This window comes from Streptomyces sp. NPDC057939 (assembly GCF_042887545.1).
Lineage (GTDB): Bacteria > Actinomycetota > Actinomycetes > Streptomycetales > Streptomycetaceae > Streptomyces.
Map to the genome: position 1 here is coordinate 1 of NZ_JBHVPG010000050.1, position 54,674 is coordinate 54,674.

A 54,674-nucleotide genomic window follows, 5' to 3' on the forward strand; every position below is an offset into this window, starting at 1 on the left:
CCCGCGCCGAAGAGGATCAGTGCCAGCAGAAGAACGAGAAGCAGGGGAACCATGGTTATCAACCTCCGAGGCACCGTGTGCCCGACCCCACCCCGACCATGCATTCGATCTTATTTGTTTCTTATCCGCGCAGGCGGGCACAAGAACGTCCGCGTTCCTGACGGACGAGGGGTCGGATGACGTGGCGGTCGCGAGATCCTCCCCGACAACGGACGATGACGGGACCGCGCTCCGCCCGATCACCCGTGCCGCGGCCTTGGAACCTGTTCCATATCATGTGGGCTGTCAATGCACGCATCACACGGAGGAAGCTGAAGGGTGTTCGCGGTGCAGGTCACGCGGCAGGCGCGGGGAGCGGTGTTCGCGTTGCGTGGGGAACTCGATTTCGACAGCGTGGTGCAGCTGCACGAGGCCGGCGACGACGAAGTCGCGCGGGGCGCGGGTGAGGGCCCGGTGGTGGTCGACTGCGCCGGCCTGGCGTTCTGCGACTCCTCCGGCATTGGCGCGTTGCTGCGGCTCTTCCATCAGTTGGCGGCGCAGGACCGGGCGCTGCGGCTGGCGGCCGTGCCCACTTCGGTGGCCAGGCTGTTCTCGATCACGGGATTGGACCGGGTCTTCTCCGTGTACACGGATGCCGAGCAGGCGCTGGCCGCAGGCACGGGCGGCCACGACAGGATGGCTGCCGACACGAACGGCACGGCACAGCCGATGGAGAGGCGAAACACATGAAGCGCGTACCGGGGCCCGGTGCCCCCGAGCCCGCCGGAACGGCGGGTACGCGCAATGCCGCCCCCGCAACCCCCGACCAGGATCTGCGGGCACTGTTCGGGCAGTCCTCCGCCATCTTCGCCTCTCTCGCCGGGCCCGCGCACATGCTGGAGACGGCGAACGCGGCCTTCTTCGAAACCATCGGCGGACCTGAGCGCACCCGCACCGGTCTGCCGATCGGACAGCTGATGCCCGAGCTCGTCGAGCAGGGCTTCATCACGCTCCTGGACCGGGTCTACCGCTCCGGTGAGCCGTACACCGCCCGCGAGGCCCGGGTGCTGCTGGGTGTGGGAGCCGGGGCGCGGGAGGGGTTCTTCGACTTCTCCTACGAGCCCCGCCTGGACGCGGGTGGCAACGTCATGGGGGTCCGGGTGATCGGGGTGGAATCCACCCAGGTCAAGCAGGCCCAGCGGCTGACGTCCGAACACCGGGTGCTGCTGGAGCAGATCGCCCGTCAGGCGCCTCTGGCCGACGTCCTGGACGGCATGGCCCGCGCCATCGAGGACCTCGCCCCCGAGGAGGTCTTCGTCTCCGTGCTGCTCGCCGATGCCGACGGAAAGCATCTGCGCCACGGCGCCGCGCCCAGCCTGCCCGGCTTCTACAACGAGGCCATCGACGGCATCGCCACCGGTGAGGGCGTCGGTTCCTGCGGCACCGCCGCACACCGCCGCCGGAGCGTGATCGTCACCGACATCCGCACCGACCCGTTCTGGGACGACTTCCGAGACCTGGCCGACAAGGCCGGTGTGGCCGCCTGCTGGTCCACCCCGATCCTGGCCCGCGACGGCGCACTGCTGGGCACCTTCGCCATGTACCACCGCACCCCGCGCGCCCCGCAGGACGCCGACCTCGCCCTGGCCCGGGTCTTCGCCGACACCGCCGCCCTGGCCGTCGAACGACACCACGCCGAACAGGCCCGCAGGACGGCCGAAGCGCGGGAGAAGGCAGCCCGCGACGACCTCGCCTTCCTCCTGGAGGCCGGCACGGCCCTGACCTCCGACCTGGACGCCACGCAGACCCTGACCCGTCTGGCAGCCTCCTGCGTCCCCAGGCTCGCCCCCCTGTGCGCAGTCGACGTCATCGAGGGCGGGCGGGTGAGCCGCGTGGCGGTGGCAGCTCCCACCCCGCGCGAACAAGATCTGCTGGCCTCGCACGTCCCCGTCCACGACGGCCCGGACGACGCCGTCGCCCGTGTCCTGGCCTCCGGCACCAGCGAGGTCGCCCGCCGCGCCCCCACCGGCGCCGGCCCCTGGCACGACCTGGGCGCCACCGGTTACCTGTGCGTCCCGCTGACCGACCGCGGGCACGCCTTCGGCACCATGACCCTGCTGTCCACCGGCGACCACGCCTTCGACGGGCACACCATCGCCCTGGCCGAGGAGCTCGCCCGCCGCGGCGCCTCCGCGGCACGCAACGCCCGCCAGTACACCCAACGTCACACCCTCGCCCGCGACCTCCAGGCCGGCCTGCTCCTGCCCGATCTGCCCGACCTCCCCGGCGCCGACGTGGCCACCTACTACCACCCCGCCGGTGAGGGACTCGACATCGGCGGCGACTTCTACGACGTCTTCCCCCTGGACGACGGTCGCTGGGCATTCATGCTCGGCGACGTCTGCGGCCGCGGCGCCATCGCCGCCACCACCACCGCCCTGGTCCGCCACACCGCCCGCGCCGTCGCCCCCCTCCTGCCCGGCCCCGCCGACGTCGTCACGGCCATCAACCGGGCCCTGACCAACCGGCCCGGCAGCCACGGCACCGGCTTCGTCACCCTCGTCTACGGTCAGTTCACCCCCACCGCCGACGGGCTCGACATCGAACTGGTACGCGCGGGACACACCCCGCCCCTCCACCTGGACACCCACCGCGCCGCCCACACCGTCGACGCCAAGGGGATGTTGCTCGGCATCGGAACCGACCCGCACGTCACACCCCTGCGCCTGCACCTGAAACCGCACGAGAGCCTCGTCCTCTACACCGACGGCATCACGGAAGCACGCCGCCGAGACGGCACCATGTTCGACGAACAGGGCCTCGCCGACGCCGTCAGCGCCGTTCCCGCCCGGTCCACCGCGCAGCAGATCGTCGACGCGCTCACCCGAGCCGTCCGCGTGTTCACCGACGGCGACGACATCGACGACGACCAGGCAGCCCTCGTACTGACCGCCATCGAGCCCCCGAAGGGGCCGCCCGCACCACCGACCAAGCCGCACGCCGTCACCGTCACGGACGACTCCCACGGGTGACCGTCGCCGGTGATGGATGCCGGCGAGGAGACCGACGCCCTTGACACCGACGACGTCGCGCACGTACGTCGTGGACTGCACGCGGAGTCGCGCGGGGCACCCTGCCGCGCACGGCGCCCAGGTTCGGTGAGGTCCGCCGTCGTGAAGGCGGCCGGAGCGCATCGTCGTAAGTGCCTTGCCCGTCGGGCCATTTCGGCCCGGAGCGCCCCGGGAAGGGGCCATGATGACGGTATGACAGGGCACCAGACCGATGCCGCGCCGACCACGGATCCGGCCATCACGGTCGCCGCCGTCGACGATCACGCATTCATCAGGCACGGCCTCCAGTACTTCTTCGCCGACAACGCCCCGGACATCCGGCTGGCCGCCGTCGAAACCAGCGTCGGAGGGTTGCTGCGACGCACCGACGGCCCCGCCTCGGTGGTGTTGCTCGATCTGCTCCTGCCGGACGAACCCGATGTCGCGCTCAACGTCAGACGCATACGTGCCATCGGCTCCCGCGTCGTGATCCTCACCTCCGATTCCCGTCCCGGCATCGTGCGCAGCGCCATCGACGCCGGCGCGCTCGGCCTCGTGCTCAAGGGCGATCCGGAACAATCCGTCGTGGAGGCGGTGCGCGCCGCGCACCGGAACGACTTCTCGGTCTCCAGCAGACTGGCCCACGCCATCGTGACCGATCCGCGCGCGGGCGTCCGGCTTTCGGCGCGCGAGCGCCAGGTCCTGTCCCTGATCGCCCAGGGAAAGCCGCGCCGACTGGTCGCGAAGGAGATGCAGATCGCGGAGCACACGCTGCCGTCCTACCTCAAGCGGGCGGCGAAGCGGTACGCGGCCGTCGGGCATCCGACCGCGGGTGCGCAGGAGTTGGTGGCGTTCGCCCTGCGCGACGGTCACATCGGCATCGAACTGCCCGGCGACGACACCGCCGGTGCGGGATCCCCCGTTGCCGAGGACCCCGAGGCCGAGCCCGGAGCCTCGTGAAGGAGGGAACGTACCGGTTCGGCGTCGAACGGGGAATGCAGCGGTCCTTCACCGTGCTCGCCCTGATGCTGGCGATGCTGTGGACGGTCACCCTGGTGTCCGCCGCCGGGACCCTCGACGGAGGTACGGCGACCGCGGGTTGGCTGTTCGTAGTGGTACTTCTCGGCAGTGCGGTCCGCGCCTGGCGCTGCCGGTTGGCCGCCCCGGACGCGTGGGCGGCGTCCGCTGCGGCCCTCGTGGTGTACGTGGCGATCGGCGTGTCCCGTCCGGAGGCCATCGTGGTGGGCACCCGGGGCAATCCGGCTCTGGTCGCGGGGATCCTGGCGGCGGGTTTCCTGCCCCCGCGGCGTGCCTGGCCGGCCTGCGTGACCGTGTGCCTCGGCCAGGTGATCGCTTCACTACCGTCGGACGGGCCGGTGGGCGCCCTTGAGAGTCTCTGGCCCGCCGTCTCGGGCACGCTGGCCGCCGGTGTTCTGTCCGGTGTGATGAGGTCCGCCGCCGCAAGGGCCGATCACGCCCATGACGCCCTGCTGGCGGCGCAGGCGAACGAGGCACATCACGAGGGCTTGCGCTCGGCGCACCGCACGTTCCAGCGCATGCTTCACGACGACGTGGCCGCGGCCCTGCAAGCGGTGGCCGGGCGCGGCGTCACACGGGCCGAAGTGCGGCGATCGTGCGCGGACGCACTCGCCGCGATATCGCGGGCGCCGGCGGCACCGGTCGGCGGTACCAGGAACCTCGCCGGGGACGTGGAAGACCTCCGCACCGTCATCGCGGTGACCACCACCGTGCACATCGACGGTGACGTCCTCGTGCCGGCCGCCGTGGCGTCGGCGATGCTCGCAGCCGCACGGGAGGCATTGCGCAACGTCGACCGCCACGCCTTCGCCGACGCCGTCTCCGTACGTCTGGAGGAGGGTCCGCACGGCGTGACCCTGACCGTGGCGGACAACGGCGTCGGGTTCTCCCCGACGCGGGCGCGCGGCCGCTCCTGGGGTCTGAACGGGTCGGTCGTCGAACGCATGGCCGAAGTGGGCGGCACGGCGGAGGTGGTGAGCGAGAAGGACGCGGGCACGTCGGTCCGGCTGGGCTGGAGCCGTGCCGCCGCGCTCTCGCAGGTCGAGATGGCCCGCCCGGACCGGGTCGGCCTGATCGCCCTCGCCGTGGGGGACATCCGCAGGCCGCTCGCGGCGGTCTGCGTTCCCTATCTGCTGAGCATGTACGTGATCGCGGTGATCCACAGCGACGCCGCGGAAGGCGCCGACCGGCTCACGCTCTGGTACACCGGGGTCGTCCTGGTGACGCTCGCCCTGATCGTCCGTGCGCATCGGCCGGTGCCCGGACGGGTCGGCGTCCTTGCCGCCGCGTTCGCCGTGACCGGCCTGGTGTACGGCCTCTCCGTCATACCCGCCGACAGCCTCGACGACTTCGGATCGTGGCCCATCGGTGCGATCTCTCCCCTGTTCGTGGTGCTGCTGACGGTCCGTTCGGTGCGAGAGGCCGTGATCCCACTCGTCGCCGAGGAAATCGCCGTCCTGGCGCTGATCGCGACCGGCGATCTGGAGGCCGCCTCCCCGGGCGCCGTACTGCCCGCCCTGCTGGCTCCGGTGTTCGGGGTCGTCATGGTGTGGGTGATCGTACGGACGGTTCTGCGCCTCGGCGCCGTCGTATCGGATGCCCACCGGGAGCAGCTCGCGATCACGGTCGCCGAAGCGGCCCAGCAGGCCCATGTGACGCTTCATCAACGGAGACTGTCGGAGATCGGCGCCGAACTGCTCCCCTTCCTGCGCGCGGTCGGCGCGGATCGTGAGCCGCCGTCCGGGCAGGAGGCGCGAGAGCGCGCCCGCGCGCTCGAAACGATGGCGCGCGACGAACTGCATCTGCCCGGAGTCATCGATGCGGAGATCCGCGGCCTCCTGAGCACGGCCCGGCAGGCCGGCTGCGTCGTCACCTTCCAATCGGACACCGACTCCGTGGATCCGCCCCCCGTCCTGCGCGACCTGCTCGCCGCCGCGCTGAGGGGTTCCGTGACACCCCGGGAACTGACCCTCAGCCTGCATCCCGGCGCGGACCGGGTGGAGGTGAGCCTGGTGACCGTCCCGGGCGACAGCAGCAGAAGCGCGGAGATCGGCCGGTCCCTCGCGGCGTTCGGGCCGGTCGTGGACGACTTTCCCGAGGCGACCTGCGTCCATCTGGTCGTGCACCGGAACGGCCATCATGTCCCCGGATCCGGGGACATGACCCCGGGCCCGATCCCCGTCACGCTGGAGGGCAGAAGCCGAGCGTGAAAGGACGGCCGTGGGAGCTCTACTGATCTTTCTGCTCTTCTGCCTGGCGGTGGGAGCGGGAGCCTTTTTCCAAGGCAGACAGTTCGTCCGGAATCTGGAACGGCAGTACACGACGGTGGGCCCGGTCGACCCGCAGGAGGTCTACCGGTGCGTCGCCGAGGCGGCCCGTGGAATCCGCTGGACCGTCAGCGACACGGAACAGGGACTGGAGACCCGACACGCCGTGGGAAGCGTCATCCGCGTAGACGTGGAGCCACAGGACGACGGCACGTGCATGACCACCGTCTTCGTCAGGAACATGGCACTCACCACACAGCTCGGCGGGATCATCAGGACACCTCGGGCCTACCGGGCGATCCGGCGCAAGCGGAAACGGATCATCGCCTCCGCGTCCTCCATGGCAGGGCAAGGGGAATGGACGGAGGCGGGCGGGCTGAACTGACCCGAACCGAAGTGGGCTGCGGGGAACTCGTCGAAAAGGTAAGGGAATGGCATGGCCACAGCGGAGCAGTACGAAGCGGTTCTGAGCAAGGCGGAACGGATGGGGGTGGGATCCCTGGACAAGCAGCAGACGGAGCTCCTGTACCGGCTGTACCGGGAGGCCGGATCGCGGGGAAACCGAGCGCGCAAGGTCATCGACGGTACGTGATCGGTCAGGTGGCCGAGGCAGGGAGAAGAGAGAACATGGGATTCTTCGGACGCGGTCGACGTGTTGCCGCCGAAGAGCAGGCGAAGTCGGGAGAGGTGGGAACGTTTCGCTCCCCCCACTCGCCGGAGGACACCGTCCGCATCGTCCATGCGGGCCTCATCGACCAGTTGTCGCACCCGTCGATGGAGGTCACCGGACCCGGACTCATGGAATCCATCCATCTGATCAGGTGTGATTCAACCGGAATCACCGTGGGTGCCGGAAATTTGGTCGACACCTACTTCGTGTTCTTCGTCGATCTGTCCGTCGTATCCGGAACGACCGAGGGCCACGCCTACTTCGACCGCCCGGTGCGGTCGGTGAGGCGGTGGATGGGCAACACCCTCGGTATCCGCAATGGCGTACAGATGGCTCTCGAAGGAGCCGGCGTGCGGATCGAGCATTGGGACCGCGGGTTCTGAGGTAGGGCTCGACCACGCGGCAGGCCCCCACCCCGTCAGCATCGGGGTGGGGGCCTGCCGGCCGTATGCGAGGGGGGTGCTTCTGACCCCGCCCCGAGACGAGGAAGCGGTCCTGGCCTCCAACCGTCATGGGGGCGTGGGCGTTTCGTGCGGGCCGCGTTGATGTCGCGCGGTGTCGGCCGCCCCGGGGTCTTCACGCTGCGCTCCTTCGTGGGTACGCTCCGTGCGTCATGGTGGGGGCCAAGTGGAGCCCGAACTCGGGGGGTTGCTTCATGATCAAGCAGGCGTACGTCCAGGCCGGCGACAAGCCCACTCCGGCGCTGGGGGACATCAGGGACCGGATCGCGAACGCGGTGGACGCGACGAAGGGCAGCACCGGCCTCGAGCGCCTCGTGTGCTGGTTGCAGATGCCGGTCGATTCCTCGTTCGGGAAGATGAAGGACAGCAACTGTCAGGGGCGCGCCAAGGGCATCGGCGCTCTGCTGAGCCCTGAGAAGGACGGGCTCTTCACGCCCGCCGACCTCGGGTCGGTGCTCAGTGCCCCGGCCGCTTGGGCCGGCATCGACACGGCCCTCAAGGCCGAGCGCGCGGTGTACGTCAACGGTCCGGCCGAGCACGTGGGCGGAGCCAAGAGCAAGTTCACCAGCGGCTTCCACGTGATCGTGTTCCTGGCCGTCGGGAAGGACGCCGACGACCGCGTCTACTACCTGGGCCTCGACCCGGACGTCAGCGCCACGGCGGAGTCCCGGGAGGCGTGGACGGGGCTGGTCGCGGGGGAGCCCGAGACGAAGCCGGAGGACTTCACCGCGGCGAAGAGCCTCGGGGTCGTCAAATCGATGATCCTGGGTGCCGAGGAGGGCGGCTTCGGCCCGCTGGTCCGCAAGTATTACGTCGACACCACCGCGAAGTTCCCCAAGATCAACCGCTTCGGCTGAGGGCGTCCGACGCCGTCGAACACGACCTGACCGGGGCGGGGTGCGCACGCGTCGGAGTCCGCGTCCCGTGGACGTGTGAGCCTCGGCGTTGTCGCCAGGGGCCGCGGGGGCGCTCGCGACGACCGGGCGACCGTCCGCGCCGATGATGGCCTGTCCGTTCGTCGAGGACGGTAGTTCCTCGACGAGGCGCCGACCGTGTGGTCGCGGACAGGGGCGAGGGTTCCGCCCCGCTGCCGCCTGCTCGCCGCCGATCGGCGGCCCGGGTGGCCGTCAGGAGCCGGGGTGGGCGGAGGCGGGGTCGTCAGCCGGCGCCCGGCCCCGGGCCCGGTGCGGCGGCGGGGCGGAAGACGCCGGCGCGCGCCGCCGCGGTGGTGGCCGTGGCGGCGCGGCGAGGCAGTGTCGGGTCGGGGACCGCCCGGAGCAGCAGCAGTTCGTGGTAGAGGGGGGCGGTCGCCGCGACGAGCAACGCCCGGCTGTCCGCGGGGGCGGGCAGTTCGTCGCGGTCGGCTGCTCGCTCGACGACCACGGCGCAGCGCGCGTACCGGTCCTCCCAGAACGCCGAGAGCGCCTGCGCCGCCTCCGGCGACCGGAACGAGGCGGCGATCAGGGCCGTGGTCAGCTGGGGCCCGCTGTGGGCCAGTGCCTCGTACACCTCCTCGTTGAGGGCGGTCAGGTCCCCTTCCAGAGTCCCGGTGTCCGGTGGGCTCCAGGCGTCGTCGGATGCCGCGTCGAGTACGTCGGCCAGCAGGGTCCCGACGTCGCGCCAGCGCCGGTAGACGGTCGTGCGGTGGACGCCGGCGCGGTCCGCGACCGCGTCGACCGTCAGTCCGTCGTACCCGGTCTGCAGGAGCAGTTCACCCACCGCCTCCAACACCTGGGCACGGACACGCGCGCTGCGGCCACCCGGTCGGCGCTGCCGTGTGGCCGGTTCCGTGTGGCTGGAAACTTCGCTTGCCTGCGTCCGGGAATCCATGCCAGCATTCTAACGCAACATCAGTCGCTTTAAAGGAGAAGTCCCATGAACAGCCGCCACGTCACCGCCTGCCACACCGCCTGCCACACCGTCGCCGCGGCGACGGCCCCCGCCCCCGAACTCCCGGAGCCGCCCCATGACCGCACAGCTGACCGCGTCTGACCTCACCAAGTCCTACGAGGGCCGCCCGGTCCTCGAATCCGTCGACTGCTCCGCAACCGCCGGGGAACGCCTCGGCATCGTCGGCGAGAACGGCTCCGGCAAGTCCACCCTGCTTCGGCTACTGGCGGGGGCCGAGCGCCCCGACCGCGGCGAGGTCGTCCTGCGCGCCGAGAACGGCGTCGGCCATCTCGCGCAGGAGGAGGACCTCCCGCCGCACCTGACCGTCCAGCAGGTGATCGACCGTGCCCTGTCCGAGTTGCGCGCCCTGGAGGGGCTCCTGCGCCGACTGGAGGCGCGCATGACCGGCGGCGACAGCGAGGCCGGAACCCTGACCGCGTACGCCGACGCCCTCAACGCCTTCGAACTGCGCGGCGGATACGCCGCGGACGCCCGCGTCGAGCGATCCCTGCACGGCCTCGGCCTGCCGGGCCTTCCCCGCGAACACACCATCGGCACCCTGTCCGGCGGCGAGATCGTTCGCCTCCGGCTGGCCGTGCTGCTCGCCGCCGCCCCGGATGTGCTGCTCCTCGACGAGCCCACCAACCACCTCGACGACGCGTCCCTGACCTGGCTGGAAGACCACCTGCGAGCCCGTCGCGGCATCACGGTCACCGTTTCCCACGACCGGGGGTTCCTCGAACGCGTCGCCACGTCGCTCATCGAGGTCGACGGTGACCTGCACCGCACCGTCCGGTACGGCAACGGCTACGCCGGCTACCTCGCGGAACGCGCCGCGGACCGACGCCGGCGCGCCGAAGCCCATGCCTCCTGGCTCGCGGAGACCGTCCGGCTGCGCGAGACCGCGTCCGTCACCGCCCGCCGGGTGGCGCCCGGCCGTGCCATGAAGGACGGCAACAAGATGGCGTACGACCGTGCGGCCGGCCGGGTCCAGCAGTCCCTCGCGAGTCGCGTCCGCAACGCCGAGGAGAGGCTCGCCCGGCTGATGGCCCGCCCGGTGCCCGCGCCCGCCGAACCGCTGCGGTTCTCCGCCGTACCGCGCACCGCCTCCGACGGCGCCCCCGAGGCTGTCGCTGTCGCCGAATCCGGGACGACACCCGCCGGTACGAACGACGTGCGACGGGTACTGCTGGCCGCGTCCGGCATCGCGGTCGACGGGCGGCTCGCGCCCGTGGACGTGACCGTACCCGCCGGCGGCCGACTGCTGGTCACGGGCCCGAACGGTGCGGGCAAGAGCACCCTCCTGCAAGTACTGGCCGGTGTACTGCCCCCCGACGCCGGGCGGGTGGCCCGGCACGGCCCGACCGTGCTGATGGCCCAGCACACCACCTCGGGCCGGGGTTCACTGCTCGCGGCCTACGCCGAGGGCCGCTCCGGAACGGTCGAGGAACACGCTGAACGGCTCCTGTCGCTCGGTCTGTTCGCCCGCGACCGGCTGTCCGCTCCCGTCGCGTCCCTGTCCGTCGGGCAGCGGCAACGCCTGGCCCTGGCCCGACTGGTCACCGAACCGGCCGACATCCTGCTGCTGGACGAGCCCACGAACCACCTCTCGCCCGCGCTCGCGGAGGAACTGGAGGAGGCACTGGCACGGTTCGCCGGGGCGGTGGTCATCGTCAGCCACGACCGGCGACTGTGCGCCCGGTGGTCGGACGACCGGCTCGCCCTGAGCGCCCCGGTACCCGTCACGGCCGGCGCCCGCGCATGATGCCCGTCCCGTTCCCACGGCCCCTCGAAAGGACCCCTCGGTTGACCACCTCCGTACACCTCGTCGATACCCTCACCCTCCCCACCGCCGGTGCCGGCCCGTACGCGCTCACCGTCGGCCCGGACGCGAACCTGTGGTGCACGCTCGTCCACCACGGTGGCCTGGCTCGCCTCACCCCGTCGACGGGTCGCGTGGAGGAGTTCGCGCTGGACTCCGCCGACTGCGGCCCCACCCTCATCACCACCGGACCGGACGGGGCCCTGTGGTTCACCCGCTACCGTGACCACCGGATCGGCCGGATCACCGTGGACGGCGAAGCACGCTCCCACCCCCTACCCGGCGCTGCCGGCGGACCCTACGGGATCGCGGCCGGGCCCGACGGCGGTCTGTGGTTCACCTGCACGAACACCGACCGCGTCGGCCGGATCGGTGTGGACGGCGAGGTCCGAGAGTTCCCGCTGCCGTGCGAGGGCGGATTCCCCTCCTTCCTCACGGCGGGAACCGACGGGGCCCTGTGGTTCACCCTGAACCAGGCGAACGCCATCGGCCGGATCACCGTCTCGGGGCAGATCCGGATCCACCCCCTGCCCACGCCCGGCGCCCACCCGGTAGGGCTCGCGGCAAGCCCGGACGGCAGCCTGTGGTTCGCCGAGATCGGCGCCGGACGGATCGGTCGGCTCACCACCGGCCCAGTACGCCCGGACATCACCGAGTTCGAGCTGCCCGACCCGGACAGCCGCCCCCACGCCGTCGCAGTCGCCCCCGACGGCACCTGCTGGTTCACCGATTGGGCCACCGGCCGGATCGGCTCCGTCACCCCGGAGGGGAGGATCACCGAACACCCGCTGGCGGATTCCGCCGCCGAACCCCACGGTCTGGCCTTCGGGCCGGACGGCACCCTGTACGTCGCCGAGGAACGCGGCGTCGTCTCCCGGTGGAACGTGGCCGACACAACGGCGTGAGTGCGCGCGACCGCTGGGACGACGCCGCATCGGCCCGGCAGCGCGTCCCGTAGGCCCAGGTGCCCCCGTGGCCGCCGCAGGTGCGCGGGTCGGTTCCACCAGGCCGATCGGTAGGCTCCGCGTGTGATGAATGATCTTGTGGCGGAACTCTCGGAGGTGGAATACCACGAGGTGTGGGACCGCTTCCGCACGGATTTCGGTTTTCGGCCCAGCATGAACCCGGCGACGTGGCCTGCGATCAAGGAACCCGTCCACTCCGTCACCTGGAGCCTGGACACCTTGGACGCCGACCCCGGCTACGAGCGGCTGGACCGACTGGTCGAGGCGGTCCAACAGGGGCTGACGGCCTGCGTTCCTCCGCAGGGCACGCTGTTCGCGCTGGATTGGCAACACACTTCGTACCGCTTCCTGCCCCATCTCGTTCGTGGTTCCGAGCAGGTGCGGTGGCCCTTGAGTCCGTATCCGGACGGCGACTACTACGTCTACCTCTCGGACGACTTCCTGACGGGCAGCTTCGGCCACCCCTGGGAGGGGTCACTGTGCCTGTTCGGCCAGAGCCTCCTCGACGGCGTGGAGAAAGGGATCGATGCCGTATTGGGCGCTCCCATCCGCAGGTCCGGCCGACCTCCTCATCGCCCCTGACGTCGACAATCCCTGGGCACCACGTCCTCCCCACACCCCGCGGTCCGGGCATCGCGCGGTGGAAGAATGGCCTGATGTCCGATCTCGTCCGTGAACTGTGGCTGCGCGGCGTCGCCTTCAACCCGGCGGCGCCCTCCGACGTACTGATGCGCCTGATCGATCCTGCCGCCGGTGAGGTGGGTGCGCTGATGTGCGAGGGCCGTGACCTGCCCGGAACCGTTGTCGAAGCGGCGCTCCGTCATCCGGCCGTCAGGATCCGCGGTGCGCTCGCCCGCAACCGGCACATCGACACCGGGTTGCTCGCCCCCTTGGCCACGGACCCGTCCGGGATCGTCCGCCACCGACTCGCCACCGGCGCCCACCCGCGGCCCCGACGGGTGCGACCACTGCCGGACGCCACCCTCGTCACCCTCCTCACCGCCCAGGACGGGGGCGAGGACGGCATGCTCACCGCGAACGAGATCCGCCAGGACCTCGACTTCTCCCGGCAGATCCCGCTGTCGTTCCAGCGCTCCCTGGCCGGACACGAGCACCCCGAGCTCCGCGTACGCGCCACCTGGAGTTGGCAGTCGCTCACCCCGGCCCAGCAGGAGGCCCTGCTCGCTGACCCGAACCCCGTGGTCCGGGAAGCGGCGCGGGAGAGTTGTTGGGTGCTGGACGGGGAGGCGGTGGAGGCGAAGCTGCCGTCCATCGGCTCGCACAGCAAGTCGTTCGTGCTCGGCACCTGCGCCCTTTCCCCCGCGCTCGTCGAGAAGTGCTTCGCCGATGACGACCCGTACCCCCTGGCGTGGAACCGCCACACCCCTGCCCACGTTGTAGCCCGGCTCGCCCGCCACCCCGAGGCGAAGGTCCGCGAAATGGTCGCCGCACGACCCGACCTGGAACCCGACCTGGTCACCGCGCTGGGTCAGGACCCCGATGAGAACGTGCGGATGCGCGCCCGCCTCCATCCCTTCCCTCGCACCTGGGCCGAGCACGGAGCCATCCACGCGGTGATCGGGCACGGTCCGAACTGCACCTGCCCGATCACCGAGGCGGACGACGAGCCGTCGCCCGACTGGTTCGCCGCCTGCGCGGTGTCCGAGGAACCGGTGCTCCGTCAAGTTGCGGCGAGCCGGCCCGGCCTGCCCGCGGAACTCGTCGAAACCCTTGCGCGGGACGAAGACGAGGAGGTGCGCATCCGGTTGGCCTGCCACCACCCCCAGGCCCCGCCACACCTCCTCCTGGACGTCTTCGCCACCCGCCCGGCCCATCGGCCGCACCTGCTGACTCTGCCCACGTTTCCCCGCACCGGCCTGACCCACCTCATCACCCACCCGGACCCCGAGGTGCGCGCCCTGGCCGCAGCCGATCCCGGCCTGGCCGAACCCCCGTTGCAGGACCCTGATGCAACGGTGTGCCGGGCAGCCGCCGCCAACCCGAGCCTGGCACCGGAAACGCTGGAATCCCTGCTCGCCGACCCCCGCACCGCGGAGGGAGCCGCCGCCAACCCGTCGCTGCCCGGTACCCGCATGCACGCGCTCCTCGACCACTGCCTGAACAGCGCCGCCACCCCCGCCACGACCGCCGGCCACCGAGGCCCGACCGCCGGATGACGATCGCAGCCGTCGCAGCCCGCGCGCGCGACCGCGGAAGCGGCTGAACCGGTTGCGCGCTCGTCCTCGATCCCTTCTTCAAGCGCGGCCGGGTTTCCGAACCGGATGGACTCACCTTCTGCTCAGCGCCTCCGCGTACTCGGTGAGCTCCCCCTCCTGGTCCCGGGTCAGATGCCGGACCTCCCAGATCAGCGAGGCAGTGTCGACCACCTCGGGCGCGGGCTGCCGAGGGTCACCCGGCAGGCGGATTCCGGTCAGCGCGGCCAGCACGGCGACGGGTACGCCGAGTGTCGCGGCGAAGCCTTCGACGATCTCCGGATCGAGCTGCTTCGCGCCTCGTCCCACCGCGCCGACGGTCGAGGCCGCCTTGCACACGCCTGACATCAGGCACATGGCCTTGGCCGTCCCCAACCAGTTCAGGTTACGGAGCGCGAACATCCGAAGGAGGAGCGAGCCGAAACCCGGTGGGTACCGCTCGTACGGTCGGGGCTGCCAAGGAGCGAGTGTTCCCGCCGGCGCGGTCAGGGAGCGAGCACGGGTGCGCAGCAACTGCCTGTCGGACGCGGTCAGGGCGAGGGAGCGTGAAACCAGGGAACCGGAAGCGCCGGCCGTCCCGTCGAAGAGCCACGCGGTCGCTGGTACGGGGAGGTCCGCGATGAGCAGGAGGTCGTGGACGCGCAGCCCGGTTCGCTGCGCGAGGTCGCCGAGGAACGCATCGGTCGGAGGCCATGTGGGCGGCAGAGCGACTGCGCTCGCGAGGCGCGCCAGACGTACGTCGGGTTCGGGAAAGTTCGAGGGTTCCATGACCGCCACGACTTGTAGGGGATGTGGTGCGGGCCCGCTCCGGCCGAGCCGGCCCAGGTGCGTCAGGTGCGTCAGTTACGTCAGGTGTGTCCGGTCCTACGGCCGCGGGGACCTCGCCGGGGGTTCGTCAGTAGCCGATCGTGAATCGGCGCTGGACGAAGCGGGGCAGTTCGGATTCGTCCAGCAGGGCCACCGCCGCGTCCTCCGCCGAGATGTGGCTGCGTCCGTCGGAGTCCTGGACGGGCTGGTCGCCTCCGATGCGGAAACGCGCCGTGCGCTCGCCCGGGGTGATGGACTCGGCCGGGCTGAAGTACGTCCACAGGCGGTTCGAGGTCTGCAGCACGCGGAGGGCCTCGTGATGGCCGCGGACCGCCGCCGCGTATGCGCGGGGGAGGCCGACTTGGTCGAGGGTGGGGTGGAGGAGGGCGTCCGAATCGGCGCGGACCACGCCCGGTGCGACCTCCAGGCTGCCGGCGCCCCCGATGACGATGAGACGGGTGCGGGGGTGGGTGTCCAAGGCCTTGAGGAGGGAGCGTGCCGCTGCGGCGTACGAGGTCGGGTCCGCGATCGAGCGTTCGATCGTATCGGCCAGGTCGCGGGCGGCGTTGCCCGGTTGGAAGGCGCTGATCAGGACGTCGAGACCGGGGAGTACCGCTGCGACGGCGTCCGGGTCGAGTACGTCGACCGTGGACCAGGTGATGTTCGGACGCCCGTCGTCCACGTGCGACGCGTCGCGGGTGAAAGCGCGGACGTGGTGGCCCCGGGCGAGTGCCTCCGTGACGACGCGGCTGCCGATGGTTCCGGTGGCTCCTATGACTCCGATGAACATGGCTGTCCCCCTGGTGCGTTGACTTCCAATGAGCCTGTACGGCGTGCGGTAACTATACGGCGTGAAGTTTCTGTGCGGGGTAGAGTTGTCTGGTGGTGAGAACAGACAGGCGGGAACGGCTTCGGGCCGAGACGACCGCGGAGATCAAGAGCGTGGCGTTGGCGTTGATGGCCTCGGGCGGGCCGGACGCCATCACCCTGCGGGCCATCGCGCGGGACATGGGTATGACCGCGAACGCCATCTACGGCTACTTCGCGACGCGCGACGAACTGGTCACCAGCCTCATCGGCGACGTCTACACCGGGCTCGCCGACACCGTGGACGGCGCCTGGGCGGCGACCGACGGGCACGGCGCGGCCGTACGGATCCAGGCCTGGGCCGACGCCTTCCGGGGCTGGGCACTGGCGAATCCCGAAGGCTTCCGACTGATCTACGGGGACCCCGTGCCGGGTTATCGGGCGCCGGAGGGCGGTGCGGCGCCCGAGGCCGCGCGGCGGGTGTGCGTCGGACTGGCCGGACTCGCGGACGCTGCGTGGCCGGACGCCGAGGCCCTCTACGCGGGCAGTGCTTTCGAGTGGAGCGACTTCGACGCCGGACTGCTGGAGAAGGTGCGGCCGCTGTTCAGCGAACTGCCGCCGGCCGGTGTGGCGCTCGCCCTGCGCATCTGGGGACACCTGCACGGCACGGTGTCGCTGGAGGTCTACGGGCATCTGAGCCGACAGACCGTCAACCCGGACAAGCTCTTTCGGGAGGAGATCCGGCAACTCGTCACAGCGCTGGGGATCGGACCGCCTGAAGCCGGCTGAAGGACGGCCGTGCGACCGCGGTGCCGCAGATTTCTCAGCATGACGAATTCACGCGCCGGCGGTCGGCGGCGAACCGCAGGCGGAAACCATCGGAACCGCTCGGTCCGGGCCCCCTTTCGGGGCCCGGTCACGTGCTGGTGGGCCCGCACGCTCGTCGAACACGCTCGTCGAATCGCCCCGCACGACCCTCGGTAAGGGAACTGACGAGACGGGGTTGCGCAAAGCGGGATGGCCACTTGACCGCGTGGTGCGGCAGGCGGTGGCGGGCGGCGCCGGTGCGGTTCAGCCGAGCACGATGGTCACATCGCGGCGTGCCGCCTCCGACAGCAGGGGGGACCAGCGGGTGAACAGTTCGAGCAGACCGTCCCCGTTGCGCTCGCGGAAGGACGCGTTCACCTTGGCCAGGTCCAGCTCGTTGGCCGCCGTGAGTTCGGCGAAGTCGCGGCGCTGCTGAGGGGACGGAGTGAACTCCTCGCCCGTGAACCGGTCCCGGAAGACCACCGACGCGTCGTCCGATGAGGCGAGGCCGGGGTAGGTGGCCTTGCGGTCGCAGCTCGCGTAGAAATACACGAGCTCCTCGGCCTCCTTGCCGATCGCCTCGATGAGGCGTGCCCGCTCGGAGAGTTCCAGGAGTATCAGGGGCAGCCCGTCGGTGCCGTAGAAGGCGTGGCACAGTGCCGCGGTCCGGAGCGCCGGCCGTCCGCCCCACGCGGCGACCAAGGCCTCGACGCGAAGCAGGTGGGTCAGGAGCGTACCTCCCGAGTGCTTTGTGGTCTCCGCGCCCATCTCCTTGAGCAGGGCGATCGCCGCTGAGTCGGTGTGCGCGAGCTTGTCCTCGGTGTCAGTCATGCGCTCATGATGACGCGGCCCGCTCATCCGGCGCCGGGCGTGATCGGTATGCGGACAGCATGCGACCGCCCGCGCGAGTCGGCCGTCTCGTGGATGCGCTCCCGCACTCCCTGACCACCAACCCCACACCCCCCGCCCAGACCCCACCGGCCCGACCGCACACACCGCCGCGGAACTTTCGTCCAAGACAACGGCCCGCGACGTCGGCGACTCTGGGGGCATGCCCGGAGAAGACGCGGGGGACACACCCCCGGAGCACACTGCTGACGACGGCTGGGAGGTCGCCCGCCCTCTGGGCGGAACCTCTCTCGACGGCGTACGGATGGCCGGGTTCCGGGACCTTACGGCCGGCAGGTTGGACATGCGGGTGCTGCCGCAGCCCGCCGTGATCGTCGTCATAGGGCTCGGAGCCGACCCGGTCACGGTGGAGAACGCCTCCGGACATCGGGCACTGAGAGGTCTCGTCGCCTCCCTGTTGCCAGGTCCGGCCCGTATCCACGGCGAGCGCGTCGAATGCGTCGAGGTGGCCTTGTCACCCCGGGCCGCCTACGGCCTACTGGGTGTTTCCCCGCTCGAACTGGACGGCTCCATCACCGGACTCGAGGACCTCTGGGGGCGGCACGCCCGCTTGTTGCGCGAACAGTTGGCCGACACCACACCCTGGCAGGAACGCCTCGCACTCACGGACGGATTCCTCCGACGGAGGGCCGCAGAGGCCCCGCCCATGGCGGCCGAGGTCGCCGCAGCATGGGACACCATCGTGGCCGGCCGGGGCCGAGTGCGGGTCGGCGACCTCGCCGCGTCCTGCGGATGGAGCCGCAAGAGACTCCGGGCCAGGTTCAGCTCCCAGGTCGGCCTGACCCCCAAGCGCGCCGCCATGCTGGTCCGCTTCGACCACGCCGCCCGGGCGCTGCGCGCCGGCGAGCGCGCCGGCGACGTCGCCATGGCATGTGGATATGCCGACCAGCCCCATCTACACCGTGACGTCCAGGCCCTCGCCGGGTGCACGCCCGGTGCACTGGCCGGCCTGACCGCGTCCACCGCGCCCTGACCGTCAGTACCCGGACCGGTCGGTGATCGGTCGAATCGAAGGAAGGAAGCAAGACCTGTGATGAACACTGAGGTCCGAGCCGCACGGACGGCGGCAGGCCGGGAGCTCGTCGTCCGGCTCGCGTTCGGGAGCATGGCCGCGCACACCCTGCGCGCCGCGGTCCGACTGGACGTCGTGGAACTGATCGGAGACGGGCCGTGCGCGGCTGCCGAGGTGGCCGCCCGAGCCGGGACCGTACATCAGCCCATGACGCGCCTGCTGCGCGCCCTGGCCGCGCTCGGCCTGCTCGCGGAACACACCCCCGACACGTTCTCGGTGACCCCGGCCGGCGCGCTGCTCGGCACCGGCCACCCCGACTCCCTCGTGTCGTTCGTCCGCATGTTCACCGATCCGGCGATCGTGGGCGCCTGGGAGCACCTGGACAGCAGTGTCCGTACTGGGGAGACCGCGTTCGATTCCGTCTTCGGCACGGACTTCTTCAGCCATCTCGCCCGGCACCCCGCGCTCTCCGCGGACTTCAACGCGGCAATGAGTCAGGTCGCCTCCGAGACCGCCGCCGCGCTGCCGCGGGCCTACGACTTCAGCAGGTTCGCCTCGGTCACGGACGTCGGCGGAGGCAGCGGAACCCTCCTGGCCGCCGTCCTCGAAGCGCACCCGATGCTCGCCGGCGTCGTCTTCGATACGGTCGACGGCATCGCGCAGGCCGCGGAGACACTGACGCGGCACGGACTGGAGGAACGCTGCTCCCTCATGGCCGGGGACTTCTTCCAGTCGGTTCCGCAAGGCTCGGACGTGTACCTCGTGAAGAGCGTCCTGCACGACTGGACGGACGCCCAGGCGGTCACGATCCTGCGCCACTGCCGCGAGGTGCTGCCGCCCGGCGGCGTCGTCCTGATCGTGGAGCCCGTACTTCCGGAGGTCGTCGGAACGCAGGACGCGGGAACCTACCTGAGCGATCTCAACATGATGGTGAACGTCGGCGGCAGGGAACGCACCCGTGCGGACTTCGAGGAGTTGTGCCGCCGGGCGGCCCTGCGCGTCACATCGATCACCCCGCTCGCGGAGGCAGCCCCGTACCACCTGATCGAGGCCGTGGCCGGCTGACCACGGCCGCGCGCCGAGCACCTGATGAAAGATGCGCGCGTGGTGCGGGCTTCAGCCACAGAGCCACGACCACACCGGATCCCCTGACGTCTGCCCCGCTGCGCCCGCTCCTTCTCCGGCTCGGTCCACCCGGGCCCTGGGCATGCCGATGCCGCGCTGCCGGCCCCGGGTGACGGCGGCGACCGCCAGTCACTCGTCCGCGCCGGCCTCCTGGGTCCACCTAGGCGGCGATGTCGACCATCCGATGTCCACCCGGACCGCCCGGACCGCGTCGCCGGGCTCGGACACCGGAAGGACCTGCCGGCCCTCCTGGACCCACACGTCGTGATCACTCCGTGGTCGTATTCTTCCCGCGAGCAGCCCGGTAGCCGGCCGATTCGACCGGCCGCGAACCGGACGCGAGGACGGACATCTGCTCAGCGGACTCCGGCTGGTGAGCGGATCGCCGCGGAGCACGCACAGGCTGAGGTCGTGCTCGCCGGCCTTTCGGCACTGCCCGAAGGCCTGACCGAACGCGGAGCGGCCCCGGAGGCGGGAACTTCCCCCCGGGCCGCTCCCGTGCGCTGCCGGCCGGCTGTCCCGAGCCCACGGTCGGTGAGCTGACCAGGCATGACGTGATCGCCGGGATGGCGCAAGGGATCCTGCGTGGGGAGGTGTACGAGGAGACTCGATCCGTTCGGGGGAACGAGGAGACCGCGTGTGAAGCCCGGCCCTGGCCCTCGAGGTCTCAGGGGTGTGCGTGGAGGGTGTGTGCAGGGCGGCGCGGAGGATCGCGTCGGTGGTGGTGATGTGGGCGGTGGTCCGGGTGCGCTCGGCGATGGCCTGACCGGCCCCACCGCCTGGTATGCGGGAGCCTCCCCTGGACAGTGGTCGTGCCGGCCCGGCCCCCGCCTCGGATACCGTGTTCCTCCTATGGGGTGCCATGACGGATGTGACGCCCCCCACCGGAGGTAGTCGGCGTATGAGTTCAAAGCGCAGCAAGAATCCAGCCCTGCCCGTACTTGACGACGCATTCCGACTCGCGTCGGTCAAGGACGCCGACGAGTCCGTCCGTGACTTGGCCGCGCGGCTGGCCACCACCGAGCTGCGCCGTGTTTCCCACCCGGGCCGGGTCACCTGGGAGCCCACCGATCAGGCCGAGCCCGTACCGGTCCCGCCGACTGTGGTCGACGGTGACGGGGACCTGTGGCTGCGGGACCGGGGCACTGGCACCTGGACCATGCCCGAGTTCAACCCGAAGGAGTTCCCGGCCCGCTGTGGCGAGGTTCTGACGTGGAACCAGCTTGCCTGCGAGTTCGGCCCGCTCACCGCACTGGCCGACGACCGCCGCATCGGCGGCGGCCGGCGCTGACCGCGCAGCCTTCCGAGATGCCTCCGCCCCTGAATCGCCCGTTGTGGGTGGCGGGGAGCTTCAGCGCACCGCCAGCTCGACGCCGAAACTCCACCCGATGGAGCACCCAGTGCATGGGTTCCCGCTCCGGGTGGGGTGGGCTGCACCGAGCGGAGTCCAGCGGGTGTGCTGTGGGCCTTCCAAGGCGGAGGCTGAAACCACCCACCCCTGAGCAATGAGCCGTGCGACGCGGCCTTCGCCTCGGAAGGGGTCGGGCGCGTCCGGTGAAGTCCCTGCGCATCTGGAAGCAGACCGGCCCCGGGGCGGCGGAGGGCGTACGGACGACTGGATCGCGGTGATCGCGGTGTCGGCGTCTCGTCGGAGTCGACAGCGGCGATTCATCCCACCCGAACGTCACCTACCGCCCGCTCCCGAGGAGCGCGAGCGCGTAGAGGACGAAGGTGACCAGGTGGGATTAGATCAGGGCGATCAAGGCGCCGCCCCCGCCCACGACCCAACCGCTGGTCCGTGTGTTCCGGTGGGACGAGAGTCGCCAGGAGGCGGCCACCAGGGCCAGGGGAATCAGGTACGGCAAGGCCAGCCACGCGACACTGCGGATGAACGGGGAGGACCGGTACCCCCATGCTCCGCCCGCTACGGCCGTCGCGGTGAACAGGGCCGGAGCCGCCCACCACAGCGAGTGCTGGGAGCGCACGGGCGGAGCTACCAGGTGGAAGTCGTTCTCATGCCCCCCATTGCACGCCCGCGCTGTGGTCTCGGCATGGGCGTACGTACTCAGTTCGACTGGTTCGCGTACCCAGCTCCCGCAGGAGTCGCTCTTGGGCGAGGCGGCGTTCGCTCGGGCCGATCAACCAGTCTGGTCTGGCCTTACCCCCACCCCACTTCCCACCGCGGGCGAAGGGCTGCGGCTGCGGTTATGGGGCGGGTCAAGATCCATCTCGGCGTTTCAGGGGGAGCCGTGCACGAAGTATCACTGCCACGCAGTTTTCGGCCACCACCCGCAAGACGGTGACCGTCGCGTGCCTCGCCGGCCTGGGGATCGCCCCTGTCCTTTTGAGGACGTGGGTTGAGCCCCTTCCGCTCTGGCTGCAGACAACGACCACCATCGTCTGCGCGGCGGTTTACGTCCTTGCTCTCTGCGTGGCGCCGCGAACCTTCACGAACGTCGACGCCGATGGCATCTTCCTGCGCGCGGGCGTGCGCACGCGTCGCCTCGACTGGGCCAACATCTACGACATCCGTATCGTCGCGCCGCCCTTGCCCCCGGTGGGGGAGCGTGCCACGGCTAGGGTCGTATACGCCTACCGTTCGGACGGCCGGCGCGTGCTCCTGCCGAACTTGGACTCCACCGAACTCGGTGACGAGCGACTTTCACGTGAGGCGGCGGCCTTGCGAGCCTTGTTGGAGGAGCGGCGCGCGCCCGGCTGGGTGCCGGACCCGCGTGTGGAAGCAGACACAGCCCAGCACGAGGCCGGGTACGCGAAGCGGTATCGGGCCCTCACCGGCCGGACCTCCCTCATGCTGCTCGTCCTTGTCATCCTCGCCGTCATCATCACCGGCACGACCATCTTCTGACGGCCTACGAACGACACGACTGGGTACGGCCCCGGCCCGGCCTCATCATGGATGCCGAGCACGATGGCCTCGGTCGCGGGCGGACGGGCGGACGGGCGGTCGGGGACGCAGGTTGTGGCGGTTCCGGGCTCCTGCCGGGCCTGCGGGTGGTGGATCATTTCCTGTCTCCTGGATGGTCCAGAAGGGTCTCCAGCTTGCTCGCCGCCTTTTCCAGTTCGTGGCGGGTTCCGAACGGGATGATCGCGGCGCGGCCGGGGACTCGTACGCCGCCGGTCAGGGCGATCCGGGTGCCGCCGCCGGGTTCCGGGGCGGCTGCCATTCCTATGATGAGGAATCGGCTTTGGAGCCAGCACCAGCCCGGGCGGCTGAAGCCCCGCAGGCGGGCTCGGAAGCCGTGGCGGCTGCGAGCGAGTGCTTCCACCCGGTCCCCGTGTACCCGGACCACCCGCACGTGGCGCATGTCCGGTTGGAAGGCTCCGAATCCGCCTTGCAGGTCGCCCATCACCGACCACACGGTTTCCACGGGGGCAGGCAGTACCCGTTCCACCACATGGGCGCCGGGTACGCCCGCCGCCATGACGCGCAGCCGACGCACGGAATCACCGGGGTATTGGTACGTCATGAGGACCACGCCTTCCGGAAGCTGGAACGAGCCCGGCTGAGCCGGGACTTGGCGGTGCCGGGCGCGATGGCGAGGAGCGCCGCCGCGGACTCCTCGTCCAAGCCCTCCACATCCCTCAGGACCAGTACCGCCCGGTGCTCCGGGGAAAGCCGGGTCAGGACGTCGGCGATGTCGACGGCCAACTGCGGATCCCCCCGCTGAGGTACCTCGGGCAGGTCCGCGGGCTGCGTCCGGGCCGCCCGACGGGCGGTGCGGACGGCCTCGCGCACCGCGATGGTCCGAACCCACCCGTACAGAGCCTGGGGGTCCTTGAGGGAGCGCAGGGAAGTGAAGACGGCCACCAGGGCCTCCTGCGTTGCGTCCGGTCCGTCGGCCAAGGCGATCGGCTCGCAGATCCGGGCCACGTACGGAGTGAGGTGATCGAGGAGTTCGTGCAGGGCGAGGGTGTCCCCGAGGCGGGCCCTGCGGGCCAACATCACGCCCCGTTGCATGCGTTCGGTGCTCATGGGCAGGCCTTCTCCGGGTGGGGCCCCCTCAGGAGGCGCAGGGCCGTCCAGGCGAAGCCCAGGCATAGCGGGGTGTACAGGAGCAGGTTCAGTCGATGGAAGGCCGGTCCGGCGGCTTCGATGCCGACCTCCAGACCGAGGGCCCAGCCGATCCCCGCCAGGGCGCGTATGCCCAGAACCGCGAGGACCGCGGCGGTGACCAACGCCGCCTGCCTCCCGCCCCGCCCGTACGCGCGCAGTCCCACCGCCACCGAGGCGGTGAACAGGACCGCGGCCAGAGGCAGGACGATCGGTGCGCTGAACGGCACCTCCCTCCCCAGGACCGCCAAGGACAGGGTCCGGCTGTCACCGGCGGGCCAGGTCGCGCCGGTGGCCCAGTACAGATGGGCCAGACCGTCGGCGCCGAGGAGGCCGGCGAGAGCCTGCCCGGCGCGACGGGTGACGACGGCCTGTCGCACACGACGAACGATGTGGGCCCGTTCGGCACGCGGGGTGGTGATATCGACCATGAGGTGCTCCTGGGTGTGGCGACTTCGGAAAGAACCGACACATCGAGGAGGAGGCCGACGGGCCAAACGTTCCATGCGAGTTGAGCGATTTTCGAACCAGCCCTGGCCTCACCCTCTCGCGGACGTCCGGCCCACATCCACGGTGACCTCGGACCCCGGCTGTGCGGCTGCCCTTTTCGGCCGCGGGCAGTTCGCACCCCCGGCCACGGCACCCCCGGCCACGGCGCCGGTGACCTGGACTCAGCAAAGCGACTGCGTCCCCGCAAACAGCTGTACCGCTAGAGCACCCGCTCGGGGGCGGTCAGAGTATCGACCCCTCTCTCCTGGACCAGTTGGCGGCGGGTGCCGCCACGCGTCTTGAGGTGCAGCTTGTAGGAGCCGGGCTCGCCCGCCTCGTCGGCGAGGTGCTTGACGACGACCTTGCAGACGAGCTCCTTGAGCTTTGCGCCGGGGCGACCGGCGATGTTGAACCACACCGCGTCGTCGAACCGGTCGGCGAACTGGAAGATCCCCGCACGCCGGCCCAGGCTGATGCACTGGGCGCCGAAGACCTGGTTGAACGTGGCGGGCTGTTCGCCCCCGATCCGGCTGAGCACCGTGTCGGCGGCCCGGGCGCCCATCGGCATGGCGGCTTGGCAGCTCATTCGCGGTGACAGGGCCGACGGCGTCGCCGAATCGCCGGCCGCGACGATGCGGTCGTCGTCCACGCTGGTCAGGGTTTCGTCCGTCAGCAGTCGTCCCAGCGCATCGGTGCTCAGGCCGCTGCGCGCTGCCAGGTCCGGCACGCCGAAGCCGACGGTCCAGAGGGTTACCTCGCTCGGCAGCGTGAGTCCGCCGCTGAGCTGTACGGCGCCTTCGCTCACGGCCGTCACCTTCGTGTCCGGGCCTTCGAGCACGTTGACTCCGAGGCGGGCGAGCCGCCGGGTGACCGAGCGCCGTCCCCGGGCGTGCAGGTATGGGCCGAGCACCCCGCCGCACACCAGGGTCACCGAACGCCCCGCCTCCGCCAGCTCGGCGGCGGTCTCGATGCCCGTCGGACCGGCGCCCACGACCGTCACCGCGGATCCCGCGGGCGCGGCGTCGAGCACCGGGCGGAGTCTCTGCGCATCCTCAAGGGTGGCGATCGGGTAGGCGTACTCGTCGGCTCCGGGCACGGTGGGGGCGGCGCTGCAGCTGCCGACCGCGTAGATCAGGTAGTCGTAGTCGAGGCTCTCGCCCGACGCCAACTCCACTCTGCGCGCGGCTGCGTCGACCCGGGTCACGGTGTCGACCAGCAAGGAGGCGCGCTCCGTGAGGACTTCTCCGTACTCGACGACCGCGCTGTCGGTTTCGGCCAGCAGCTGGTGCAGGCGGATGCGGTGGACGAACGAGGGGCGCGGGTTGACCAGTGTCACCGTCACGTCGTCGCGCCCGGTGAGACGGTTGGCCGCCATCACCCCCGCGTATCCGCCACCGATGACCATCACGTGCGTGTTGCTGTTCATGATCTCAGTTCCATTTCGATGAGTGCGGCGAAAGGAGAGCCGCATGAGTGAGAGCGAAGGTGCCTGTCTGCCGGGTCGAGGCCGATGTCAAGAGCACGCGCGGTCGGTTCCCCAGCGATCCGATGACAGGTAGGCGGGCAGCCACTCGTCGGTGAAAGCAGAGCGTGTGGCGGCGGGGAGACACGCGAGCAGTTCCGTCCGTGTGGGTTCGTCGGCTCCGGCCAGCAGCCAGGGCAGCAAATCCCTCGCGTGACGGGCGATGTACCGGGCATGAACGTGGCCGAACCGGCGCCACTGTTCGGCCGTCAATGATCCCTGGATCAGAGGCAGGGCAGCTGCCTCCTCGTGGTCGAGGTGCCCGGCAAGGCCTGTGACCAGTGTGTCCACCAAGTCACCCAACCGCAGTGGGTCTGGTTGTGGATCGGCCAGGGCAGCGTCTATCGCCTCGATGACCGACCGGATGATGGCGTGTTCGGCTTCCAGCACCTCCAAGAGAGCCAGTTCCTTCGGCCGGTCGGCGAGGCTTCGGCGCAGCGTGGGCCACAGCACGTCGTCCTCGGCCTTGTGATGGGCGTGGAGAGCCTGTTTGAGCAGCCTCCATCCGGTGGCACGGACCAGCACGCGCCCTGCGTCATGGTCGACGGCAGTGGTGACCCGGTCGAGATGGGCCAGTTCTCGGCGCAGTGCCCCGTGCGCCACCCACATCACGGTCAGGTCGATCGCTTTGCCCGCAGTCGGCTCCGAGAGGTGCCGGCACGGCACGGCGTCGCAGTTCTGGTGGCGTGGGGCTTCTCGGTTCCGGCGCTCGGATCGCATGGCTCAACCCTCTGGCGAGTCCCGAGGATGATCAATGTAAACTTCCGCCCTGTTCGATAACCGCAGGGTTATCGTCGGAGAACCGGGGGGCCGGTGGAGCTGCGGGACATCGAGATTTTCCTGGTGCTGGCGGAAGAGCTCCATTTCGGCCGGACAGCGGAGCGCCTGCGCGTTTCCCAGGCACGTGTCAGCCAGGCGATCAAGAAGCAGGAGCGGCGCATCGGTGCCGAACTGTTCACTCGCACCAGCCGCACCGTGACCCTGACCGAGATCGGCCGGCAGTTTCGTGACGATCTGCGACCGGTCTACTCGGGGCTGAACGATTCCCTGGAGCGGGCCCGGCTGGCCGCACGCGGCATCACCGCGCAACTCCGCGTCGGCATGCTGCCCTTCAACGTCTTCGACCTGCACTCCTACTGGAAGGCATTCCGAACGCGGCACCCCGAGTGGGAACTCCAGATCCGTCCCGCACCCTTCGTCGATGCGTTCGGCCGGCTTCGTGCCGGGGACATGGACGTCATCGTCGTGTGGCTGCCCGTGGACGAACCGGACTTCACCGTGGGCCCGGTCCTGTGCACAGACTCGCGGATCCTGGCCGTGACAGCCGGTCACGAGCTTGCAGAACGGGACCACGTACGACTGGAGACGTTCGCCGACTTCCCGCACGCCACAGCGCCCGGCATGGTCGACTACTGGGAGGACAGCTACCTGCCCTTCCACACCCCACAAGGTCGGACCATCCAACGAATCAAGCCTGTGACCACCGCCGACGAGCTGATCAACCTGGTCAGCATGGGCGAGATCATCCACGGCTTCCCGAGCCACGTCACCAAGTACTGGGGGATGGCCAACCTCCGGTGGCTTCCCATCCCTGACCTGCAGGTCATGTCCTTCGCCCTGGTATGGCAGACCGAAGCCGAGAACGACCTCATCCGCGCCCTGGCTGACACGGTTCGTGACCTCGGCACATTCCGTTTCTGACACTGCTTGGGGACGTGGCAGGTTTCCCGATGGCAGGGCGGCCGCACATCGGCTGCTGACCGAGCTGGGCCCTGACTGGGATCCCCGTCTCGCTGTTCAGGCAGTGGAAGAGCTCGCGGACGGCCGTATCCTCGCCACGCTCGGCGGAGTGCAGTTGGAGTGCTGGCTTCCGTCGGGGGAACGGGCATGGGCCGTCACGGGCGAAGAAGGGGGCCGAGAGATCGCCGTGACCCGGGACGAGGACTCAGCCTGGGTCTCCCTGGTCCCAGAAAGACACAGCCAGCACCCACCGTCGGTGGTCCGGTTTTCGCTGGCGAACGGTGCACAAGTGGACCAGGTCGCACCGTCCGGCTTTGTATCGCTGTCGCGTGCGGCGGACGGCGATCCGGCCCTCGCCCCCGCCGGGTACTGGGTCCAGGGTGTACCCGTCAACGGCGGGACCGCCCTGCGAGTCCGGAACGCCGGCCGCACCTGGTTCCTGTCCTACGTGAAGCAGGAGAGCACTCGGCGTACGCACCGCGGAGTCCCCTGGGTGGCCACGGTCGAGCTGAAGTCCGGACGAGGGGGCCGACCGCTCCGCAACCGCGCTGACCGCCGACGCAAGCACAGTCTTCACCGCCTACGACGACGGCGAGATCGTCGCCCTCAGCCTCGACGACGGCACCGTGCTCCGGCGACACCACCTCACCCTCGAAGACCTGTCCGTAATCCCCACGGCACTCACCGTCACCCCATCCGGCCGGCTCCTCATCGGAACCCGCGACGGCCGAATCCTCGTCTGCTCCGCCACCACTTGACGGCCCCTGAGCATCCAATTGGCGGGTGAGCGCGTGAGTTGGCGAGGGGAGCGTGCTGTGTCGACAGTTCGGGCGCGCTGGGCCCGATACCCCCGCTCCGGGTGGACCACGCACGGTGCCGGGACGTGCCGGCGGGCCGCGGCCGGATCCGTTGGCGGCGCCGGGAACATGGTCTGTACGGGCCTGCAAGCCGGATCGACCCACGGGGACAAAGCCGGCAGCGCCGTGTCGTGGAGGGGTTCGCCGGTCGGCGGGGTGCACCGGACGAGGGGCCGTCGTAGGGGTCTGCGCGGCTCCGGAGCGGAGGGCTTGCCCCGTGGGCCGCATGCTTCACGGCCTGGCTGAAGTGCGGTAGCAGCCGGCGACGGCACCGCACCTGGTGCGGACCGGTGCGCACCTTTGGTGTCGTCCGGCGCATCAGCTGACCGGACGACGCCGTACCGCAGGGCCGGAAGCAATGATTCGCAGAGGTTCCGGCCGAGGTGTCCGGTCGCGTCGAGCTCCCAGGGAGTCCCCCAATGCTGATCGAAGTGTGTGTGAACGCCATCGCCCGTGAAGGGCTTCCGTTCCCCGCTTCGATTCCCCGCGGCATCATGCGCGGCCCGGGCGGGCACCCGAAGGACACGACCGAGAATGCGACGTCTGCTCCGTAACCCCTCTTCTTCCGGCTCGTGTGCGAGCCCCCAGGCTGCGCTGCACGCACTGTGCGTGAGCTTCTTCATGATCTGCCTGGACGCCACCGTGGTGAACGTGGCGCTGCCCGACATCCGCACGTCCCTCGGGGCCTCGCTCAACGAGGCTGCCTGGGTCAACAGCGTCTACGCCCTCTGCTACGCGGTTCCGCTGATCCTCGCGGGCCGGCTCGGCGACCGGTACGGGCCCAAGCGGCTCTTCCTGACCGGCCTGGCCGGATTCACCTTGGCCTCACTGGCCTGCGCGCTGGCCCCGAACGCTCCGGTGCTGATCGCCATCCGGGCCGTTCAGGGCATGGCCGCGGCGCTGATCGCGCCACCGGTCCTGTCGCTCATCGTGCACCTGTTCCCCGCCGAGCGGCGGGGTCGGGCGCTGGGGGTGTTCGGCGCGGTCGGCGGCGCGGCGATGGCCGCGGGACCGGTGGTGGGCGGGCTGCTCGTCGTCTGGACCGGCTGGCGGGGCATCTTCCTGATCAACCTACCCGTCGGTATCGCGGGGTGGATCGCCGCCCACCGTCTGCTGCCCGACTGGCGGCCGGCCAAGGACCACCGGCTCGACCTGTGGGGCATCGTGCTCAGCGGCCTGGGGCTGACGGCGCTGGTCTTCGGTGTCCAGAGCGGCGAGGCCTACAACTGGGGCACCGTCGCCGGACCCGTCACGATCCCGTCGGTGCTGGCCTTCGGCGCCGTGTGCCTGACGGTGTTCGTATGGTGGCAGCACCGCAACACGCGCGAGCCGCTCATACCACTGGGGCTCTTCCGCAACCACTCCTTCTCGGCGGCCGCCACGGCCGGCGGGGCCATGGGAGCAGCCATGCTCGGCATGTTCCTACCCCTGATGATCTACCTGCAGAGCAACCTCGGATACAGCCCGCTCCTCGCGGGCGCCGCGACCGTCCCGATGTTCGCCCTCTCCTCGCTGAGCGCCCGCCTCGCCGGAAAACGGTCCGACACCACCAGCCCACGCCTCCTCGCTGCCCTCGGCTTCCTGTTCATGACTGCCGGCATCGGCTCCCTCACCCTGCTCCTGCACCCTGGCGTCGGCCTGTGGACACTGACGCCCCCGCTGCTCGTCGCAGGCGTCGGGATCGGGCTGGTCTCCGCGCCGCTCGCCGGCATGGCCACCCGAGGCCTGGACCCCTCCCTGATCGGCGCCGCGTCAGGAGTGTTCAACTCCACCCGGCAACTCGGCGCGGCCTTCGGCAGCGCGGCCGCCGGCGCACTCCTCCAGGCCCACCTCGGAAACACCCCGACCAGCACCACTCAAGCGGCCCTCGCCTTCCCCGTCGCAATGCTCCTGATCGGACTCGCGTGCTGCGCCGTCGTCCGTCCGGCTCCTGCCGTGCAAAGGGCTTGAGAAGTGCCGTGGCGGGTCATCACCGAGTTCGGAGTCCAGGCGGACAGCAGGAGAGGCCGCGAGAGATCCTCGTCCTGACGCTCCACAGTCCGCAGGAACGGCCAGAGCAGTTCCCACTCGGCCCCGGCACCCCCACGCGTGCACACCGAGGACTGGCCGAAGTTCTCCAACCCGCCTGGCGGAACCAGCCACGCCTTGGGCTCGTGCAACACCACCGCGCGTGGGTCCGGCGGCAATCCCTGGGGCATCGCACCCCCGGTCCCCGTTGTCCCGGCCGGCGACGGTCCGGTGGAACGACCCACCGAGGTCCGGCACTGCGACCGACCGGGACTGCCTTCGATTCGACAGCGACCCCGGAAGTCCGGGAGGTCCGGGCTCCCGGCGGCCGTGTCGAAAGAGCGTGGGGGCGGGCTCTTGAGTGATGTCGGGTTGAGAGGGCGGTACCCATACCGCCCTCGCGGAGATCCAGTCGATGCTGTTCCCGACACCGGCGCCAGGGTCTCCCTCGCGCAGGGCGCAGGCTCGTTGCGTAGGGTCGCGAGGATGAACACCGAACTCGCCGACCTTACGGATCGAACGGCCGTCGCCTGGCGGCAGTTGAGCGAATGGCTGCGCGCGCACGCTCCGACCTCGTACGCCTCGATTCTGCCCGCGGCCTCCCCGGAGGAGATAGAGGAAGCGCAGGAGCGGCTCAGGCGCTGCTGCGGCTTCGGCCTTCCCTCCGAGCTGGTTGCTCTTTGGGGATTGGCCGCCGGGGTGCAGCAGGTCGACATCGACGAGCACGACGAGGAGGGGGAGGTGGCTACCGGCCGGTTCCTGCCGCACGGAGTGCTGCTCACCCCCGCTCAGTCGATCCGGCCGAGGCTGACCGGTCTCGACCCTCGGGGCAAGGACTATTGGGAAGGCGCGCAGTGGGCGGCTGCTGTCGGCAACTACAGCGACGCGGCCGACGCGGGCCTGTACCTGTCGACGGGCGGCCTCGGCAGGTGGCGGAGCTACGAGGGGTTGTTCACGGAGGAGCCGCTGTATCCGTCGATCGCCGCCTACCTGGAGTCCGTCAACCGGGCGCTCACCGAAGGGCTGTCCGGTTGGAGGGGCACCCACGTCCCCGGCATCGTGTACGGGTGCCTGATCTGGGAGGACCCGCTGCACCCACGCCTGGACGAGGCCCGCCCCGACTGGCGGCCGGTGCACTGACTCGCCCCGCTGCTCGCACAGGGTCTCGAACCCTGCCGGAAGGCGCTCACGGGTGTCCTCCTCTCGGGCGCCGACACGTGCAGGACCGGGGTCGGCGCCCTCCGGCAGCCGCCGGTCGGGGCCGGGTCCGGAGAGTGAGAGCCCCGTCCGCCACGAAGCCGAACATCTCGGAGATCCACACGGTGTCGCCCGGCCCCGCGAAACAGGAGAGCGCGCGAGTTCACAGCCCACCTTGCAGGCAGGGGGCTCAACGGCCGTGGCGGTGGCGGGATACGTCGTGGAGCAGCCAGTGGTAGGGGGAGTCCTCATCGGTGGGGTCAAGGGTGCGAAGGATGTGTTCGCCTCGCGGGTCGTCGCGCAGTGCGAGCCGTCCTGCCGCGTGAACCCGTACGCCTTCGTCCGGGTCGGTGAGGCATGAGGCGAGTGAGTCCGAGACCTTCCGGGCATGTGCCGGCGCGGTGCCGAGGATCAGGCAGGCATACCGGCGGACTTCTGGGTCTTCGTCCCTGGTGCACTTCATGGCGGCGTCCAGTGCCGCGGGATCCCCTGACTCGATCCGACTGTAAAACCCGCTGAGAGCCCTGACCCGGGCCTTTCCGTCGACGTGGCGCATGAGTTCGGGAAGCGGCACCTGGGCTCGCGGATCCATGGAGTCGGCAAGTCCGGCCGTGAGCGACCAGATCACGCGAGGATCCGTTTCGCTTGTGACCCAGGGCAGGAACAGGTCGAGGAGCGGTCCTTCGAGCGGTGCCTCGTCGCTCTCGTCGAAGAGCACGATGATGCGGAGAACCTCCGCGGCGAAGTACCGCTCCAGCGGATCGGGGCGATCACGAAGGGCGGCGGCCGCGTCCCACACGGCGGCGCCGCCACGCTCCCGAAGTGCGTCGGTCGTCGCCCACCACACCTCGTGATCGATGTCCGGCTCGGCCAGCGCGCGGGACAGCAACTCGTCGAAGGGTGGGACGATGCCATACCTCGGCTCCAGGCGGGCAGTTCTGCGGTGAGCTGGAACAGGGCGGTCGAGCGGTGCTCGGCGAGGCGGATTCCGAGCTTGCGGAGCGGTTCGCCCAACGCCCAGGTGCTGATCGGGGGGCCGGGCCGGCCGCCGGGGAACAGCCAGGGGGAAGTCGTCCGGGCGAGGACGGCATGACTGCGCTGGACGGCGACCTGCTGCGGGGCCGGCTTTCCCAGGGGTGCGGGCAGGGCGACCGGGACGTCGCCGAGGCGGATGCGGACGGTGCCGTGGCCCTCGTCGATGTGGCCGATGGCCCGTCGGGAGATCGCTGCGGATCACTACATCACACACCCCTGGTTGGTGAGGGCTGCCTTGACCACTTCCTCGACACGGGTGCGTTGCTGTTGGGCGGTGGCCAGCGGGTTGGGTCGCAGGGCGTAGACCGTCCGGCGGTGGTCGTCGCTGCTTGCGAAGACGCCGCTCGTCCAGCCGCCGCTGGAGCCGGTCTTGCCCCAGATCTTCGTTCCGTTCAGCTCGATTCCCATCAGCCCGCCGGCACTGAAGCAGGCCGTGCCGGCGGGGCAGCTGGTGTTCTCGGGGGCGCCGGGGACCGCGGGAACCTCGAAGAGGTGCCGCTGCTGGGCCGGAGGGAGGAGCCGTCCTCCCAGCAGGGCCTTCAGCAACGCGTCGAGGTCGCCAGGGGTGGACGTCAGCCCGCCCTCCGACCAGGCCCAAGCGACGGCCGGGTCCGCGGAGAGCCCGGTGCTGCGCAGGGCCAGCGGGCGGAGGATCCGCCGGTCGAGCTCATGGACGTAGGGGCGGCCGGTGACCTTCTCCACGAGCAGCCCGGCGACGAAGCTGTTCAGCCCGTTGTACTGCTGGACGGTTCCCGGGGCCGGGACGCGGCCGGGACGGCCCGCCGCGTCCGCCGCGAAGGAGGCCTCCACCACTCCACGGGGGTCGAGCGGCACCCGGACCGGCCGGGGCAGGTCACTGGTGTGGTCCAGGAGCTGGCGTACCGTCACGCCGGCGTAGTCCGCCGGGAGCAGCTCGGGCAGGTGGCGACGGACAGGCTCGTCGATGCCGATCCGGTGCTCGGCGACCAGCTGGAGCACCACGGCATTGGTGAAGACCTTGGTCACGCTGCCCACCGGAAAGCGTCCGTCCGCCTCCACCTCTCCGGCCGTCCCGGTGTACGGGTCGCGCATGCCCCGGCCGGCCACCCGCACCACGGCCGAGTCCGTCACCCCGTCCGGCAGGGTGGCCAGCAATGCCCGGACCGCGGTCGCGTCGTGGGTGTCGCGGAAGTTGTGGGAGGCGGTCACGCCGGGCACGGCCGAGGCCGTGGGGGCGGCGGCCAGACCGGTGGCGAGTGCGGCCAGCGCCACGCAACTGACGGTGAGACGGCGGGCGGCGCGGGGACTCTTGGTCATCGGTGGCTCCTGAGAACGGGGCGGGCGCTCGGATCAGTACCCGACGCTGGACCAACCTTCGCCGCGCACCGCCTGTCGATCATGGGTGATCACCCTGAACCACCCCTGAACTCACCCCGATCGGGGTGAGGGCCCGAGGGGCGGGGTCGAGGGCCCCGGCATGATCCGGAAGACACTGCCTGGTCGTCGAAGTCCGCTCGGCTCTTGTACGGCGCCTATGTCCCCCTCCCCGGGCACGCCCCGGCGGTATTGGGGGGCGGGGTGGTGAATCCTTCGCCGCCCAGCGCCTTCGTCCGCTTTCACCGCAGAGGTGTGGCAGTCCCCGATCTTGGCCCAGCGCCCCGGCCCGACACCGAAATCGGGCCGGGGCGTGCCGGGGCGCTGGGCCTCGTGCGAGGCACACGCGCGGGCGGTTGTGTGCTCCGTGGTTTCTAGGATTCCGGATGTGCCCCGCCGACGGTGGTTCAGGCCCTGGTGTAGCCGCCGTTGGCGAAGAGTTCGGCGCCGGTGATGAATGATGAGGGGTCGGAGGCCAGGAAGAGGGCGGCCTCGGCGATTTCCTGGGGGTCGGCCAGTCGCCCCAGGTGCACGACGGCATCGGCGAACCGGTCGAGTTCCGGCCCCGCGGCTCCCACCAGGCCCGGGGTCCGCGTGGGTCCCGTACTGATCACGTTGACCCGGAATCGGCGCTCCCGCGACTGCCGGGCCCAGTTGTGCACGAGGTTGCTCACCGCGGCCTCGAAGCGCCGTATACCTCAAGGTGCTCATTGGGTCGCACGCTGTTGCTTGAGCCGATGACGAGGATGGAGGCGTTCACCGTCCAGCAGCGGAAGCGCCTTCCGGGCGGTGAACGTGGGCCCGTGACTTCCCCACCATGTAGGCCTCGCCCGGCAACTGACCGGTTCGCCGGGCCCGTTGATCCGGCGAGCCCTCGACGCCGTGGTGGTGCGCCCCGACCTGGCGGCGAAGGTCGGCGCCGACCACTCCGTCGACCACGCGGAGCGTTCCGCCACCTGGTGCGGTTCACGCGGCTGAACCTGATCATGCACCCGAGAGCCCCAGCCCCGGCTGCGCCAGTCCTGAGTTCAGTCCTCAGATTGACGGCTGTCCCGTGTTGTTCGAGATCATTCCCCGCCGGTCTCGGTTATGGCTGTGCGCATCAGGTTGGCCATTGATCGGCCGGCCACCCGCAGTGGTTCCGGATCTCGGGCGGCCCGGCTGAGCATGAAGGCACCCTCCAGCATCATGACCATCGACTGGGCGAGGGACTGCGCCGTTCTCGGGTCGGGAACCCAACGGCCGAACCATTGCGCCGCCGTGTCGATCCATTCCGCGAAGACCTCCGCCGTGGCGATGCGCAGCACCTCGTTGCTGCTCGCGACCTCCAGTGCCACCGTCCCGATCGGGCACGCGTCGGCGTAGTCGGCCGCGGCGAGGTCGTCCGCAGCCGCCTCGAACGCGTGCACTAGGGAGTCCATCGGATCCGGCACGCTGTCCAGCAGGGCCAGGACCATGCGCCCGTACTCGGTTCCGGATACGCGGATCATGTCCTCGGCCAGTTGCTGCTTGCCGCCGGGGAAGAAGTGGTAGATCGAGCCGAACGGCGCGTCTGCCTCCGCCGCGATCCGCTTCAGGCCGGTGGCCGCGTAGCCGTGTCGACGGAACAGCACCGCGGCTGCCCCCTGGATTCGGGCTCGCGTGTTCGACTCTCCCATTGCCTTCCACCTCTTTCCCCGCCAAGATTACAGTAGAACGATCTATCAAGTGAGGGGTTGGGATGCCGAGGATCGAGTTGTCGTCCGGACCGATCGACTACCAGGACACCGGTGGTGAAGGACCCGTGCTCGTCCTCGCCCACGGTCTACCGATGAACGAGACCCAGTGGCGCAAGGTGGTCCCGTTACTGGACGGATACCGCTGCGTCCTGCCCACGCTGCCCCTGGGCGGTCATCGTCAGCCGATGAACCCGGACGCCGACCTCTCCCAGCGCGGTGTCGCCCTGCTACTGGGCGAGTTCATCGAGCGACTCGGTCTGGACCGGGTGACCCTCGTCCTCAACGACTGGGGCGGTGGTCAGTTCCTGGTGTCGGAAGGACGGGACCAGCGCATCGCCCGCCTTGTGCTGGTGGCCTGCGAGGCCTTCGACAACTTTCCCCCGGGGCCGGCCAAGGCCATGGCGCAGGTGTGCAGGATTCCCGGCGGCGTCTGGCTCCTGACGCGGCTCATGCGCGTTCCCGCCTTCCGCCACAACCGGGGTGGATACGGCGGGATGAGCCTGCGCGGGGTCCCCGACGAGATCATGGACGACTGGTTCGCCCCGGCCACCCGCAGCAGCGCCATCCGCAGGGACTTCGCCAAGTTCGCCACCGGGGCTCCCGAACGCAAGACCCTGCTCGCCTGGAGCGATCGACTCCGTGACTTCGACCGCCCGGTTCTGGTCGTGTGGGCGACCGAGGACCGGTTGATGCCGCGTGAGCACGGCCCCCGGCTCGCCGAGTTGTACCCGCAGGGCCGCCTCATCGAGATCACCGACTCCTCCACCCTCATTCCCGAGGACCAGCCCGAACAGCTTGCTCAAGCACTCACCGACTTCCTGGGCCAAACCGGCGCGGAACCCGTCCGACGCACCCCCTGAACAGGGCGGCGGCACGCGGACCCGACGTGCACCACCGCCTGCCATCAAGGTCGAAACCGCAAGCCCACCGCATGCCGTTCGGCACCGGACTCACCGGACCCACCGGACCCACCGGACCCACCGGCACGGCGGCCGGTCTCGCCGCGAGCCGCGGCCGGGATCGCCCGGCTCGACAGGCCCGGGCGGCGAAAGCGCGTTCAGCCTGCGCCGGCGCCGGAATCTGCTACCGGGGATCCGGCGGGCCGCTCCCCGCTCGTGCTCAGCGTTGCGCGAAGTCGGGCACGCCCGGTGCCGTGCGGATCCCGTGCGGCCCGATAGCGCCCGGGAGCCGTGGCCCGCGTGCCGCTGCGGTCGGCTTTTCGGCCGGAACCCAGCTCGATTCGAACCGGCTGCGCCTTCCTGGACGGGAACGCTCCACCGGTGACGGATAGGCTGCCGACGCTTCGATGCATCCAACTGCGCGCCGTGCGCGGCCGTATGACCGAGTCCCGCCGTCCCGAACCCCGTCGACCGACCACCTGACTTCTTCGGAGCTGAAGATGGCCGAACCCTCCACCGACGAGCAGTCCTCGTCGCCCGGCGGACCCACCGACGACCAGCTCGCGCTGAGACCACCGAGCCGTCGCGTGGAGCGTCGTGCCATCGGCTGGTGGGCGGCGCAGGCCGTGGCCGTGGTGCTTCCGCCGGTCTTCGTGCTGGTGCTCCTCGCCGTGCTGATCACACCGGCCCGTCCCTGGCTGCTGCTGTCCGCCACGGCGGTCGGGGCACCGGGCCTGCTGGTGGTCCTGACGATGCCCTACTGGCGCTACCGGGTGCACCGTTGGGAACACACCGACGACGCGGTGTTCACACGCGCGGGGTGGGTGAGGCAGGAGTGGCGGATCGCTCCGCTGTCACGTGTCCAGACCGTCGACACCGTACGCGGCCCGCTCCAGCAGATGTTCAGGCTGGCGACGGTCACCATCACCACCGCCTCGGCGGCCGGCCCCGTCAAGATCGACGGCCTGGACCAGGCGTTCGCCCGCGACCTGGCCGAAGAGCTGTCCAGGGTCACTCAAGCCACGCCGGGCGACGCGACATGAGCGCCGACGGGATCGACGCGGCCAGGCTGCCCGCGGACACGGCCGAGGCGGAGACGGCCGAGGAGGACACCGCCAAGGTGGAGACGGCCGAGGTGGAGAGGGCCGAGGTCGACCGGGCCGAGGGCGACGTCGCCTGGCGGCGCCTCCACCCGCGTGTCATCGCCGCGGTCGGCATCTGGTGTCTGCTGGTGATCCTGGCAGCATCCGTGGTCATGTGGTGGCGCGACGCCCCCTGGTGGCTGCACGTCTCCGTACCCGCACCCGTGCTGGGGGTGCTCGGCTACGAGGTGCTGCGCTGGATCAAGACGTCCTACCGGCTGACGCCGGAGCGCATCGAGCTGAGGACGGGCGTGATGGTGCGCAGCCACCGCTCGATCCCTCGACAGAGGGTACGCAGCGTCGACGTGACGGCGGAGCCGATGCACCGCATCCTGGGGATAGCAGCCGTCAAGGTCGGTACGGGCCACCGGATCAGTACCTCGACGAGCGCGGTCCTCACCTTGGACGCGCTGACGGCCGAGGAATCCGACGCGCTGCGCGAGGAACTGCTGCGTCGCCCCGGCCACCCGATGGCGGCCGGGGCGCCGCAGCCGGAGACGATGGCCGCCATCGACTGGAGCTGGCTGCGCTACGCGCCGCTGTCGGTTTCGGTACCCCTGCTCGGACTCTCCTTCGTGGGCGCCGTGTACGAGGGCCTGGATGTCCTCGGGGCCGACCCCGACACCGTCGTGATCCCCAAGCTGATCACGTGGCTGAGCGCGTTGGAGGACCTGTGGCCCGTCGTGCTGCTCACAGTGGTCGCGGTGGCGCTGGCCGGAATCGTGGGCTCGCTCGGCATGTTCGTGGAGATGTGGTGGGGCTTCCGGCTGATCCGGGAGCCCCACGGCACGCTGCGGACCGTCCGGGGCCTGATCGTCACACGGTCGGTGACGCTGGAGGAGGCCCGACTGCGCGGCGTCGAGATCGCGGAGCCGCTGTCGCTGCGCTGGGGCGGCGGTGCGCTCACGTACGCGATCGCCACCGGCTCGGGAACGGCCGAGGAGGAGATCAGCGTAAGCAACAGCAGCGCGCTCCTGCCTCCGGCCCCGATGGAGGAGGCGCACCGGGTGGCGGCAGCGGTACTGCGCGAGGAGCGGGATCCGACCGCGGCGGTCCGCCTGGTGCCACACACACGGCACGCGCTGCACCGCCGGCTGCGCCTGGCGTTCCTCGTGGGCATCGTGCCGGGCGGAATACTGGTGATGCTCGGTGTCCTGCTGGCGCCGGTGCTGGTTCACGTCGGTTGGGTGACGGCGCTGGTGGTGTGCGCGGGGGGCTGTTGCTTCGCCGTGGACGCGTACCGCAGCCTCGGGCACGGCCTCACGGGACGCCACCTGGTGACCCGGCACGGTTCGCTCAAGCGCCGCACCATTGCGCTGCGCCGTGACGGAGTGATCGGCTGGCGGATCAGCCAGTGGGCGTGGCACCGGCGGTCGGGACTGTGCCGGGTCACGGCGACGACGGCCGGCGGACGTGGCGCCTACCACGTGAAGGACGTGCTGCTGCCCGAAGGACTGCGCTTCGCCGACGAGGCGGTGCCCGGTTTGCTGTCACAGTTCATGGTCGCGCGCGGGGCGGCACCGCAGGACGGCGCGGGTCGGCAGCGGACGGCGGACCGGGGTGAGACACCAGGAAGGTGACAGGGCGCCGCCGAAGGCAGGGGCCTCAAGGTGCGTGTCGCCCCGCCTCGGCGCCCGACTCGATGTAGATGGCCAAGGGAAAGCGATGCGCGGGCTGCTGCTCGAACACCTGGACTTCACCATCGGAACCATTACCCTCGACGGCCACCCTCAGCGGATGGGGAACCTGATCCGCACCGCCATGCGGGCCTGGCTCGCCGAGCGAAAGGCTCGCTGGCCACGCACCCTCAACCGCCACGTGCTGGTCTCCCAGCAGACCGCCGGCACCACCCACCCGGTCAGCAACTACTTCCTCAAGCGGCAGCTCACCCTCCACGGGGTCGGCCTGGCCCGCATCCGCAGTGACCGAGTGCTGGGCGAGGCCCTCGCCACCGGTGCGGATCCCCTCCACTTGACCGTGCTCTTCGACCTCTCCCCGGCCACCGCCGTCAAGTACGCCGAGCTCGCCCGCCGACTCCTCCACGATCCCTTCGGCCAGCAACCGGACCCAGGGCCCCAGCCCTGATTCCAAGCCAGCAACTGTCGTCTGCCACGGGAATGTCAGGCGTTCTGCCACGTGACGTGGAAGTGCCCCGTAGGCCGGCTGTCTGGCTCGGGGTGCGCCGCCTGGTCCTGCGCGTCGACGTCGTCATCGGTGGTGCCGCCTCAATCCGGGCCCACTGCACATCACTTAACCCTTACACCATCCAACGATCAGATGATCCGATGGAAGTGGCCTAGTGCATCAACTCGATGTGGGGGTGTTCCGGTGCGGCCGGGCAGACATAGAGCTGCTGGGCGTAGCCACTGCCGATCTGGACCGCACTGGGCATCACGGGGTCGAAGCCGGCAGGCGGTTGGTCTTCCGGTTCCCTGTGTGCGAACCAGGGGCATTCCTCCCCATTCCTTTCGAATGAGGCGATGGTCAGCAGAGCGTCCATCTCGGTGCCGCATTCGGGGCAGGGGCGCGGCCGCGGGTCGGTGGCACCCCAGCGGGGCCAGCCGCCGACCTTCCAGCCGGGTGCGCCGGACAACGCGTCGTCGTAGAGCCCTTCCGGGGACGACTCGTACTCCCCGCCTTCCTCGGCGATCTCCCACGGGCTCCAGCTCTCGATCTGTGCCCGGAGTTCCTCGCTCAGCTCCAGGTGGTCCGGGTACTCGGTGACTTGCTCCGGGCGGAGCAGACACGGTTCCGGCACGTAGCCGTCGAACTGCGTCGCGGGTGGGCCGGGCGGCGTGTCGAGGATGTCGGTGACGGCGGCAGCCGATCGCCAGAACAGCTTGGTCCTGGGCATCATCGGATGGTCGAAGGGACACCACAGGACCTGGAGCAGGTCCGCTCCTTCAGGCGTGGGCAGATCGGGCACGTCCCGTGCGTACAGTTGCGCGACCGGCAGCATGGCTGGGCACCGGAACTCACCGCGCTGATCACCGACGGCGACACGGCGCCGGTCCTGCGCCCCCAGTACGCTCTGCCGACCGGGCATCGGTGGGACCGGGTGCCGGGAGTCACCCTGCTCGGCGACGCCGCCCACCTCACGCCCCCGAACGGCGAAGGTGCCAACCTGGCCATGTACGACGGCGCCGAACTCGGCAAGGCCCTCGCCGCGCACCCCGACGATGTCGAGGCCGCGCTCACCGAGTACGAGCAGGCCATGTTCCCCCGCAGCGCCGAGGTCGCCACTTTTGAAGGTGGAGAGGTTCCGGGGATCGACTCCGAGCACAACACGGCCCAAGGCCTGATCAACATGATCACGGAGAAGAGCCGATGAGCCACTCAGGCCCCGATCCGATGCTCTCCGTCCAGCGCTCGCTCAAGCCCAGGTGGCGGTGGGTCCCGAACCATCGATGTCGATCACGGGCCGAGCGATGAACCGTTTCCCGAAGCCGTTGACAAACGACTCTCGTCCCGGTTCTGGCACAGGTCTTGGGGAGCCATCGCCGAGCGTTGCCTTGCTGTTCGATTGCGAGGAGGCCGGCTCGTGTCGGACGTCGTACGCCTTGTCGTCCGACGGTCGGAAGTGACGCTCCCTCACGTCCGGCGGTCGGACATGACGCTCCCTCAGGTGTTTGCAGGTCGCTGCCGGGGTCGGTCGTGGACGCTTCACCGCAAGCGCTTCTACGTCGACCCCGAGACGACGAGTTCGATTTCGAAGCCGGCGGCTGGGCCGGGTGGCCACCCTCAAGCCCGTGCTTTCCTTTTGGTCATGCCCCCACCCGACGGCCCCCGCCCGGCCTGACGATCCCGCTTGGAGTGATCCCGGCGAAGGCCGCCAACGCCATGGTCATCAGGACACTGAGCCCGACATCAAGCTCGTTCGGGGGTGGCCGGCTTCCAAAGGAGTGCCTGTTCACCTCCCCGGTGGAGGAGGCGAAATTCGGCGACGGGGGCCGATATAGGTCAAAAACTGTCCTATATGGCCTCTAGTCTGCGGTTCATGCAGAAATACGAGGACGGCGTCGAGATTCTTGTCCCCGCGAGCCCGGCCGAGTTGGAGGCATGGCTCGACGAGCATCACGGGGAGCGGACCGCGCTCTGGGTGAAGATCGCCAAGAAGCATACGGGCATCCCGTCCCTCACCTGGGAAGAGATGGTCGACACGGTGCTCTGCTTCGGCTGGATCGACGGTCTGCGGCGCGGCTTCGACGACACGTACTTCCTGCAGCGCACGACACCCCGCCGCCCCCGTTCGCCCTGGTCTCGGGTGAACGTCGACAAGGCCGAGGGCCTGATCGCCGAGGGGCGGATGCGCCCCCGCGGCCTCGCCGAGGTCGAGGCGGCGCGGACGGACGGTCGCTGGGCGACGGCATACGCCTCGCAGAAGAACGCCACCGCACCGCCGGATCTCGTCGAGGCGCTCGACGCGAACCCGACGGCGCGGGCGTTCTACGAGACGCTCGGCAAGTCCAACCAGTTCGCCCTGTACCTCAGCCTGGTCACCGCCCGCACCGAGAAGACCCGGCTGGCCCGCCTGGAGCGGATGGTGGGGATGATGGCGAGGTCCGAGCGGCCATCATGATCAACGGTCCTGAGGGTCCAGCGGGTCCGACTCCCGCCCAGAAGGCCCTCGGCGGATGACGCGCCCGCGCGGGCGGCTGGATTCACCTCAGAACCTTGCCCGTCCGCCGCGCTCACCCGCGCGGCCGAAGCCGGCCGCGAAGCACGCCCGTGTGCGCAGCGTCGCCGAGGGCGCCCCCCGGCGCGTCGAGCGGGACCTCGACCTGGCCTACGTGCGGCGGGAGCCGGCCATCGCCCCGCCGTGCCGGTGCGGCGGCGCATCGAGGTGTACGGCGGCGTCGTCGCAGTCCGAACACGCGAACGTCCTCTCCGTGCAGCCGCAGGTGGGCGCAGCGCCAGGCCGGCGGGTCAGGCTCGCGGGGGTCGCGTGAGCTCGCGGTCGCGTTTCCGGGCCTCTCCAGGGCGACGTCCCGCCGCTGGTCCGCGCCGTGCGGGGAAGCACCTGATCCACTGCCCGCCCGGTTCGGTGGGTGGTGATGCGGGGGATGGAGAGCCACTGCTCGAGAACGACCGGCTCAACCACGTCGGCCACCTGTGGGTCCTTCGCCCTCCCTCAGCGGCTCGCGGTGATGCGGCGGCGGGCGGTGCGGGTGCGGGACCAAGGTGGTTGAACGCGCGGGCCGAGATGTCGGGGGCGGATGTGGCATGGCCGGTCAGAAGGGTTCGGCGACGACCCAGTGCTCCACCAGTTGCCCGGCGACGACGCGCACCATGTCCATCCCCGTCACCTCGAACCGCAGGCCTGTCGGGGGGCGGCCGAAGAAGTCCCCGGTGTGGGTGCCGGTGATCCGGTAGTGGTTCGCCACCCACTCGCCGTCCTCGACACTGCGCACCGTGGCGACGTCGAAGTCGGGTACGCCCGCAAGGATGCTCTCCCACTTGTCGCGCCACCGCGTGCGGTCGCTCTCGGTTCCCTGGTCGAGGGACAGGGGCGCGATGTACTGCAGGGCGGCGTCGAATTCGCCACGGGCACGCAGGGCGTTGATGGCGTGAACCACCTCGGTCGGACCAGGAGTTGACATGCGTAGTCCTGCCTTCCCGAAAGCGGGGAGTATCCCCGGTTTTCTGTCCGTGCCACAATACGAGGACAGTCCCCGGATAGGCAACGGGAGTGACATGACAGGCCGACCCACTCGCCAGGACGCCCAGCGCAACCGTGCGCGGCTGCTCGACGTCGCGTCCCAGGTCTTCCACGAGGCCGGTGCCGACGCCTCCCTCGACCTGATCGCCGAACGTGCCGGCGTCGCGAACGCGACGTTGTACCGGCACTTTCCGACCCGTCGGCTCCTGGTGAGCGCCGTCTACGCCCGAACCATCGACGCGCTCTGCGCCGAGGCCCGGACGCGGGCCGAGGAGGGCGGTGTCGATGCCCTGTTCGCCTGGTTCGGCGCCGTCGTGGAGCACATGCTTGCCAGCCGGGGCCTGCGTGACACCTTCATCGCCGCCTACGCACTCGCGCCCGAGGAGTCGACCGCGGAGGTGGACGAGTGGCACGAGCGCATCAGCGCGGCCGCCGAGCCGCTCTTCATCCGCGCGCAGCAGCAGGACCTGGTCGATCCGGCACTGTCCTGGCCCGAGGTCCTGGCCCTCGTGACCGCCGTGGCCGGCGCCGCCGGGGAGGACCGCGGGGCCGCGCAGCGCATGCTCGCGGTCATCACCGCCGGCCTCCGCCCACCGCTGCAACCCGGCCCTACGATCGGGCGTTCCTGAGTCAGGGCCGGCCGGTAAGGGTGTGTTCCAGGGCGGTGCGGATGATCTGCCCGGCGGTGACGACCTGGGCGGCGAGGGGGCCCGCGTTCGTCCAGGGCCTCAGGGGTCGCCGCCCGCCTGGCGATCGGCCCCCAGCCCCACCGGTCGGTCCGGGCTTCGAGCACTTGAACGTCCGGAAGGTTCGTCCAGTACACCCCCTGGGTCAGCGGGACCGCGAGGGCCTCGGGCAGGACGACGCACAGCCGGCCCGGCAGCCCGGCCCCGCCGTGCGGGCCTATCCCGCCGAGTGTCTGCCCGGCCCGCGCGGCACCCCCGGGGATCGCCTCCCCCTCCCGCCGGAGGCCGCGCTGCTCCAACAGGGTTGGGGCGTCCAAGGGGTGAGTCGTCAGGGCTTGGGAACGGCGGAGAAGTCGGTCCTTTCGACGTAGGCGGTGAAATCCCGCGGCGCGCGGCCCAGCGCTTCGCGGACCCCGTCGGCGGGTTCGGCTCCGCGCTCTTCGCGGATGTGACGGAAGAGGTCCACCACCTCCTGAGCAGCCTCGGCCGGGAATCCCGCGGCCGTGAGCCGGTTCCGGTATGCCTGGTCGGTGACGGGAGTGAAGCGCAGGTCAGGCCGGTCAGCGGCACGGGCGATCTCCGCTACGGCGTCGGCGAAGCTGAGCGAGCGCGGGCCGGTCAGGACGTAGGTCCGTCCGGTGTGGCCGTCCTCGGTGAGAGCTACGGCCGCGACCTCGGCCAGGTCGTCCAGGTCGACGAACGCCTCGCGGCCCTCGCCGGTGGGCAGGCGCAGTTCGCCCTCTTGCAACAGGGCGGCGAACAGGTCGAGTTCCGTGAAGTTCTGGGCGAACCAGGTCGGGCGCAGGATCGTCCAGTCCAGGCCGGAAGCCTGCACGGCCTCTTCCGTGGCGAGGCGGCCAGGCATCTCGCCCCAGACCCGGGCTGAGAGCAGGACGAGGCGCCGCACCCCGGCGTCCTTGGCCGCCGCGGCGAAGCCCGCTGTCTGCGCGGGTGCGTCCGGCCCCTGGGAATCGACCAGGTACACCGCGTCGATGTCCTGGAGAGCCGCGGTCCAGGTGCTCCGATCGGACCAGTCGAATTCGATGGGGCCGCGACGGGACGCGAGGGCGGGTTCGACGCCTCGGGAGCGCAGGGCCTCGGCGACGCGTCGGCCGGTCTTGCCGGTGCTGCCGAGGACGAGGACGCGGCGGATGTCGGGGATGCGGGGTGTGCTGGTGTTCGTCATGTATGCCAGGAAACCGCATCGGGAGCGTACGATCGATGGCAGAAACGCTCATTTCGATGTCCGGGCGTCTCATCGCCAGGGTTCGTGGACCGGGCGCGCGACCGGATGGCGCGCAGGATGCCCCGGGCGCACGGTGCGAGAGGAACGGCATGGACGATGCGCTGTCGAGCCTACTGAGCGACGTCCGCCCGCAAGGGGCGGTCTTCGACCAGTCCGTGGTCAATCCGCCCTGGTCGATGCGGTTCGTCGACGGGGCGCCGCTCGTCCTGCTCGCAATGCTGAAAGGCGACGCGTGGCTGCTGCCGGACGACGGGGAACCAATCGAGCTGCGGCAGGGAGACATCGCGATTCTCACCGGATCCGATCCCTACACCATCGCCGATACACCCACCGGCCGGCCCCGGATCCTCGTCCACGAGGGCGACAGGTGCACCACTTCCGACGGCGCCCTGGTGATCGGCGACGGCCTGCCCATGTGCGGAGACGGGCCGCACGGTCCCGGCACGGGATCAGTCCTGCTCAAGGGCACCTACGAGGTCCGCGGAAGCGTGTCGGCCCGCGTCCTGGACGCCCTTCCTCGAACGGCGCTCATCCCGGCATGCACCGACACACGCCCCGCCCTGACCATGGTCGAAGCCGAACTGCACCGGGACGTACCGGGCCGCCAAGTCATCCTCGACAGGCTCTTCGACCTCCTGCTCGTCACCGGCCTCCGCGAATGGTTCGACCGCCCGGAGGCCCGAACGCCCCTCTGGTACCGAGCCCAACGCGACGACCCGGACATCGGGCAGGCACTCAAACTGATCCACGAGAACCCAGCCCACACATGGACCGTCGCAAGCCTGGCCGACAAGGCAGGCATGTCCCGCGCACAGTTCGCCCGTCGCTTCTCCTCCGCCGTCGGCCAATCCCCCATGGCATACGTCACCGAATGGCGGATCTGTTGCGCGGCGGACCTCCTCGCGCGGACCGACGACACGGTCGACACCATCGCCCGCCGCGTCGGCTACGCCAACGCGTACGCCCTGAGCGTCGCCTTCCAGCGCACCATGAGCCTGCGCCCGAGCGAGCACCGCACCCGCACCCGCACTCGCCCGGGCGGGTCCCTGACAGAGGCACCGCCACCCGGCACCGGCAGGTCCTGACTCAAGGATGGCCCGCGGCTGAATGCGACAGGATCCACCGGGGCGCGGGCGCGAAGTGACCGCCCGCCGGGCGGTGGCCGGGAGCCTCGACGGTCATGGTCAACTGGGCCCGTACGGGGTCTGCGTCAACACGGTCATGCCCGGCGCCATCCAGATCGAGGCCGGGAACGCCGTCCCCGCCCGGCACCGCGCGCGTCCGGAGGACCGGATCAAGCGACGGTGCGTCCCTCGCCGTGGACGGCCCGAAGGCGTCGCGGCCCTGATGGCGTTCCTCATGGGCCCCTCGGCCTCGTTCGCCACTGGCCGATCCGTCCACGTCGACGGTGGCCGGCTGCTGCACCGAGACCGTCAACAAGCAAGGAGACAGAACGAAATGATCGAACGAGTCCGCGCCGTCCTCGTCACCACTGACGACACGATGCTGGTCATCCGTCGCACCAAGCCCGGCATCCCGGTGTACTGGGTCCTACCCGGTGGTGGTGTCGAACCAGGCGACGGGTCCCGGGAGGCCGCCCTTCACCGCGAGGTCCACGAGGAGATCGCGGGGAAGGCCGACATCGTCCGGATCCTCCACACGATGGAGTCCGACGAGGAGCGTCAGCTCTTCTACCTGGCCCGCATCGCCACCTGGTCCTTCGAGGACCGCACCGGTCCCGAGTTCAGCGCCGAGGGCCGCGGTGAGTACGCGCTGGAGGAGATCCCGCTGACCGTGGAGGGGCTCGACGGCATCGACCTCAAGCCCGAGGAGATCGTCCACGTCCTCCGGGGCGCCATCGGCGCAGGCACCCTTCAAACAGAGGCTGCGAAGTAGCCGTCCGTCTTTGTGGATTGCCGTCGGGACCAACGCCGAGGTGCGTCGGCCCCGACGGCGCCTACGGTGTGCTGCGACTGCTGGGAGCGGCCATGGCCACCATCGACTCCGGCGCGTCCGGTTCGGATCGCAGACCACCGCCCCGCCACCGGGCGCCGGTAGCCCTCCTCGGCGCGACCCGTGCCCAGGTCCTCCTGCTGATCGCCGGCCACGCAGAGGCGACGACCAACGATCTCGTCGACGAACCCTCAGCAAGTGCCGCCACCGTCTCCCACCGCACGAGCGTGCTGCGGCATTCGGCGCTGATCACCACCCGCCGCGACCGGCCTGGTCCGCGATGACGAAGTGGTGGTGTGGGACCCGGAGGGAGGCCGGTCGTCGTTCGAGGGGTTGCAGCGTCGGGCCGCCGCCCGCGCCCGCACCGCGCCCGCACCGGCCGCCCGCCTGCCCGCCCGCTACGTCGCCTTCGACCTCCTTCCGCAGGACGGCGCCGAGCGGCTCACGCTGCCCCAGCGCGAGCGCCGCCGCCTTGAGGTGCTGTTCGCGGCCCGTGCGCTGACCGCCCCGTGGGCTCTCTGCCCCATGACCACTGACGTCGCCAAGGCGCGGGAGTGGTTGGAGACCTGGACGGATGTGTCCGGCGTCGAGGGCCGGTTGCAGACAGGGTTGGGCATTGACCGCTGTGTCGCCGTGTCGACGGTCGGTCAATTCTCCCCTTGCCGAACGTCGGACAATTGCGCTCCGTCTCACGCCCAGCCGCTGTTCGGTCAGGTCGACCGACGGGGTTGGTAGTGACTCGGTCGAGACGAGCGTCGAGCTCAGGTCGATGTGGTGCGCGCGCGAATGCGGTGCGCGGTCCGTAGTCCCTGCTTGGCGGCGGTTGCCACGAGGCCGCCGAGGGTTGTTCTGGCGAGGTCGTGGGCGGCGAGGCGTCCCAGTGCCGGCAGGGCCCGGTCGTCGGCGGTGGAACCGAGAGCGCGGCAGGCCAGTGCTCGGAGGTCCGGGTCGGGATCGGTGGTGAGGGCGATCAGGTCGTCCACCACCGGCGGGCCGAAGGCGGCGATCGCTGAGGCGAGATGACTGGCCTTCGGGTTCCGGCGTTCGATCATGGCCTGCCAGAGCGCGGCGAGTGCCTGGTCGCCGCCGATTTGGCTGAGTGCCAGGGCGGCTCTGCTGCGTACCCAGTCGGTCTCGTCGTTCAGCCGGGCTGTCAGGGCGGGTACGGCGGCGTGTTCCTCAAGGAGGCCGAGCGCCTCGCAGGCACCTTCGCGGACCATCGGATCGGGATGCTCCAGCAGGGCGGTGATCAGCGGAACGGCCCGGCGGAAGCCGAGTTCGGCACAGGCGAGGGCCGACCACCGCACCCCGCGGTGCCCGGTGTCGGCGAGCGCGCGCAGGAGGCCCGGTTCGACGCTCGCGTCGCCGAAGAGGACAATTCGGTTGAGTGCCTTGGTCCAGACGGTGACGTCCTGCGTCCGGTGGTCGGAGGCGACCTCGGACAGGGCCGCCAGGGCCTGCGGATGGCCGAGCTCGGCCCACTCCAGCAGGGCGTCGATCGCCCGCAGCCGGATCGTGCGGTTCCTGCTCAGCTCGGCTGCGTGAACGGTCACGAGGGATGCCGGCCCGTCCGGCAGGTGGCCGAGTGCGTCCCCGAGCGGGCCGGTGAGCCGTGGTTCGAGCTCGCCCAACCGCAAGGCCAGGGGGCCGATTCGGGTGCCGACGTCCGCGTCGTAGTGGCCGTCGCCCCGCAGGTTCGCGGCCAGCTTGGCGACCGTACGGAACAGCAGCCATGCGTGGTCCGGTGGGGAATCAGCGAGGGCGTCGAGTCGGCCGGACATCGCCGCGGTGACGGCGGTCGGCGGGCGACCGGTGGCCTGCAGGACCGCCTCCGCCCAGGCGAGTGGCTCGCCCTGTCGCTCGTAGAGCAGGCGACCCCACAGGCGGAGGACGGCGTCACGGCGGTCGGTCATCCCAGGATCGTTCCAGCAGGGAACACCGGCAGCCAACGGGTTTTCCTCGCGGTCGGTCGGATACCGGATCATCTCGGCATTGCTCCGGCAGCTTTTGTCTGCGAGCACCGTCAACGGTCGGCGTTCCCCTGGGGAATCGTGACCGCCAGGGTGGGGAGGTACCGGCTCTGGCGCTGATTCTTTGACGGCCGCAGGCGGCAGACATTGGAGATGCCCCGTGGTGGTCGACGATGATGTTGGGATGACGGATCAGGGCTCCGCCGCAATTCCGGCACGGGTGTTCGATGAGGAGCGCATACCCGTGCTCCTCGGTGGCTCGGCGATCGCCGGACCGTTCCTGGTGGGGGGCGCCGACATCGTCGTAGGCCAGGCGGGGATGGTGATCACCCTGGAGGCGGGTGACGCACCCACCAGGAGCGGTGTGTGGAGCGCTGAGGAGATACGTCTGATCGGGCCCGCACCGGCCCCGGTCACGGAGCGACTGATGGGGTCGCCCTGGGACAAGGCAGGAAGCGCGTCGCTGATTCACATCGCGGTCCGTCTCGGAGAAGAGGTCCTGGACCTGGGCACTGCCGACGTGAGCCAGGCCAGCACATCCGACGGCGTTCTCACCCACTGCGAACTGCGTTTTGAAGCACCCTTGAGCCGACAGCTCCTCAGCCTGGTCCGCCCACCACGTTCCCCGGTGGACCTGCCTGGCCTGGAGTGGCTCAGGAATGTGAACGGTGACCGTGCGGCAGCGCTGGAACAGTTCGTCACCGGCTGGTACCCCGCCGCCGGCGCCACCGAACCACCTGCAGTCTGTTCTCCGTCACGCCTACCTGCTGGACTGAAGCACTTGTACCAGCTCGCGAAGGACCGGCCGGGTGCCCTCGGAATCCAGAACAGCATCCTGCCCGAGCCGGACCTGCACACCGACCACCTGGGCGAGATGCTTGTCTTCGGCGCCGAGAACCAAGGAGGGTTCTTCTGGTCACTGCTGTGGACGCTCGACGGACCTGAGGCCGATCCGACCGTCTGGTTCCGCGAATTCGCCGAGGAACCGATCGCCGAGCAGGAACCGCTCAGCGGATTCCTGATCCAGTTCTCCCTCTTCGAGGCTTCCATGGGGGCCGACTACCTGGCCCTGCCGCGCAGACTCACGGCAACACAGGTCGCTCAGCTCACCCAAGCACTGCACCTCGTACCCCTGCGTCCCTTCTGCGCCTGGGCACCCACCCACTTCTACGTGGCTCCCGGACTCGTCGTGCATGTCAGCAGCCAGGACGGCGAACAGTTCAACGTCTGGGCCGGCGCCACCCACCGAAGCGCCCTGGAACCGCTGTCCGACCTCCCCGTCGACTGGACCCGTTTCGACGGATGACATCAACAGCGACAGGCTGGGAAAGGTCAGGAGAAGCAGGATCGATCGCACGGACCCTCCCAGTGACACCCCCTGCCCGCAGCACCAGCATCCGGCCCGTGCACCCTGAATCCCGATCGAGCCTCCATGGCCTGCTCCCACCCGGCCGGATGGTCACATCCGATGAAGGCGACGGAGATCGACAGCCCTTGTGGCTCAGTGACGGGCCGGCCGCGCCTGACCTGTGGACGCGCATGTACACCGAACACGCACGTTCCGGCTTGTGGCCGCTGCTCCTCGACGCGCTGGACCCGAACGATGCCGAGTTCCGCCCTTGGGGGTCGGGGGAGGTCTTCCCCGAGCAGATGTCCTCCCCGGCAAGCCATGATCCTGCCGGCCTGCTCGAACAGTGGTGGGCGACCCACACGGCCGTCGATGACGACGACGCGCTCGATGTCGAAGAGCGCCTTGCCGTTACGGCTCCCTTCGGAGAGGTATGGCCCGGCCTTGCTGCCGGCCGGGGGGCGGCAATGAAACCTGAGCAACTGGCATCAGAGTTCGCGGAGGCGTTCCTCACCGACTGCCCGCGGACACGTCTGGGACTGGTTGCCGCTCCGTCCGGTGCCGAAGCGCTGACAGCCGTGGGCTGGGCCGGCCCCTGCAACCACGAAAACGACACCGCGAAATTCTCTGCGGTCGTCCGGGATTGGGAACACCGCTTCGGAGCCCGTGTCGTCGCGGTCGGGTTCTCCACGCTGCACCTCAGCGTCGCCGCGCCGCCGGTGAGCGAGCATGAGGCTCTGCTGGTTGCAGCCGAGCACTTCGCGTTCTGCCCTGACAACATCTGGCAGGGCAGCAGACCGTACACACTGGCCGCGTATGCCGAGCGGATCACTGGCGCCCACCGCTGGGATTTCTGGTGGGACTGATCCGGCACTCGCTGGGTGACCGCTCGCCGGCGCGCCTGATGGGTGGCGACGGAGTCGGTCACCGGCGGCGGGGCAGCGGGGTGACAGCGCGGGCATCGTGCAGGGCGGCGCACAGGAGGCCGTCCGTCGGCCGCGACGGCGCCCAAGCCGCGACCGGCTGCGCGATGTCTCCGCCTGCCTGCTGCGGCGCGCAGGGGGCGCGCCGCTCGGGAGCCTCGCCACCGGTCACGACTGGATGACCTGGGCAGCCGTGATGGCACCGGCCCTCCCCTCGAGCATGCTGCCGGTGCTCCTGCCGAATGCCGTACTCGCTACCGGGGCGCTCCCCCCCGTCCGGGCCGGTATGGGCGCCGCCCCTGCTCGTCGTGGGCGGCGGTCCGCTGGTCCTGGCCCTTTGCGCACCCGCCCGTTCCCGAGCCGCCTGAAGCCCGACCTCGGTCCGGTGTCGTCCCGCGCCTGGCCGGGTGGTCGGCACCGCTGCCGGGACCCTCGTGGCCGTCGTGACGTTTGCCGCCCTGCGCCGTGGTGGGTGGGAGGTTCCCGTCGTACTCCTGCCGGGAGCGATGCTGCCGCTGCTCCGTGCCCGGGACTACGGCTTCCGGACGGCAGGTATCGCCCCGCTCACCCTGCTCCTGTCGGACATCAGCAACCTGGTGGGCGCGGAACGCGCCGGCCGGCTGATGGCGGACAGCCTCATCGGTCGCGGCATCGCCTTCCCGGCGGGGGTACGACCTGTGGACCAAGGCCGGCGCCGGGTGTCATCCGATCGGACGGTGGCCGGGACAACGCGTACGTACTCGCCGGGAGGGTCACTCGTCATCCGCCGGACCGGGCGGTTGCCCGACGCCGAGGTCGATCCGGTACGGGCAGGGTGGACGGGTAAGCAAGCGTGACCGAACCACAGCCACGAAGGAACGGGCCATGATCCGCACGGAGAGCTCCGCGCAGTACCAGATCCACCCGATGGCCGACCGCTACGAGGTGCGGACCCGGGAGGGGCGGGTGCGGGGCGAGTACCTCTCGCTGGACGCCGCCGAGTGGGCCGTCCGTCACCACTTCACCCCGGTCCCCGCCTCGGACTTCACCCCGGCCCCCACCTTCAACTTCGCCCCGGTCCCCGCCGTGGGCGGCGCCGCCCACGTGGGGCCGTGACCCCTCCGCACGCCTGACCTGCGGGCCCGCCGGTCCGAGAGCCGAAAAGGCGATGACGATGCCGCGCGTAGCCGCCATCGGGCCTCCACCACGAGGCCTCCGCCCGCAGGGCCCGGCGACCGGGTCCATCCGGTCGGCCACGACGAGGGCGGCCCCCTCACCCGAGCCTCGCCTCGGCGCACCCGGAACGCCTCGCCGCGCTCACCGCGCCGTTCACACCGCACCCTCGTGCCACCGGAGCCGCCCGGCGAACCGGTGCCTACCAGCGGAGGCGCGGCGCGCGTACGTCCCCGCTTCCCACTGCCGCACGGACAGAGGAAGCGGACTTCGCGGACGACGGCGCCGGAGGACTGCACACCGGCCATGAGGAGATGCTGCCGCCCCCTCCCGGTCGACGCCTGCGCGACCCGCTTCCGTGCCCCGGGCGCCGCTCATCTCGGCCCTCGCCCGGAACCTGGCCGGCCGGTACCGAGGTGGAGAGAACGCGAGGGCTACGGTTGCCGTGAATGCCCGTGGCTCCGTGGGTCCAGCCGGGACGCCGCCCCAGGACCTCCGGTTCCAGCTGTTCGGTCCGTCCTCACTGCGCGGCGAGTCCGGTTCGCCGCCGCTGCCCGCGCCGTCGGCGTGGGATCCGGGTGTGCGGCGGCCTGCTGCTCCCGCTGCTGAGCAGGGGGCGCCCTCTTCACCCTGGAGGTGCTCCAGGAAAGCGGGGCCCTCGGCGCGGTGGTACCGGCGGCGCCGACGGCCGCGGGGGCGACCATATTCGTAGGCGTGCATATTTCGTGCGCATGGCGCCTTCCCGTGCCTTGGGGGAAACCGGCCGAGCACGGGATTATTCGTCACACTCTGTTGCTCCGTGGGTGCTCTGCGGGTGCATCCTCTTCTGCATCACCTCCACAGGCCACCGGGTCGACCGGAGCCCGGCACGCGGCAGGCCACCGCCGGCACGGCCCCTACCTCGACTGCGCAGGTACGCCGCGCGCGGTTCCGTCAATGGGCGGGACCACGGACCCCGCGACCCTTCTGCTCGCGCACCGCCGACCCCGCCACTGAAACGTGAGACGGGACGCGCGCCCGCTTCGTACACTCGTCCGGTGGATGGGATGAAGTGCACGTACTGCGGCGGAACAGGCCTCGAACCCGGCTTCGTCGAGGACGCGGGGGAGGGCTCCCGCGGTTACGCCCGTTGGATCGCCGGGGCGTTGGAGCGGGGTATGTTCGGGGGCGCCAAGCGGTTGGGCCGGCCCCGCCGTCGCATCGAGGCGTACCGCTGCCCCCGCTGCGGCCACTTGGAACTCTTCGCCACCGAAGCCGTCTGACGCTGCCCGGGGGGTACGTCCGTGCCGCGCCGGCGGTCCTTCCGGCGGGATTCCTGCTCCTCGATGCGAGGCCCGGCACCGCTGCGCTCGCCGCTCGGTCGGCAGCCGGCAGGAACCGCGTTCCCGGTCGATCGAGTTGGCCGCAGCCGCGTGCGGCCGCCGCTGCGGCCGCTCCCTGTCGTTCGATCGGTCCGCCTTCCGGACGATTCGACGCCGTACCCCGCCGCGGCAACCGGCGTCCTGTTAGCCTCGAACAGGGGTGGATCCAACTGCAAATCCACTGGCCGCACACGGCGTTCCGCCGGTGCCGTTCCGCAGTCCGTTCCCACTGTCGGTCCTTCGCGGCCCGATGTGGGAGCGCCCCGTGCGGCCCGTCCGAACGGGAGCCGTCCCATGCCACACGACCTACCCGCGGCCCTGGGAGGCCGGCCCGTCCGCACCCGGCCCTTCCCCGCCTGGCCCAGCCCCTCCGCCGAGGCCCGCGCCGCCGTGAACGCGGTCTTCGACAGCGGTCACTGGTGGCAGAACGGCGACGGCGCCGCCGAACGCCTCGAAGCCGCACTGGTCGACCGGTTCGAGGTGCGCGCCGCCGTCGCGGTCACCAACGGAACGCTTGCTCTCG

55 protein-coding genes and 3 pseudogenes (1 of these 58 running past the window's edge) are annotated in these 54,674 nt (G+C 70.5%); 39 read left to right on the top strand and 19 right to left on the bottom strand.

Annotated elements, in window-relative coordinates; all coding sequences use genetic code 11:
- A pseudogene (locus ACFVS6_RS34485) lies at window positions 1–104 on the bottom strand (hydrophobic protein); the annotation flags it as partial.
- A 214-nt stretch (window positions 105–318) separates the two neighbouring features.
- On the opposite strand from ACFVS6_RS34485, the gene ACFVS6_RS34490 reads away from it, so the two are divergent.
- The 8 genes from ACFVS6_RS34490 (at window position 319) to ACFVS6_RS34525 (ending at window position 8,322) form a co-directional block, all read left to right on the top strand.
- Window positions 319–729 carry an STAS domain-containing protein gene (locus ACFVS6_RS34490; protein WP_389710256.1) on the top strand — a complete coding sequence of 137 codons (411 nt, stop codon included), beginning with the start codon at window positions 319–321 and terminating at the stop codon, window positions 727–729.
- Window positions 726–3,011, top strand: coding sequence for a SpoIIE family protein phosphatase (locus ACFVS6_RS34495; RefSeq protein WP_389710258.1), 2,286 nt, complete (start codon window positions 726–728; stop codon window positions 3,009–3,011). Before ACFVS6_RS34490 ends, ACFVS6_RS34495 begins: the two co-directional genes overlap by 4 nt.
- A gap of 231 nt (window positions 3,012–3,242) precedes the next feature.
- Complete coding sequence (locus ACFVS6_RS34500) at window positions 3,243–3,989, top strand: LuxR C-terminal-related transcriptional regulator (RefSeq protein ID WP_389710260.1); 747 nt, start codon at window positions 3,243–3,245, stop codon at window positions 3,987–3,989.
- Window positions 3,986–6,277 (top strand): sensor histidine kinase, encoded by a 2,292-nt coding sequence (locus ACFVS6_RS34505; RefSeq protein WP_389710262.1) that lies wholly within the window; start codon window positions 3,986–3,988, stop codon window positions 6,275–6,277. The genes ACFVS6_RS34500 and ACFVS6_RS34505 overlap by 4 nt, the downstream gene beginning before the upstream one ends.
- A gap of 10 nt (window positions 6,278–6,287) precedes the next feature.
- Window positions 6,288–6,719, top strand: a complete 432-nt coding sequence (locus tag ACFVS6_RS34510) for a hypothetical protein (RefSeq protein WP_389710264.1) — start codon at window positions 6,288–6,290, stop codon at window positions 6,717–6,719.
- Window positions 6,720–6,770: 51 nt separating this feature from the next.
- Complete coding sequence (locus ACFVS6_RS34515) at window positions 6,771–6,926, top strand: hypothetical protein (protein WP_389710266.1); 156 nt, start codon at window positions 6,771–6,773, stop codon at window positions 6,924–6,926.
- A complete protein-coding gene (locus ACFVS6_RS34520) occupies window positions 6,923–7,387 on the top strand; it encodes a hypothetical protein (protein ID WP_389710268.1) in 465 nt (154 codons plus the stop codon). The genes ACFVS6_RS34515 and ACFVS6_RS34520 overlap by 4 nt, the downstream gene beginning before the upstream one ends.
- Window positions 7,388–7,659: 272 nt before the next feature.
- Window positions 7,660–8,322 (top strand): hypothetical protein, encoded by a 663-nt coding sequence (locus ACFVS6_RS34525; RefSeq protein ID WP_389710269.1) that lies wholly within the window; start codon window positions 7,660–7,662, stop codon window positions 8,320–8,322.
- A gap of 301 nt (window positions 8,323–8,623) precedes the next feature.
- Here the strand turns inward: ACFVS6_RS34525 and ACFVS6_RS34530 are convergent, their stop codons facing one another.
- Window positions 8,624–9,295 (bottom strand): TetR/AcrR family transcriptional regulator, encoded by a 672-nt coding sequence (locus tag ACFVS6_RS34530; protein WP_389710271.1) that lies wholly within the window; start codon window positions 9,293–9,295, stop codon window positions 8,624–8,626.
- 136 nt (window positions 9,296–9,431) lie between these two features.
- Between ACFVS6_RS34530 and ACFVS6_RS34535 the strand changes: the two genes are divergently transcribed.
- From ACFVS6_RS34535 to ACFVS6_RS34550, 4 genes are all read left to right on the top strand, one after another.
- Window positions 9,432–11,120 (top strand): ABC-F family ATP-binding cassette domain-containing protein, encoded by a 1,689-nt coding sequence (locus ACFVS6_RS34535; RefSeq protein ID WP_389710273.1) that lies wholly within the window; start codon window positions 9,432–9,434, stop codon window positions 11,118–11,120.
- A gap of 41 nt (window positions 11,121–11,161) precedes the next feature.
- Window positions 11,162–12,082 (top strand): virginiamycin B lyase, encoded by a 921-nt coding sequence (locus ACFVS6_RS34540; RefSeq protein WP_389710275.1) that lies wholly within the window; start codon window positions 11,162–11,164, stop codon window positions 12,080–12,082.
- Between the two features lie 126 nt (window positions 12,083–12,208).
- A complete protein-coding gene (locus ACFVS6_RS34545) occupies window positions 12,209–12,724 on the top strand; it encodes a DUF2716 domain-containing protein (protein ID WP_389710378.1) in 516 nt (171 codons plus the stop codon).
- Window positions 12,725–12,798: 74 nt separating this feature from the next.
- The gene (locus tag ACFVS6_RS34550; RefSeq protein ID WP_389710277.1) at window positions 12,799–14,319 is read left to right on the top strand and encodes a hypothetical protein; all 1,521 of its coding nucleotides are present in this window, start codon (window positions 12,799–12,801) and stop codon (window positions 14,317–14,319) included.
- A gap of 111 nt (window positions 14,320–14,430) precedes the next feature.
- Here the strand turns inward: ACFVS6_RS34550 and ACFVS6_RS34555 are convergent, their stop codons facing one another.
- Both ACFVS6_RS34555 and ACFVS6_RS34560 read right to left on the bottom strand, forming a co-directional pair.
- On the bottom strand, window positions 14,431–15,132 hold the full coding sequence (locus ACFVS6_RS34555; RefSeq protein ID WP_389710278.1) for a hypothetical protein: 702 nt from the start codon (window positions 15,130–15,132) through the stop codon (window positions 14,431–14,433).
- 118 nt (window positions 15,133–15,250) lie between these two features.
- Complete coding sequence (locus ACFVS6_RS34560; protein WP_389710280.1) at window positions 15,251–15,952, bottom strand: NAD(P)-dependent oxidoreductase; 702 nt, start codon at window positions 15,950–15,952, stop codon at window positions 15,251–15,253.
- Window positions 15,953–16,044: 92 nt separating this feature from the next.
- On the opposite strand from ACFVS6_RS34560, the gene ACFVS6_RS34565 reads away from it, so the two are divergent.
- Entirely contained in the window at window positions 16,045–16,758 is a 714-nt protein-coding gene (locus tag ACFVS6_RS34565; RefSeq protein ID WP_389710284.1) for a TetR/AcrR family transcriptional regulator, read from the top strand.
- 282 nt (window positions 16,759–17,040) lie between these two features.
- Here the strand turns inward: ACFVS6_RS34565 and ACFVS6_RS34570 are convergent, their stop codons facing one another.
- Window positions 17,041–17,607, bottom strand: coding sequence for a DUF6817 domain-containing protein (locus ACFVS6_RS34570; protein ID WP_389710286.1), 567 nt, complete (start codon window positions 17,605–17,607; stop codon window positions 17,041–17,043).
- 220 nt (window positions 17,608–17,827) lie between these two features.
- Here ACFVS6_RS34570 and ACFVS6_RS34575 point away from each other — a divergent pair, with 220 nt between their 5' ends.
- The 3 genes from ACFVS6_RS34575 (at window position 17,828) to ACFVS6_RS34585 (ending at window position 21,113) form a co-directional block, all read left to right on the top strand.
- Window positions 17,828–18,658 carry a helix-turn-helix transcriptional regulator gene (locus ACFVS6_RS34575; protein ID WP_389710288.1) on the top strand — a complete coding sequence of 277 codons (831 nt, stop codon included), beginning with the start codon at window positions 17,828–17,830 and terminating at the stop codon, window positions 18,656–18,658.
- A 60-nt stretch (window positions 18,659–18,718) separates the two neighbouring features.
- Complete coding sequence (locus ACFVS6_RS34580; protein ID WP_389710290.1) at window positions 18,719–19,762, top strand: methyltransferase; 1,044 nt, start codon at window positions 18,719–18,721, stop codon at window positions 19,760–19,762.
- 961 nt (window positions 19,763–20,723) lie between these two features.
- Complete coding sequence (locus tag ACFVS6_RS34585; RefSeq protein WP_389710292.1) at window positions 20,724–21,113, top strand: hypothetical protein; 390 nt, start codon at window positions 20,724–20,726, stop codon at window positions 21,111–21,113.
- A gap of 454 nt (window positions 21,114–21,567) precedes the next feature.
- Here the strand turns inward: ACFVS6_RS34585 and ACFVS6_RS34590 are convergent, their stop codons facing one another.
- Window positions 21,568–21,807: a hypothetical protein gene (locus ACFVS6_RS34590; protein WP_389710294.1), complete on the bottom strand. Its 240-nt coding sequence runs from the start codon at window positions 21,805–21,807 to the stop codon at window positions 21,568–21,570.
- Window positions 21,808–22,253: 446 nt separating this feature from the next.
- On the opposite strand from ACFVS6_RS34590, the gene ACFVS6_RS34595 reads away from it, so the two are divergent.
- Window positions 22,254–22,688 carry a PH domain-containing protein gene (locus ACFVS6_RS34595; protein WP_389710296.1) on the top strand — a complete coding sequence of 145 codons (435 nt, stop codon included), beginning with the start codon at window positions 22,254–22,256 and terminating at the stop codon, window positions 22,686–22,688.
- Window positions 22,689–22,842: 154 nt separating this feature from the next.
- Here the strand turns inward: ACFVS6_RS34595 and ACFVS6_RS34600 are convergent, their stop codons facing one another.
- From ACFVS6_RS34600 to ACFVS6_RS34620, 5 genes are all read right to left on the bottom strand, one after another.
- Window positions 22,843–23,310 carry a hypothetical protein gene (locus ACFVS6_RS34600; protein WP_389710298.1) on the bottom strand — a complete coding sequence of 156 codons (468 nt, stop codon included), beginning with the start codon at window positions 23,308–23,310 and terminating at the stop codon, window positions 22,843–22,845.
- The gene (locus tag ACFVS6_RS34605) at window positions 23,307–23,816 is read right to left on the bottom strand and encodes an RNA polymerase sigma factor (protein ID WP_389710300.1); all 510 of its coding nucleotides are present in this window, start codon (window positions 23,814–23,816) and stop codon (window positions 23,307–23,309) included. Before ACFVS6_RS34605 ends, ACFVS6_RS34600 begins: the two co-directional genes overlap by 4 nt.
- A complete protein-coding gene (locus ACFVS6_RS34610) occupies window positions 23,813–24,325 on the bottom strand; it encodes a DUF3995 domain-containing protein (RefSeq protein WP_389710302.1) in 513 nt (170 codons plus the stop codon). Before ACFVS6_RS34610 ends, ACFVS6_RS34605 begins: the two co-directional genes overlap by 4 nt.
- Window positions 24,326–24,603: 278 nt before the next feature.
- Window positions 24,604–25,809, bottom strand: coding sequence for an NAD(P)/FAD-dependent oxidoreductase (locus ACFVS6_RS34615; RefSeq protein WP_389710304.1), 1,206 nt, complete (start codon window positions 25,807–25,809; stop codon window positions 24,604–24,606).
- Window positions 25,810–25,896: 87 nt separating this feature from the next.
- Window positions 25,897–26,625: a hemerythrin domain-containing protein gene (locus tag ACFVS6_RS34620; RefSeq protein ID WP_389710306.1), complete on the bottom strand. Its 729-nt coding sequence runs from the start codon at window positions 26,623–26,625 to the stop codon at window positions 25,897–25,899.
- 93 nt (window positions 26,626–26,718) lie between these two features.
- Here ACFVS6_RS34620 and ACFVS6_RS34625 point away from each other — a divergent pair, with 93 nt between their 5' ends.
- The 4 genes from ACFVS6_RS34625 to ACFVS6_RS34640 all read left to right on the top strand — a co-directional run bounded on the left by ACFVS6_RS34625 (window position 26,719) and on the right by ACFVS6_RS34640 (window position 31,649).
- Window positions 26,719–27,606 carry a LysR family transcriptional regulator gene (locus ACFVS6_RS34625; RefSeq protein ID WP_389710308.1) on the top strand — a complete coding sequence of 296 codons (888 nt, stop codon included), beginning with the start codon at window positions 26,719–26,721 and terminating at the stop codon, window positions 27,604–27,606.
- A gap of 1,315 nt (window positions 27,607–28,921) precedes the next feature.
- On the top strand, window positions 28,922–29,056 hold the full coding sequence (locus tag ACFVS6_RS34630; protein WP_389710310.1) for a hypothetical protein: 135 nt from the start codon (window positions 28,922–28,924) through the stop codon (window positions 29,054–29,056).
- Window positions 29,037–30,452: a DHA2 family efflux MFS transporter permease subunit gene (locus ACFVS6_RS34635; protein WP_389710312.1), complete on the top strand. Its 1,416-nt coding sequence runs from the start codon at window positions 29,037–29,039 to the stop codon at window positions 30,450–30,452. Before ACFVS6_RS34630 ends, ACFVS6_RS34635 begins: the two co-directional genes overlap by 20 nt.
- Before the next feature lie 543 nt (window positions 30,453–30,995).
- Window positions 30,996–31,649, top strand: a complete 654-nt coding sequence (locus tag ACFVS6_RS34640; RefSeq protein ID WP_389710314.1) for a hypothetical protein — start codon at window positions 30,996–30,998, stop codon at window positions 31,647–31,649.
- Window positions 31,650–31,896: 247 nt separating this feature from the next.
- On the opposite strand, the gene ACFVS6_RS34645 is transcribed toward ACFVS6_RS34640, so the two are convergent.
- From ACFVS6_RS34645 to ACFVS6_RS34660, 4 genes are all read right to left on the bottom strand, one after another.
- The gene (locus ACFVS6_RS34645) at window positions 31,897–32,595 is read right to left on the bottom strand and encodes a HEAT repeat domain-containing protein (protein WP_389710316.1); all 699 of its coding nucleotides are present in this window, start codon (window positions 32,593–32,595) and stop codon (window positions 31,897–31,899) included.
- 347 nt (window positions 32,596–32,942) lie between these two features.
- On the bottom strand, window positions 32,943–34,037 hold the full coding sequence (locus ACFVS6_RS34650; RefSeq protein WP_389710318.1) for a serine hydrolase domain-containing protein: 1,095 nt from the start codon (window positions 34,035–34,037) through the stop codon (window positions 32,943–32,945).
- Window positions 34,038–34,501: 464 nt separating this feature from the next.
- Window positions 34,502–34,768: an SDR family oxidoreductase gene (locus tag ACFVS6_RS34655; protein WP_389710320.1), complete on the bottom strand. Its 267-nt coding sequence runs from the start codon at window positions 34,766–34,768 to the stop codon at window positions 34,502–34,504.
- Window positions 34,769–35,161: 393 nt separating this feature from the next.
- Window positions 35,162–35,752 (bottom strand): TetR/AcrR family transcriptional regulator, encoded by a 591-nt coding sequence (locus tag ACFVS6_RS34660; protein ID WP_389710322.1) that lies wholly within the window; start codon window positions 35,750–35,752, stop codon window positions 35,162–35,164.
- A gap of 62 nt (window positions 35,753–35,814) precedes the next feature.
- On the opposite strand from ACFVS6_RS34660, the gene ACFVS6_RS34665 reads away from it, so the two are divergent.
- From ACFVS6_RS34665 to ACFVS6_RS34680, 4 genes are all read left to right on the top strand, one after another.
- A complete protein-coding gene (locus ACFVS6_RS34665; RefSeq protein WP_389710324.1) occupies window positions 35,815–36,672 on the top strand; it encodes an alpha/beta fold hydrolase in 858 nt (285 codons plus the stop codon).
- A gap of 539 nt (window positions 36,673–37,211) precedes the next feature.
- Window positions 37,212–37,754, top strand: a complete 543-nt coding sequence (locus tag ACFVS6_RS34670) for a PH domain-containing protein (protein ID WP_389710326.1) — start codon at window positions 37,212–37,214, stop codon at window positions 37,752–37,754.
- A complete protein-coding gene (locus ACFVS6_RS34675) occupies window positions 37,751–39,433 on the top strand; it encodes a PH domain-containing protein (protein ID WP_389710328.1) in 1,683 nt (560 codons plus the stop codon). The genes ACFVS6_RS34670 and ACFVS6_RS34675 overlap by 4 nt, the downstream gene beginning before the upstream one ends.
- An 85-nt stretch (window positions 39,434–39,518) precedes the next feature.
- The gene (locus tag ACFVS6_RS34680) at window positions 39,519–39,938 is read left to right on the top strand and encodes a hypothetical protein (protein ID WP_389710330.1); all 420 of its coding nucleotides are present in this window, start codon (window positions 39,519–39,521) and stop codon (window positions 39,936–39,938) included.
- A gap of 211 nt (window positions 39,939–40,149) precedes the next feature.
- Here the strand turns inward: ACFVS6_RS34680 and ACFVS6_RS34685 are convergent, their stop codons facing one another.
- On the bottom strand, window positions 40,150–40,779 hold the full coding sequence (locus ACFVS6_RS34685; RefSeq protein ID WP_389710331.1) for a non-ribosomal peptide synthetase: 630 nt from the start codon (window positions 40,777–40,779) through the stop codon (window positions 40,150–40,152).
- 33 nt (window positions 40,780–40,812) lie between these two features.
- On the opposite strand from ACFVS6_RS34685, the pseudogene ACFVS6_RS34690 reads away from it, so the two are divergent.
- Together ACFVS6_RS34690 and ACFVS6_RS34695 are read left to right on the top strand one after the other, a co-directional pair.
- Window positions 40,813–41,184, top strand: a pseudogene (locus tag ACFVS6_RS34690) (FAD-dependent oxidoreductase); the annotation flags it as partial.
- A 666-nt stretch (window positions 41,185–41,850) separates the two neighbouring features.
- Window positions 41,851–42,432, top strand: coding sequence for a YdeI family protein (locus tag ACFVS6_RS34695; protein WP_389710333.1), 582 nt, complete (start codon window positions 41,851–41,853; stop codon window positions 42,430–42,432).
- 652 nt (window positions 42,433–43,084) lie between these two features.
- Here the strand turns inward: ACFVS6_RS34695 and ACFVS6_RS34700 are convergent.
- On the bottom strand, window positions 43,085–43,453 hold the full coding sequence (locus ACFVS6_RS34700) for an ester cyclase (protein WP_389710335.1): 369 nt from the start codon (window positions 43,451–43,453) through the stop codon (window positions 43,085–43,087).
- Window positions 43,454–43,547: 94 nt separating this feature from the next.
- Here ACFVS6_RS34700 and ACFVS6_RS34705 point away from each other — a divergent pair, with 94 nt between their 5' ends.
- Window positions 43,548–44,141, top strand: a complete 594-nt coding sequence (locus ACFVS6_RS34705; protein WP_389710337.1) for a TetR/AcrR family transcriptional regulator — start codon at window positions 43,548–43,550, stop codon at window positions 44,139–44,141.
- A 385-nt stretch (window positions 44,142–44,526) separates the two neighbouring features.
- Here ACFVS6_RS34705 and ACFVS6_RS34710 read toward each other — a convergent pair whose 3' ends face one another.
- Window positions 44,527–45,384 carry an NAD(P)H-binding protein gene (locus tag ACFVS6_RS34710; protein WP_389710339.1) on the bottom strand — a complete coding sequence of 286 codons (858 nt, stop codon included), beginning with the start codon at window positions 45,382–45,384 and terminating at the stop codon, window positions 44,527–44,529.
- Window positions 45,385–45,533: 149 nt separating this feature from the next.
- Here ACFVS6_RS34710 and ACFVS6_RS34715 point away from each other — a divergent pair, with 149 nt between their 5' ends.
- From ACFVS6_RS34715 to ACFVS6_RS34735, 5 genes and pseudogenes are all read left to right on the top strand, one after another.
- Window positions 45,534–46,529 (top strand): cupin domain-containing protein, encoded by a 996-nt coding sequence (locus ACFVS6_RS34715; protein ID WP_389710340.1) that lies wholly within the window; start codon window positions 45,534–45,536, stop codon window positions 46,527–46,529.
- A gap of 22 nt (window positions 46,530–46,551) precedes the next feature.
- Window positions 46,552–46,845: pseudogene (locus ACFVS6_RS34720) on the top strand (SDR family oxidoreductase); the annotation flags it as partial.
- Between the two features lie 57 nt (window positions 46,846–46,902).
- Window positions 46,903–47,340, top strand: a complete 438-nt coding sequence (locus ACFVS6_RS34725) for an NUDIX domain-containing protein (protein ID WP_389710380.1) — start codon at window positions 46,903–46,905, stop codon at window positions 47,338–47,340.
- 92 nt (window positions 47,341–47,432) lie between these two features.
- Entirely contained in the window at window positions 47,433–47,681 is a 249-nt protein-coding gene (locus ACFVS6_RS34730; protein WP_389710342.1) for a hypothetical protein, read from the top strand.
- A 4-nt stretch (window positions 47,682–47,685) separates the two neighbouring features.
- On the top strand, window positions 47,686–48,132 hold the full coding sequence (locus tag ACFVS6_RS34735) for a hypothetical protein (RefSeq protein ID WP_389710344.1): 447 nt from the start codon (window positions 47,686–47,688) through the stop codon (window positions 48,130–48,132).
- Between the two features lie 26 nt (window positions 48,133–48,158).
- On the opposite strand, the gene ACFVS6_RS34740 is transcribed toward ACFVS6_RS34735, so the two are convergent.
- Window positions 48,159–49,310 (bottom strand): HEAT repeat domain-containing protein, encoded by a 1,152-nt coding sequence (locus ACFVS6_RS34740; RefSeq protein ID WP_389710346.1) that lies wholly within the window; start codon window positions 49,308–49,310, stop codon window positions 48,159–48,161.
- Window positions 49,311–49,527: 217 nt separating this feature from the next.
- On the opposite strand from ACFVS6_RS34740, the gene ACFVS6_RS34745 reads away from it, so the two are divergent.
- The 6 genes from ACFVS6_RS34745 to ACFVS6_RS34770 form a co-directional block, all read left to right on the top strand.
- Complete coding sequence (locus ACFVS6_RS34745; protein WP_389710348.1) at window positions 49,528–50,673, top strand: hypothetical protein; 1,146 nt, start codon at window positions 49,528–49,530, stop codon at window positions 50,671–50,673.
- 233 nt (window positions 50,674–50,906) lie between these two features.
- Window positions 50,907–51,581, top strand: a complete 675-nt coding sequence (locus tag ACFVS6_RS34750; protein WP_389710350.1) for a DUF4253 domain-containing protein — start codon at window positions 50,907–50,909, stop codon at window positions 51,579–51,581.
- 464 nt (window positions 51,582–52,045) lie between these two features.
- Window positions 52,046–52,474, top strand: a complete 429-nt coding sequence (locus ACFVS6_RS34755; protein WP_389710352.1) for a hypothetical protein — start codon at window positions 52,046–52,048, stop codon at window positions 52,472–52,474.
- A 28-nt stretch (window positions 52,475–52,502) separates the two neighbouring features.
- Window positions 52,503–52,733, top strand: a complete 231-nt coding sequence (locus tag ACFVS6_RS34760) for a hypothetical protein (RefSeq protein WP_389710354.1) — start codon at window positions 52,503–52,505, stop codon at window positions 52,731–52,733.
- Window positions 52,734–53,836: 1,103 nt separating this feature from the next.
- Window positions 53,837–54,052 (top strand): hypothetical protein, encoded by a 216-nt coding sequence (locus tag ACFVS6_RS34765; RefSeq protein ID WP_389710382.1) that lies wholly within the window; start codon window positions 53,837–53,839, stop codon window positions 54,050–54,052.
- Between the two features lie 393 nt (window positions 54,053–54,445).
- A protein-coding gene (locus ACFVS6_RS34770) for a DegT/DnrJ/EryC1/StrS family aminotransferase (protein WP_389710356.1) crosses the window boundary here: on the top strand, window positions 54,446–54,674 show its start. 962 nt of this gene lie beyond the right edge of the window; only the first 229 of its 1,191 coding nucleotides appear in the window; its start codon is at window positions 54,446–54,448; the stop codon falls past the right edge of the window.

What these genes read in the sequence shown, in the direction of transcription:
- ACFVS6_RS34500 (WP_389710260.1), top strand. Translation starts at nt 3,243, where the DNA reads ATGACAGGGCACCAGACCGATGCCGCGCCGACCACGGATCCGGCCATC.
- ACFVS6_RS34700 (WP_389710335.1), bottom strand. Translation starts at nt 43,453, where the DNA reads ATGTCAACTCCTGGTCCGACCGAGGTGGTTCACGCCATCAACGCCCTG.
- ACFVS6_RS34560 (WP_389710280.1), bottom strand. Translation starts at nt 15,952, where the DNA reads ATGTTCATCGGAGTCATAGGAGCCACCGGAACCATCGGCAGCCGCGTC.
- ACFVS6_RS34760 (WP_389710354.1), top strand. Translation starts at nt 52,503, where the DNA reads ATGATCCGCACGGAGAGCTCCGCGCAGTACCAGATCCACCCGATGGCC.
- ACFVS6_RS34515 (WP_389710266.1), top strand. Translation starts at nt 6,771, where the DNA reads ATGGCCACAGCGGAGCAGTACGAAGCGGTTCTGAGCAAGGCGGAACGG.
- ACFVS6_RS34725 (WP_389710380.1), top strand. Translation starts at nt 46,903, where the DNA reads ATGATCGAACGAGTCCGCGCCGTCCTCGTCACCACTGACGACACGATG.
- ACFVS6_RS34640 (WP_389710314.1), top strand. Translation starts at nt 30,996, where the DNA reads ATGAACACCGAACTCGCCGACCTTACGGATCGAACGGCCGTCGCCTGG.
- ACFVS6_RS34620 (WP_389710306.1), bottom strand. Translation starts at nt 26,625, where the DNA reads ATGCGATCCGAGCGCCGGAACCGAGAAGCCCCACGCCACCAGAACTGC.
- ACFVS6_RS34570 (WP_389710286.1), bottom strand. Translation starts at nt 17,607, where the DNA reads ATGACTGACACCGAGGACAAGCTCGCGCACACCGACTCAGCGGCGATC.
- ACFVS6_RS34535 (WP_389710273.1), top strand. Translation starts at nt 9,432, where the DNA reads ATGACCGCACAGCTGACCGCGTCTGACCTCACCAAGTCCTACGAGGGC.
- ACFVS6_RS34550 (WP_389710277.1), top strand. Translation starts at nt 12,799, where the DNA reads ATGTCCGATCTCGTCCGTGAACTGTGGCTGCGCGGCGTCGCCTTCAAC.
- ACFVS6_RS34650 (WP_389710318.1), bottom strand. Translation starts at nt 34,037, where the DNA reads ATGACCAAGAGTCCCCGCGCCGCCCGCCGTCTCACCGTCAGTTGCGTG.
- ACFVS6_RS34765 (WP_389710382.1), top strand. Translation starts at nt 53,837, where the DNA reads ATGAAGTGCACGTACTGCGGCGGAACAGGCCTCGAACCCGGCTTCGTC.
- ACFVS6_RS34610 (WP_389710302.1), bottom strand. Translation starts at nt 24,325, where the DNA reads ATGGTCGATATCACCACCCCGCGTGCCGAACGGGCCCACATCGTTCGT.
- ACFVS6_RS34705 (WP_389710337.1), top strand. Translation starts at nt 43,548, where the DNA reads ATGACAGGCCGACCCACTCGCCAGGACGCCCAGCGCAACCGTGCGCGG.
- ACFVS6_RS34600 (WP_389710298.1), bottom strand. Translation starts at nt 23,310, where the DNA reads ATGACGTACCAATACCCCGGTGATTCCGTGCGTCGGCTGCGCGTCATG.
- ACFVS6_RS34495 (WP_389710258.1), top strand. Translation starts at nt 726, where the DNA reads ATGAAGCGCGTACCGGGGCCCGGTGCCCCCGAGCCCGCCGGAACGGCG.
- ACFVS6_RS34530 (WP_389710271.1), bottom strand. Translation starts at nt 9,295, where the DNA reads ATGGATTCCCGGACGCAGGCAAGCGAAGTTTCCAGCCACACGGAACCG.
- ACFVS6_RS34675 (WP_389710328.1), top strand. Translation starts at nt 37,751, where the DNA reads ATGAGCGCCGACGGGATCGACGCGGCCAGGCTGCCCGCGGACACGGCC.
- ACFVS6_RS34730 (WP_389710342.1), top strand. Translation starts at nt 47,433, where the DNA reads ATGGCCACCATCGACTCCGGCGCGTCCGGTTCGGATCGCAGACCACCG.
- ACFVS6_RS34630 (WP_389710310.1), top strand. Translation starts at nt 28,922, where the DNA reads ATGCTGATCGAAGTGTGTGTGAACGCCATCGCCCGTGAAGGGCTTCCG.
- ACFVS6_RS34615 (WP_389710304.1), bottom strand. Translation starts at nt 25,809, where the DNA reads ATGAACAGCAACACGCACGTGATGGTCATCGGTGGCGGATACGCGGGG.
- ACFVS6_RS34740 (WP_389710346.1), bottom strand. Translation starts at nt 49,310, where the DNA reads ATGACCGACCGCCGTGACGCCGTCCTCCGCCTGTGGGGTCGCCTGCTC.
- ACFVS6_RS34605 (WP_389710300.1), bottom strand. Translation starts at nt 23,816, where the DNA reads ATGAGCACCGAACGCATGCAACGGGGCGTGATGTTGGCCCGCAGGGCC.
- ACFVS6_RS34525 (WP_389710269.1), top strand. Translation starts at nt 7,660, where the DNA reads ATGATCAAGCAGGCGTACGTCCAGGCCGGCGACAAGCCCACTCCGGCG.
- ACFVS6_RS34665 (WP_389710324.1), top strand. Translation starts at nt 35,815, where the DNA reads ATGCCGAGGATCGAGTTGTCGTCCGGACCGATCGACTACCAGGACACC.
- ACFVS6_RS34695 (WP_389710333.1), top strand. Translation starts at nt 41,851, where the DNA reads ATGCAGAAATACGAGGACGGCGTCGAGATTCTTGTCCCCGCGAGCCCG.
- ACFVS6_RS34670 (WP_389710326.1), top strand. Translation starts at nt 37,212, where the DNA reads ATGGCCGAACCCTCCACCGACGAGCAGTCCTCGTCGCCCGGCGGACCC.
- ACFVS6_RS34680 (WP_389710330.1), top strand. Translation starts at nt 39,519, where the DNA reads ATGCGCGGGCTGCTGCTCGAACACCTGGACTTCACCATCGGAACCATT.
- ACFVS6_RS34750 (WP_389710350.1), top strand. Translation starts at nt 50,907, where the DNA reads ATGTACACCGAACACGCACGTTCCGGCTTGTGGCCGCTGCTCCTCGAC.
- ACFVS6_RS34660 (WP_389710322.1), bottom strand. Translation starts at nt 35,752, where the DNA reads ATGGGAGAGTCGAACACGCGAGCCCGAATCCAGGGGGCAGCCGCGGTG.
- ACFVS6_RS34585 (WP_389710292.1), top strand. Translation starts at nt 20,724, where the DNA reads ATGAGTTCAAAGCGCAGCAAGAATCCAGCCCTGCCCGTACTTGACGAC.
- ACFVS6_RS34635 (WP_389710312.1), top strand. Translation starts at nt 29,037, where the DNA reads ATGCGACGTCTGCTCCGTAACCCCTCTTCTTCCGGCTCGTGTGCGAGC.
- ACFVS6_RS34715 (WP_389710340.1), top strand. Translation starts at nt 45,534, where the DNA reads ATGGACGATGCGCTGTCGAGCCTACTGAGCGACGTCCGCCCGCAAGGG.
- ACFVS6_RS34580 (WP_389710290.1), top strand. Translation starts at nt 18,719, where the DNA reads ATGAACACTGAGGTCCGAGCCGCACGGACGGCGGCAGGCCGGGAGCTC.
- ACFVS6_RS34545 (WP_389710378.1), top strand. Translation starts at nt 12,209, where the DNA reads ATGAATGATCTTGTGGCGGAACTCTCGGAGGTGGAATACCACGAGGTG.
- ACFVS6_RS34710 (WP_389710339.1), bottom strand. Translation starts at nt 45,384, where the DNA reads ATGACGAACACCAGCACACCCCGCATCCCCGACATCCGCCGCGTCCTC.
- ACFVS6_RS34575 (WP_389710288.1), top strand. Translation starts at nt 17,828, where the DNA reads ATGCCCGGAGAAGACGCGGGGGACACACCCCCGGAGCACACTGCTGAC.